The sequence below is a fragment of the Streptomyces lincolnensis genome (assembly GCF_021173675.1).
GTDB lineage: Bacteria > Actinomycetota > Actinomycetes > Streptomycetales > Streptomycetaceae > Streptomyces > Streptomyces lincolnensis_B.
Genome location: NZ_JAIHON010000016.1, coordinates 417 through 58087, shown reverse-complemented (window position 1 = coordinate 58087; position 57671 = coordinate 417). Strand labels below are relative to the sequence as shown.

The window sequence follows — 57671 nt, the reverse complement described above, 5'->3', positions numbered from 1 at the left end:
CCGCCGTGCCGCGCCGCCCGCCGGTGGCCGCCCGCACCAGATCGGAGTACACCCCGGCCACCCGGTCCTCCAACTCGGCGGCGAGCCGCACCGCGGCGGCCGAGTCCGGCACCGGGAAGGGCAGCGCGTACGCCGCGTCGGCGGCCACGGGCCGGCCGCCCAGGTCCCGCACCTCACGCACCAGAGCGTCCCGCCGGGCCCGGTGGGCGTCGTAGGCCGCGCGTGCCTCCGTACGACGGCCCTCGCGGATCCGGCCGCCGACGACGCCGTAGCCGTAGACGGCGGCGTGCTCGGCGGCCAGCGCCTTCTGCAGGGCTTTCAGTTCCTCGCTCACCTCGCTCACCTCGCTCACCTCGCTCACCCGGTCCCCTCGGTCAGCAGATACGCGTGCGCCGCACCGGCCGCCGCCACCGAGGCCAGCAGCCGCGCCAACTCGCCCTCCACGCCCAGCAGCGCCTTCGCCCGCCGGTCCGCGAGGGCCCGCTCGGCGGCGGCCAGGTCGGCCAGGGCTTCCTTCTCGGTCCCGGGAACCGCAGGGGACCCGGAGGCCGAGGGGGAAGGGGCGAGGGACGCGGAGGGGGCGGTGGAGGCCGGGGCGGACGGCTTCCCGACACCGCCGAACGCCTCGGTGTGCCGTACGACCTCCGCCCGCAGCGGCCCCAGCCGCGCCGCCAGCACCGGATACGCGCCGAGGACGGCGTCGTACCGCTCGGCCAGACCCTGGCTGTCCCGGGCCGCCCGCACCCGTGTCTGCTCGGTGACCGACGGACTGCCGCCGGTGCCCTTCTCGGAGTCCGCGGACCCGGAGGAGCAGCCCACCAGAAGGGCGCCCCCGGCGACCGAGGCGAGCAGGGTTCTTCGGCGCGGCCCCGAGAGGGTGCGCGGCGGTGGGGGGTACGGCACGGCAGACGTCCTCGGGAGATTCGTACGAACGGACAGCGCAGGTGATCACGGTACCCGCGCACCCGTTCGCCCTCGCGGCAACCCACCCGGAGGGCGGGCGGAACCGAGCTCCCGGGCGTCACCTGGACGGCAACACCCCCTGGGACCGGATACCCTTTGACCAGACACGCGACCTTCCCACAACAGCACACGCGGCCGAGGAGTCACCCGGATGAGCACCACCCAGAGCGAGAGGCTTCGAGAACTTCTGGAACCGCTCGTCAGCTCCCAGGGCCTGGATCTCGAAGAGATCGCGGTGGACTCGGTCGGACGCAAGCGTGTGCTGCGCGTCGTCGTCGACTCCGACACCGGTGCGGACCTGGACCGGATCGCCGATGTGAGCCGCGCGCTCTCGGCGAAGCTCGACGAGACGGACGCGATGGGCCAGGGGGAGTACACCCTGGAGGTCGGCACCCCGGGCGCGGAGCGCCTCCTCAAGGAGCACCGGCACTACGCACGAGCCGTGGACCGGCTGGTGAAGTTCCAGCTGCACGAGGGCGAGGAACTGACCGCCCGGATCCTTGACGTCGACGACGACGGCCTCGACGTCGAGGTGCCCGGAGTCAAGGGCCGCAAGCCCACCGCACGCAGACTCGCCTTCGCGGACATCGACAAGGCGCGGGTCCAGGTCGAGTTCAACCGCAAGGACAAGAAGGACATGAAGGAAGAGGAGGAGGCGTAGCCGTGGACATCGACATGAGTGCCCTGCGGGGCTTGGTACGGGAGAAGGAGATCTCCTTCCCCCTGCTGGTCGAGGCGATCGAGTCGGCCCTCCTCATCGCCTATCACCGCACCGAGGGAAGCCGCCGCCACGCGCGCGTGGAGCTCAACCGGGAGACCGGCCACGTGACGGTGTGGGCGAAGGAGGACCCCGACGACCTCGAAGAGGGTCAGGAGGCCCGCGAGTTCGACGACACCCCGTCCGGTTTCGGCCGGATCGCCGCCACCACCGCCAAGCAGGTCATCCTCCAGCGGCTGCGCGACGCCGAGGACGACGCCACGCTCGGCGAGTACGCGGGCCGCGAGGGCGACATCGTCACCGGTGTGGTCCAGCAGGGCCGCGACCCGAAGAACGTGCTCGTGGACATCGGCAAGCTGGAGGCCATCCTGCCGGTGCAGGAGCAGGTGCCTGGCGAGACCTACCAGCACGGGATGCGCCTGCGCTCGTACGTCGTGCGCGTGGCGAAGGGCGTCCGCGGTCCCTCGGTCACGCTGTCCCGCACGCATCCCAATCTGGTGAAGAAGCTGTTCGCGCTGGAGGTGCCGGAGATCGCCGACGGATCCGTCGAGATCGCCGCCATCGCCCGTGAGGCCGGTCACCGTACGAAGATCGCCGTCCGGTCCACCCGCTCCGGTCTGAACGCCAAGGGCGCCTGCATCGGCCCCATGGGCGGCCGGGTGCGCAGTGTCATGGGCGAGCTGAACGGTGAGAAGATCGACATCGTCGACTGGTCGGACGACCCGGCCGAGATGGTGGCGAACGCGCTCTCGCCCGCCCGCGTCTCCAAGGTGGAGGTCGTGGACATGGCGGCCCGGTCCGCCCGGGTCACCGTCCCCGACTACCAGCTGTCCCTGGCGATCGGCAAGGAAGGGCAGAACGCCCGTCTCGCGGCCCGTCTCACGGGCTGGCGGATCGACATCCGGCCGGACACCGAACAGCCGGCCGAGTAGCGGGCGCGGCGGCGAGGGAATAGATCCAGACCGCGCGCCGCTTAGATCACGACAACAGCCGTTCGATTTTTGCCCCAAAGGGGTGAGGTCGGTACGGGGAGGTAGACTTAAGAGTGTCTGGCCGGACGCACGCCCGAGCATGCCCTGAGCGCACCTGTGTGGGGTGCCGGGAGCGAGCGGCCAAGAAGGACTTGCTGCGGATCGTGGCCGTCGAGGGTGAATGCGTCCCCGATGATCGCGGTACGCTGCCCGGCCGGGGTGCTTACGTGCACCCCGCCCTGGTCTGTTTCGACCTGGCGGTACGCCGTCGGGCGTTCCCACGGGCGTTGCGCGCCCCGGGAGCGCTGGACACAAAGGCGTTGCGTCTCTACGTCGAGCAGGCAACACCGTAAGAAGCGTCGTGCGGAACCCCCGTGCGGCCCAGGTACCCCGCGAGTTGGAAGTAGGTCGAGATTGCGATGAGCACTCGATGAGCACGCGATGAGTACGCCCATGAAGTAGCGACGGTCCGGACGCAACCCGGACCTAAAAGGAGCGAAGTGGCTAAGGTCCGGGTATACGAACTCGCCAAGGAGTTCGGGGTGGAGAGCAAGGTCGTCATGGCCAAGCTCCAAGAACTCGGTGAATTCGTCCGTTCGGCGTCCTCGACGATCGAGGCGCCCGTTGTACGCAAGTTGACTGACGCCCTCCAGCAGGGCAACGGAGGCGGCAAGCCCGCTTCCGCCCGCAAGGCTGCCCCGGCCAGGCCGGCAGCCCCCTCTCCGGCGCAGGCGGCCCGTCCGGCCGCGCCGCGCCCGCCGGCGCCCAAGCCGGCCGCGGCCGAGAAGCCCGCGGCGCCCGCCGCCCCGGCCGCTCCCGGCCCGCGTCCCACTCCGGGCCCGAAGCCCGCGCCGCGGCCCGCCCCGGCGTCCCCGGCTCCGACCACGCCCGAGTTCACGGCACCGCCGTCGGCTCCCGCCGCCCCGGCCCAGGGTTCCGCCCCGGCCCAGGGCTCCGGCCCGCGTCCGGGCGCTCCGCGTCCGGCCGGTCAGTCGCCGCGTCCGGGCGCCCCGCGCCCGAGCGGTCCCGGTCAGGGTGGTCAGGGCCGCGGTGAGCGTGGCGACCGTTCCGGCGCTCCGCGCCAGGGCGGCCAGTCCGCGCGTCCCGGTGGTCGTCCGGCCGGTCCCCGTCCGGGCAACAACCCGTTCACCTCTGGTGGCTCCACCGGCATGGCGCGCCCGCAGGCGCCCCGTCCGGGCGGCGCCCCGCGTCCCGGCGGCCCGGGTGGCCCCGGTGCTCCCGGCGGCGCCCCGCGTCCGCAGGGGCAGGGCCAGGGCGGTCCCCGTCCCCAGGGTGCGGCGGGCGGTCCCCGACCGCAGGCTCCGGGCGGCGCGCGTCCCAGCCCCGGCGGCATGCCCCGTCCGCAGGGCGGTCCCCGTCCCGGCGGCGGCCCCGGCGGTGCGCGTCCCAACCCCGGCATGATGCCGCAGCGTCCGGCTGCCGGCCCGCGTCCCGGTGGTGGCCCCGGCGGTGGCCGTGGTCCCGGTGGCGGCGGTCGTCCCGGTGGCGGCGGCGGCCGTCCGGGTGGCGGCGGCTTCGCCGGTCGTCCGGCCGGTCCCGGTGGCGGCGGCGGTTTCGCCGGTCGTCCGGGTGGTCCTGGTGGCGGTGGCGGCGGTTTCGCCGGTCGTCCCGGTGGTCCCGGTGGCGGTGGCGGCGGTCGTCCCGGCTTCGGCGGTCGTCCCGGTGGTCCGGGCGGTCGTGGTGGCACACAGGGCGCCTTCGGTCGCCCCGGCGGTCCCGCGCGTCGCGGTCGCAAGTCGAAGCGGCAGAGGCGCCAGGAGTACGAGGCCATGCAGGCCCCGTCGGTCGGCGGCGTGATGTTGCCTCGCGGCAACGGCGAAGCCATTCGCCTGTCGCGCGGTGCCTCCCTCACCGACTTCGCGGAGAAGATCAACGCCAACCCGGCGTCGCTCGTCGCGGTCATGATGAACCTCGGCGAGATGGTCACGGCCACGCAGTCCGTCTCCGACGAGACGCTCCAGCTCCTCGCCGACGAGATGAACTACACGGTTCAGATCGTCAGCCCGGAGGAGGAGGACCGCGAGCTGCTCGAGTCCTTCGACATCGAGTTCGGCGAGGACGAGGGCGACGAGGAGGACCTGGTGGTCCGCCCGCCGGTCGTCACCGTCATGGGTCACGTCGACCACGGAAAGACCCGACTGCTCGACGCCATCCGCAAGACGAACGTCATCGCGGGCGAGGCCGGCGGCATCACCCAGCACATCGGTGCCTACCAGGTCGCGACCGAGGTCAACGAAGAAGAGCGCAAGATCACCTTCATCGACACCCCGGGTCACGAGGCGTTCACCGCCATGCGTGCCCGTGGTGCGCGGTCGACGGACATCGCGATCCTGGTCGTCGCGGCCAACGACGGCGTCATGCCGCAGACGGTCGAGGCGCTCAACCACGCCAAGGCCGCCGAGGTCCCGATCGTCGTCGCGGTCAACAAGATCGACGTCGAGGGTGCCGACCCGACCAAGGTGCGCGGTCAGCTGACCGAGTACGGCCTGGTGGCCGAGGAGTACGGCGGCGACACCATGTTCGTCGACATCTCCGCCAAGCAGGGTCTGCACATCGACTCCCTGCTGGAAGCGGTCATCCTGACCGCCGACGCCTCGCTCGACCTGCGGGCCAACCCGAACCAGGACGCGCAGGGCATCTCGATCGAGTCCCGTCTCGACCGCGGCCGCGGTGCCGTCTCGACGGTCCTCGTCCAGCGAGGCACGCTGCGGGTCGGCGACACCATGGTCGTGGGCGACGCCTACGGCCGCGTGCGCGCCATGCTCGACGACAACGGCAACAACGTCGCCGAGGCGGGCCCGTCGACGCCGGTCCAGGTCCTGGGCCTGACCAACGTCCCGGGCGCGGGCGACAACTTCCTGGTGGTCGACGAGGACCGTACGGCCCGTCAGATCGCCGAGAAGCGCGCGGCGCGCGAGCGCAACGCGGCCTTCGCCAAGCGCACGCGCCGTGTCTCCCTGGAGGACCTGGACAAGGTGCTCAAGGCCGGCGAGGTCCAGCAGCTCAACCTCATCATCAAGGGTGACGCTTCTGGTTCCGTCGAGGCTCTCGAGTCCTCCCTGCTCCAGCTGGACGTCGGCGAAGAGGTCGACATCCGCGTCCTGCACCGCGGTGTCGGTGCGGTCACGGAGTCGGACATCGACCTGGCGATGGGCTCGGACGCCATCGTGATCGGCTTCAACGTCCGTGCGGCCGGTCGTGCCGCGCAGATGGCCGAGCGCGAGGGCGTGGACGTCCGCTACTACTCGGTCATCTACCAGGCGATCGAGGAGATCGAGGCGGCCCTCAAGGGCATGCTCAAGCCGGAGTTCGAGGAGGTCGAGCTCGGTACGGCGGAGATCCGCGAGGTCTTCAAGTCGTCCAAGCTGGGCAACATCGCGGGTGTTCTCATCCGCTCCGGCGAGGTCAAGCGCAACACCAAGGCGCGCCTCGTCCGCGACGGCAAGGTCATCGCGGAGAACCTCAACATCGAGGGTCTGCGTCGCTTCAAGGACGACGTCACCGAGATCCGCGAAGGCTTCGAGGGCGGTATCAACCTCGGAAACTTCAACGACATCAAGGTCGACGACGTCATCGCGACGTACGAGATGCGCGAGAAGCCGCGCGTCTGACCGTCACAGCACGCGATCGGGGCCGGTCGGCGGGGAAGTTCCCTCGGGGAATTTCCGTCGATCGGCCCCGGCCGTTGCGTGTACGGTTCCCGTATCGGCGTCGAAGCGTGGCGCCCGTACCCCGAACCGGCGGGACATCCGGACAACACATGTATGTGGGGACTCTGTCCTTCGACCTGCTCCTCGGCGACGTCCACTCGCTGAAGGAGAAACGCTCTCTCGTCCGTCCGATCGTGGCCGAGCTCCAGCGCAAGTACCCGGTGAGCGTGGCGGAGACGGGCAATCAGAACCTCCACCGCAGGGCGGAGATCGGGCTCGCGGTGGTCTCCGGGGACACGGGACACCTCACCGACGTACTCGACCGCTGCGAGCGGATGGTCGCCGGTCGGCCCGAGGTGGAACTGCTCTCGGTTCGACGCAGACTCCACAGCGACGAAGACTGAAGCAAGAGATAAGCACTTTAAGGAGACGGACCAGTGGCCGACAACGCGCGCGCCAAGAGGCTGGCGGACCTCATCCGAGAGGTGGTGGCCCAGAAGCTGCTGCGCGGGATCAAGGACCCGCGGCTCGGCTCACACGTCACCATCACGGACACCCGGGTCACGGGTGACCTGCGGGAGGCGACCGTCTTCTACACGGTGTACGGGGGCGACGAGGAGCGGGCGGCCGCGGCCGCCGGACTGGAGAGCGCCAAGGGCGTGCTCCGCTCCGCGGTCGGGGCGGCGGCGGGTGTGAAGTTCACCCCGACGCTGACCTTCGTGGCCGACGCGCTGCCCGACACCGCCAAGACCATCGACGACCTCCTCGACAAGGCCCGCCAGTCCGACGAGAAGGTACGCGAGGTCTCGGCGGGCGCCACCTACGCCGGTGGGGCCGACCCGTACAAGAAGCCGGGCGAGGACGAGGACGACACCGCCGAATGACCCAGAAGAACCGGACGCCCGACGGCCTTGTCATCGTCGACAAGCCGTCGGGCTTCACTTCGCACGACGTCGTGGCCAAGATGCGGGGGATCGCCAGGACCCGCCGGGTCGGTCACGCGGGCACCCTCGACCCCATGGCCACGGGCGTCCTCGTCCTCGGCGTGGAGCGGGCCACCAAGCTGCTCGGGCACCTCGCGCTGACCGAGAAGGAGTACCTGGGCACGATCCGCCTGGGCCAGACCACCCTGACCGACGACGCCGAGGGCGAGATCACGGGGTCGGCCGACGCCTCGAAGGTCACCCGCGACGCCGTCGACGCCGGCATCGCCCCGCTGACCGGCCGCATCATGCAGGTGCCGTCCAAAGTCAGCGCCATCAAGATCAACGGCGTCCGCTCCTACAAGCGGGCCCGGGACGGCGAGGAGTTCGACATCCCCGCCCGGCCCGTCACCGTCTCCTCCTTCGAGGTGTACGACATCCGGGACGCCGTCGCCGACGACGGCACCCCGGTCCTGGACCTGGTGGTGTCGGTGGTCTGCTCCTCCGGCACCTACATCCGGGCGCTCGCCCGTGACCTGGGCGCCGCCCTCGGTGTCGGCGGCCACCTCACGGCGCTGCGTAGGACCCGGGTCGGCCCGTACAAGCTGGACTCGGCCCGCACGCTCGACCAGCTCCAGCAGGAGCTGACCGTCATGCCGATCGCCGAGGCCGCCACCGCCGCGTTCCCCCGCTGGGACGTCGACGTCCGGCGCGCCAAGCTGCTCACCAACGGGGTCCGGCTCGACATGCCCGAGGAGTACGCCGGCAAGGGCGCCGTCGCGGTGTTCGACCCCGAGGGGGTCTTCCTGGCCCTCGTCGAGGAAGAGAAGGGCAAGGCGAAGAGCCTCGCCGTCTTCGGCTGAGGCTCTCGGTCTTCGGCTCGGTTCTCCGCCGTCCGTCCGCCCGTGGAGCGGCGATCACGGGGTCGTCGTCCCGCCGCTCCACGGTCCCCCTCGGTTCCCCCACCCCTAGGGTGTATCCAGCGGCCCCCGTCCATTCACCCGACCGGGCAGGCGCTCGGAGTGAACCGGGGGAGCGGAGGGGGGCGCGTTCGCCGCACGATCTGTCCCGCTGATCATCCCGCGCCTACCGTCGAATACAGGCACGCGCACACAGCAGTACGGGACTCGGGCGCGTGCGGACGGCGGGGAGGTTCGACCATGGCGGGACGGGGCCCGCGGCCCGACGACACCCGCGACGACCCACGGCCGTCCCGGGGGACGGAAGGGTACCGCCCTGTGCGGGACCGAGGGGAATCCGGGGCGCAGGCGGGGGCCGGTGCGGGGCAGTCGCCGTGCTCCGGGGCAAGGCCGGTCCGGGCGGCAGGAGCCGAGCCGACGTCGGGACCGGGGGCCGGATGGGACGAGGCCCTCGTCCGGATCCGGGACCTCGCCGGTCGGCCCCGGGGCGTCGGATTCGTCGCCGATCACCACGGCACGGTCGTCACCAGCCACGAGAGCGTCGACGGACTGTCCCGGCTCGTGCTGTATGGCGCCGGCGACCGCAGCAGTGTCGTGACCGCCGACGCGGTGACCCCGCTGCCCGACCTGGACCTGGCCCTCGTCCACACCGAAGGCCTGGGCCTGGACCCGCTCCCGGTGACCGTGCGGGACCGGATCGAGACCGGCACGTATGTGCGGATCCCGGCCGGCTGCTGGCGCGAGGCCCGGGTACTGGGCGCGACCGGAGTGACGTACACGGCCACGGACCGCTTCCATCTCCTGGACGACGTACTGGAGTTGGCGATCGGCACCGCCGGCCGCGACGCGCTGCGCCTCGGTGGCGGGGCCGCGGGAGGGCCGGTGCTCGACACCGCCACCGGTGCCGTGATCGGCGTCCTCGGCACGGCACTCCAGAGCGGCCACCGCGACGTCGGCTTCGCCGTGCCCCTGCGCTCCGCCGCACCTGCCGTCCTGGCCGAGCTGCTCCTCCGGAACGCGGCGACGGTCCCCGCGTACGGCGCCGACCTCAACCTCGCGGGCGCGCTGGAGCTGACGGCGACCTCCGTGGGGCAGGACGGGCCGCCGGGGGCGTTGGCGGGGCATGTGGGGCGGGGGGATGCCGGGGCCGGGGTATCGGGGGTGGAGTGGTCCCGTCCGGAGGCGTCCGGCGAGCAGTCGTCGGGACTCGGTTGGTCCGGGGGCGTGGTGCCGGTTGAACGGGGCGCTCTCGTCGGGGAGTTCGAGGTGTTTCTGCGGGGGCAGGCCGCCGTGCTCGGGCTGGTCGGGGTGCCCGGTACCGGTCGGACGACGGAGCTCGCCGCGCTGGCCGCCCGGCGTCATCGGAGCGCGGAACCGGCGCCCACGCTGTGGCTGCGGGGTGCCGACCTCAAGGACGACGACGGCTCGGTGGCGGACGCGGCCGGCCGGGCGCTGGCACGGGCGGCCAGGATCGTCGCGGCCTCGCGGTCGGTCGACACCGCGGGCCTCGGCGACATCACGCCGGACCGCCTGGCCCACCTCGCCCGCACCGCCGGCCGCCCTCTCCTGCTCCTCCTCGACGGCCCCGAGGAAATGCCCCCCGTCCTCGCCCACCGCCTCCCGGCCTGGACCGACGGCACGGCGAAGTGGCTGCGGGAGACGGGGGCACGGCTGGTGATCGCCTGCCGACCGGAGTACTGGGAAGAGGCGGGGGCGGCCTTTGCCCGGGAGCTGCTGCACACCCCGCTGTCAGCCCGTTCGGGCGCGGAGTCCTCGGGAACGGGAGGGGCAGGGACGGCGGGGGCGAAAGAAGTCGTCGCGCACCCTCCCTGCGTGCGCCTCGGCGACCTGAGTGACGCGGAGGCCGCCGAGGCCCGCGCCCGTCACCGGATCCCCGAGGGTGCCCTGACGGACGCCCGCCATCCCCTCACGCTCCGCCTCTACGCCGAGATCCAGGCAGCTCTGCAGAACAACGACCCGCCTGCCGCCCCCGTCGACCGCGACGCCGTCTTCTCCGCCCACCTCGACCTCATGTGCCTGCGCGTCGCCGTCCGCCTCGCCGCCGAGAACGGCCTGCGCGGCACCGCCGTACGCCGGCTCGCCGCCAAGGTGTCCGGACAGGTCCACGAGGCCGCCCGTCGCAGCCTCGGCCCCGGACAGGGCGAGCTGGACCGGCAGTCCTTCGAGGCGGTGTTCCCGTGGGGCCAGGCCCCCGCGCGCCTCGGCGGCGGCACCGGCTGGGCCTCGGCCGTCCTCACCGAGGGCCTCCTCGTCCCCGCGGGCAACGGCTACCGCTTCGCCCACGAGGAACTCGCCGACTGGATCCAGGGCATGCACCTGGACCTGGACGAGGCGCTGCGCGCCCTGGTCCACCGCCGCCGCACCCACCTGCAGCAGGACCGTCCGCTGCCCGTCCCGCACCACCGCATCGGTCCCGTCGTCCAGGCCCTGCTGCTCCTGGCCCGCCAGCAGGGCACGCCCCAACTCGCCCTGCGCCTGGAGGAGTTGGTGTACGCGCTGGACGCCGACCCGGACTCATGGTGGGCCGCCCGACTCCTCGCCGAGGCGCTGCGGCGCGTCCCGGACGCGACGCCGTACACCGCCGTACTCCAGCTGATCGTCGAGCGGGTCGTGGCCCGCCGGCAGTGCGGACGAGCGGTACCGCCCGAGTTCGGGCCGGAGCTGTGGACAGCGCTGGCGCTCCCGTACGACACCCGCTTCGACCTGCTCCGCCGGCTCGTCCTGGCCGACGGCCCGCCGCACGAGGACGGCCCGCGGTTCCTGGACGCCGTCGCCGCGCTGCTGACCGCGGACGCCACCGCCGTACAACCACAGCTGACCCGCTGGTTCGGCGACGAGCGGCCGCTGCCGGCGACCCCGGACGCGACCGTGGCGACGGCCGCGCAGGCACTGCTGCACACGCACCGCCACCGGGCGCTGGACGACCTCACCGAGGTGCTGGTGGACTGCGCGCACGCCAGGGCCGACGAGCTGCTCGCGGTCCTCGCGGAGGACGAGCCGTCGGCGCTCTGCCGGGCCGTCGACCGCTGGGCGCACGACGAGCGGCCCGCGCGGCGGGTCGCGGCGGTGGCGTACGGACTGCGCGCCGCCCCGCACGTACGCACCGAGGCCGACCGCGAACTGCTGCGCTACGCCGCCCTCGCCCTGCTCGCCCGCCCCGCCGACTGCACCCTGCACGGCGGCGCGCTGGCCCTCCTGGTCCGGGACCCGGCCACCCGCGCCCGCCATCTCCCGCAGGCCCTCGGGCACTTCGTGGCCGGCGACCCGCAGCTCCCGGCGAGCGCGCTGGTCCCCGCCCTGGCCACCCACCCGGACCAGGTCCTCGACGCCTTCCGCGCCCGGTTGCGCCGCCCGGACGCCGGGGAGGCGCTGCGCACCCTCGCCGACGTCACCACGCCCACCCCGGCCCGCCGGGTCGCCGACCTGGTCCGGGAGGCGGTGGAGCGGCGCCCGGAGAGCGCCGTGCACGTGGCCGCGTACGTCGACCGGCGCCTGGACCACGGTCCGACGGCCCGCGCGGTGCTCCTGCCGCTGGTCACCGGTCTGCTGCGTGGCGGGCCCGAGCAGGTGCGGGCCGCCCTCGCGACCGTTCTGACCGCCCCCGGCACGCCCGCCTCCCGCCCGCTGCGCCAGGAACTCCTGGAGATCCTCCTGAGCCACGAACAGGCCCCGTCCGTCCTGGTCGCCGTCCTGCACGCGGCGGCCGCGCGCCACGACGACCCGGATCGCGCCCGCGGCCTGGTCCACCGCACCGGCTTCCTCCTCGTCCGTACGCCCGAGGGCGCCGCCCTCTACGACCGCCACCTCGTCGACCTGGGACGACACGTCCCCGGCTTCGCCGCCCGGGTGGCCGGCTGGCTGGCCGGGACCCCGCAGGAGTGGGCGGCCGTGGTGGGCCCCAGCGCCCGCCGGATGATCGAGAACCTCGCGGGCGTCCGCGTCCCGGCGTGACGGGATCGTGACGGGTCCACGTGCGCCGGGTCACAGCCCCCATGCCGATGCGGGCCCGAAGCGTCCGGCATGGCACCCTTAGACCTGCGTTACGAGGCAACCACGGACACAGGTTCGACGAGTTTGCGACAAGGAGCAGTCACAGTGCAGCGCTGGCGTGGCTTGGAGGACATCCCCGAGGACTGGGGGCGCAGCGTCGTCACCATCGGCTCCTACGACGGAGTCCACCGCGGACACCAGCTGATCATGCGGCACGCCGTGGACCGGGCCCGTGAGCTGGGCGTCCCCGCGGTCGTCGTCACCTTCGACCCGCACCCCAGCGAGGTCGTCCGCCCCGGCAGCCACCCGCCGCTGCTCGCCCCGCACCACCGGCGCGCCGAGCTGATGGCCGAGCAGGGCGTGGACGCGGTCCTGATCCTCCCCTTCACCACGGAGTTCTCGAAGCTGTCCCCGGCCGACTTCGTCGTCAAGGTCCTGGTCGACAAGCTGCACGCCAAGGCGGTCGTCGAGGGCCCCAACTTCCGCTTCGGCCACAAGGCCGCGGGGAACGTGGAGTTCCTCGCCGAGCAGGGCAAGGTCTACGACTTCGAGGTCGACGTCGTCGACCTGTACGTGTCCGGCGAGGCGGGCGGCGGCGAACCCTTCTCCTCGACCCTGACCCGGCGCCTGGTCGCCGAGGGCGACGTCGAGGGCGCCGCCGAGATCCTGGGCCGCCCGCACCGGGTGGAGGGCGTGGTCGTCCGCGGCGCCCAGCGAGGCCGCGAGATGGGCTTCCCGACGGCCAACGTCGAGACCCTGCCCCACACCGCCATCCCCGCCGACGGCGTCTACGCCGGCTGGCTGCACGTCGAGGGCGAGGCCATGCCCGCCGCGATCTCCGTCGGCACCAACCCGCAGTTCGACGGCACCGAGCGCACGGTTGAGGCGTACGCCATCGACCGCGTCGGCCTCGACCTGTACGGCCTGCACGTCGCCGTCGACTTCCTCGCCTTCGTGCGCGGGCAGGCGAGGTTCGACACGCTCGACGCGCTGCTCGTCCAGATCGGCGAGGACGTCAAGCGGTGCCGTGAGCTGGTCGGGGCGGCGGGCTCGGCCGAGTAGTTCTTTCCACGACCTCTACGACCTCTACGACCTCTCTACGACGACGAAGGCGGCCGGTGCCCTTGGGGGTACCGGCCGCCTTTCGTGTACGTGCGGTTACTGCTGCGGGGGAGGCGGGGGCGGGGCCTGGCCCGGCTGCGGGTAGCCGTAGCCCTGGGGCGGGTAGCCGTAGCCCTGCTGCGGGGGGCCCGCCGGCGGCCGGCCCTGCTGCGGGTGGGGCTGCTGCCCGGGGGCGGCTGAGGGCTGGCCCTGCGGGCCGGGCTGCCCGGGGTGGCCGGGCTGGGCGGGCGGCTGACCGGGCTGCGGGTAGGGCTGGCCGTACGGCTGTCCGGGGGCCGGTTGACCCGGCTGGCCGGGCTGCTGCGGGTACGGGGCCGGCTGGCCCGGGGCCTGGCCGGGGTACGGCTGGCCCGGCATCTGCTGGCCCGGCATCGGCGGGGCGGCGAGCGGGGGCGGCTGGTTGCTGCCCTCGTTGGTCCACAGGCCGTGCATCTGCTGGTGGCGCACGAAGTCCTCGGCGACCATCGCCGCGAGGTTGAAGTACGCCTCCCGGACCTTCGGGCGCATCATGTCGAGGTCGACCTCGGCACCGGCGGACAGGTGCTCGTCGAAGGGCACGACGACCACGCCCCGGCACCGGGTCTCGAAGTGCGCCACGATGTCCTCGACCTTGATCATCTTGCCGGTCTCGCGGACCCCGGAGATGACGGTGATGGACCGTGAGACGAGGTCGGCGTACCCGTGCGCCGACAGCCAGTCCAGCGTCGTACTGGCGCTGCTCGCACCGTCCACGGAGGGCGTGGAGATGATGATGAGCTGGTCGGCGAGGTCGAGCACCCCGCGCATGGCGCTGTAGAGCAGACCCGTACCGGAGTCGGTCAGGATGACCGGGTACTGGTTGCCGAGCACGTCGATCGCGCGCCGGTAGTCCTCGTCGTTGAAGGTCGTCGAGACGGCCGGGTCGACGTCGTTGGCGATGATCTCCAGGCCGGAGGGGGCCTGGGAGGTGAACCGCCGGATGTCCATGTACGAGTTGAGGTACGGGATCGCCTGGACGAGGTCACGGATGGTGGCGCCGGTCTCGCGCCGCACCCGGCGGCCGAGCGTGCCGGCGTCCGGGTTGGCGTCGATCGCGAGGATCTTGTCCTGGCGCTCGATGGCGAGCGTGGAGCCGAGGGCCGTGGTGGTGGTCGTCTTGCCGACGCCGCCCTTCAGGCTGATGACGGCGATGCGGTAGCAGGACAGCACCGGTGTGCGGATGAGCTCCAACTTGCGCTGGCGCTCGGCCTCCTCCTTCTTGCCGCCCAGCTTGAACTTGCCGCCGGCCACCGGACGGCTGCTCTTCGCCTTCTGCTTCTTGCTGTTGATCAGCCGGTCCGAGGACAGCTCCACGGCCGCGGTGTAACCCAGCGGTGTGGCACCGGGGTTGGCCGCGTGCCGCTGGTCGTGCTGCATGGCCTGCGGCCAGGCGGCGGCGTCGGGGGCCTGGCCGGGGCCTGCGGCCGGCGGGTGTCCGGGGTGCGGCTGTTGCTGGGGCTGGGGGGCGTTCGGCGGGGCCGCGTCGGGGTGCGCCGGGTTGGGCTGGTGCGGAGTTCCCGGCTGGCCCTGCTGTGCGGGCGGCTGGGCCTGGGGGAAGCCGTAACCGCCCTGCTGGGTCTGGGGGTTGGGCTGGTTCGGGGCGCCCGGCGCGGGCTGGGGGAAGCCGTAGCCCGACGGCTGCGGGGCGGCGGGCGGTTGCGCGCCGGGCTGGGGGCCGGGGTGCGGGAAGCCGTAGCCGCCCTGGGCGTTCGGCGCGGGGGCCGGCGGCTGGGGCTGGGCCTGGGGCTGTGGGAAGCCGTAGCCGCCCTGCTGCGGGGCCGGAGGGGCGGGCGGGGTCGCGGGCGCGGCGGCGTGCTCGCTGCCGGGCTGGGGGAAGCCGTAACCGGCCGGCGGGGCGGGCGGCGTGGGCTGGCCCGGTGCCGGGGGCTGGTTCCAGCCGGCCGGGGCGGGCTGCGGGGCCTGCGGATGGAACGGCTGCTGCGGGGCGGCGGGCGGTTGCGCGCCGGGCTGGGCGCCGGGGTGCGGGAAGCCGTAGCCGCCCTGGGCGTCGGGTGCGGGGGCCGGCGGCTGGGCCTGGGGCGGCGGGAAGCCGTAGCCGCCCTGGGGGTTCGGGGCCTGGTTCGGCTGGGCGGGAGCGTCCGGCTGAGGCTGCGCCGGCCACTGGGCCGCCGGGGCGGGGGCCGCGGGCTGGTAGGACGGCGGCAGCGGCGGAACGCCGCTCTGCGGAGCCGGCGGGGGAGTCCAGGCGGGCTGGGCCGCGGGCGCGGTCGCGGCGGCTGCGGCGGTGGCGTCCGGTGCGGGTGCGGGTGCGGGTGCGGGTGCGGGTGCGGGTGCGGGGCTCTGGGGCTCGCCGACGGCGGGCGCGGTGCTGCGGGGGTCCGGGGTGGCTGCCGGCGCCTGAGTCGGGGCCGCGGGCGAGCCGTCGGTGGACGGGGCGACGGGGGACGAGGCGTCCGGCGTCTGGGCGCCCTCGGCGTCGTCGGTGCCTTCCGACTCCTGAGTCGCGTCGCCGGTCTCCTGATCGGCGCCGGGCTCCTCCGCCGTGATCTCCGGGCCGTCGGGCTCGTCACCGGAGGCTTCCTCGGTGGTGCCGGTCTCGGCGGCGGGCTCGGACGCGGGGGCGACGGGCTCCGGGGCGTCGTCGCCCTCCGTCGTGGTGTCGACACCGGCCTCGGCGGTTTCGGCGGCCTCGGCGATCGGTTCGGCGGCGGCAGGGACGGTGCCCTCGGCCGCGTCCTCACCGGAGGAGCCGTGGGAGGTGTCGCCGGAGGCCTCCGCGGCGGCGCGCTCCGCGATCTCGCGCTTCAGGGCGGAGGACGAGATCCGCATGGTCGCGCCGCTGACGAGGTCGCCGGACTCGTCCTCCTCCTGCGGCGCGGGCGTGCCGGCGGCAGGGGTCGACCAGGGCTGCTGGTAGGAACCGGCGGGCGGCTGGCCCGGCACGGCGACCGGAGGTCCGACCGGCGGAGGCGGCGTGGCGGGGGAGGGCGCCGGGGGCGGCGGTGTCGGGGCCGCCGGAGCCGCGTTCGAGGAGTTCTGCGTGTACCAGGCCGGTGGCGCGTAGTCGATCGTGAACTCGCCCGTCAACTCGATGGCGGACTCCGCGTCGGACTGGTCGTCGTCGGGTGTGTCCCAGCCCCCGCGGATCCCGTCCCGATCGCTGTTCACAGTTCCTCCTGGTGTGGTCGAGCACCCTCAAGCCGTGCTGGGGCGACCGTTTCTGTCGTCCGATTCGCCGGGCTGTCCCCCTTGGGCCCCGGGCCCTGTTGTCGCATCGCCCGCACCACCCGCTCGCGGGTACTCACGACGTGCTCTGCCCCAGCCTAATCACCAAAACCACGACCCCGGCAGGCCCGCCCACCCGGCGGTCACCGGGGAGGCAGGCGAATTCCTGCGAAAACCCGCCAAGTTGGACATGGTGTCCCGGCCTGGACCACCCGCCGTTCCCGTCCTTCGGACCCGCGTCAGTACCCGCGTCAGTCCATGCGGCGCGCGACGCCCAACAGACCCGTCTCGGAGTCCGTGGCCTGGGTCATCACGTACTGCCGGTCCCGGTCCGTGCACCACAGCGTGACGCCGTCCTGCAGGCCGGGCAGGGACTGCATCTCGGGGCGCGGCAGTCCGATCACGCGGGCGATCTCGGTGGCCTCGTCCGGCGACACCCGCTGGACGCCCACCAGCCGCGCCTGGCGCATCAGGCGCGGCGCGACCGGGCTCAGATACGGCAGCAGTGTGAGCACGGACTGCCAGGGCGCCGACACCACACGGCCGCGCGGCGGCCGCATACCGCAGTCCCGCACCACCAGCACCGGCGTACCGGCGGACGCGCCCTGCGGGGGCACCCGGCCCACGTCGTACACCGCAAGGCCGTTCTGCCCGCCGCCCATGGCGTGCACCATCGGCATCCAGGCCTGGGCCCGGCCGGTCTCCACGGCCACGCGCGCGCCCGTCGCCGCCGCGCGCAGCGCCAGCACCTGGGCCGTCCACAGGCCGCCGATGAGGACGATGTCGTACGGCGTCGGGCGGTTGACGCCCAGGACGGCCGGCTGGCCCTCGGTGTTGACGCCCGCCACCACGCCGTCGTCCCCTATGGGCAGGGTGAGCGCGCCCACCTGCTCGACGGGCAGGGTGTGCCGCTGGTGGCGGGGGCCCATCAGTCCGAAGCCGGTGCGCAGTCGCTCGCCGAAGCCGGGGGCGGCGGGTGAGGTCGAGGTCACGGACATCAGCGGGCACCTCCGAGCGGCAGGGTGGCGAGGACGCCGGGGAGTTGTTCACGGTCCAGCCGCGCGAGACCGGTCTTCGCCCCGCGCGCGGCACGCTCCAGATCGCGTCGCGCGTTGGTCAGTTCCTGGTTGCTGCGGCCGGTGATGCGCAGGTGGCCCGTGACGTTCACGTCCTGCCGGCCACCGCGGGCCAGGGTCAGGCTGAACGTCGTCGCCAGGGCGGGGACGGCCGTGAGCTGTGCCACCAGCTGCGCCAGGGAGGTGCCCGAGGTGCCCAGCTGGGGCCAGCGACGCACCCAGTAGGTGGTGTGCCGGCGGTTGTCGCAGCGCCAGCTGCGGCTGGACTCCTCGGTGCGCCGCTGCGGCGACTCGTCCGGGCCGATCGGCGCGGCCTGCGCGGTCACCATCGGGTTGGCGCACGCGGAGGTGGCGATCGCGGAGGTCAGCTCCTCCTCCGTGAGGAGGTTCGCCTGGAAGCCCGCGCCGGTGAGCCGGCTGGACAGGTGCTCGGCCGCCCGCACCAGGCACTTCTGCGCGCCGCGCAGACCGCCGCCGCGCGCGGCCACCGCCTCCGGGCACAGCTCCGGGTCGAGCTTCAGCGCGATCCAGGTGATGCGCACCGCGGGGGAGCCCGCCTGGGCCTGCAGGGGCGCGTAGTTGCTCACCACGACCGACTGCTGGGGCAGGTGCAGCGCGGGCGCGGGCTGGGTGTGCACGACGACCTGCGCCGACTCCAGCTGGATGCCGTCGACCTCCAGGGCGTCCTGCACGAGCGCGAGCGGCAGCGGCCGACGGCTGCGCTCGGCGCGCAGCGCGCCCGCGTCCGACTCCACCTGGAGCACCGCGGTGATGAAGCCGCCGTCGCCCACCATGCCCACCGGCCGCCGCTGGTCGCGGTCGTCGCCGCGGGTGAAGCTGTACGTCCGCAAGGTCGGGTCGCACTCCACGGCCGGCGCCAGGGCGGAGTCGGTGCCCGGCGGCACCAGGGTGTTCGCGGCCTTGCGGGTGCGCGCCCGCAGCGCCAGCAGGGTGCCCAGCCACTCGGGCAGGGACAGCCCCCGGCGCCGTACCAGAGCGAGCACCACGAGCACGGCGGCGACGACGCCCGCCGGAACGAGCGCGACCGTGCCGATGAGCCAGCCGGTCACCACGACGGCGGCCGCCACCTCGAGCATGACCAGCCGCTGCACCGCGAACGAGCCGCCATGGCCCGAGCGCGACTTCAGATGCGGCGTGACCGACCCGCGGTAGGACGCGGAGCCGGCCGGAGCCGCTCCCGAGCCCGCCCTCGGCGGCTGAGAGGAAGACGATCCGCGCGAACCTGATCGGCGCGCGCCCCCCGATCGCGGCCGCGATTGCGATCGCGACCGCGCCCGCGTTGCGGAAGCCATCACTCCAAAACCCCCGAACTCTCCCGAAACTCCATGCGCTGTGGCCCCTTGAAGGCCTGAGCACCCTACCCGTGCCACCAGCACGGTCACGCAACAGGCATAGTAGGGGGCGGCTCTGACAGCCGAGGCAGCAGAGGCAACTGAGGACGGGGGACGGATCTTCACAGGTCCCCCACGGCTCCGCACGGGGAGAGAGCGGACACAGATGGCATCACGGCGGGATGAACTCAACGCCTACACCTTCGCGAAGCGCCGTACGCTCGCATCCTTCCTGCGTCCGTCGCCGACGGGCTCCGAGGAAGGCGCACCCAAGCCGATGAAGGCGCTGTGGCCCGGCGTCGTCGTCGCCCTGGTGATCCTTCTGGTGTTCGGAGGCATCGGCATCTTCAAACCGGCGGCGCCCGTGGGCTGGAAGACGCCCGCGGAGCACGTCATCGTGGCGAGCAAGTCGACCACCCGGTACGTGGTGCTGAAGACCGGCAAGCAGGTGCAGCTCCACCCGGTCCTCAACATGGCGTCCGCCAAGCTCCTGCTGGACCCCAGCAAGTCCGACGTCATCACGGTCGACGAGAAGGTCCTGGACAGCGGCAACCCGCCGCACGGCGCCACCATCGGCATCCCGTACGCCCCCGACCGCCTGCCCTCCGCCGACGAGGCCGAGGCCGCCAAGCGCTGGGCGGTGTGCGAGCGTCCCGGTGAGGGCGGCCGCGCCATCCAGAAGGCGGCGTTCGTCTTCGCCCAGAAGGAGTTCGGCCGGACCGAGGGCAGGAACAAGCTCACCGGCGGCGAGCTGATGTACGTGGTCGGGCCGGACGAGAAGACGCAGTACGTGGTGGACGCGCGGGGCACGGCGTACGAGATCGGGGACACCTCCGACACCGAGTTGCTGAGGGCTCTCGACACCCAGGGCCGTAAGCCGCAGCGCGTCTCCCAGGAGTGGCTGGACACGCTGCACAAGGGCGACCCGCTCTCCATGCCGACGGTCGAGGGCACGCCCGGAGCGCCGGCCGACTCGGGCCTCCCGGAGCAGTACGACAAGGTCGGCGAGGTCATCAGGGCCCCCATCGGCTCGCGGATGCAGTACTTCGTGGTGCAGCCGGGCGGCGTGGCGGAGATCTCCGAGTTCGTCGCCACCCTGCTGCTGAACAGCGCGGACCTGGTCGCCGTGGGCCAGGCCGGTGAGGCCCAGCAGGTGAGTCCCGGAGCGATCGTCGACAGCAAGCCCTTCAACACGGCGGGGAACACCTGGCCGCTGCTCAAGCCGAAGACGGTCAACGACGGCTCCAGCGCCACCTCCGGCCGCAACACCGTCTGCAGCGTCCTGCTCTCGGTCGGCACGACGGGCGACGCGAAGGGGCGGACGACCCTGTCCACCTGGGTGGGCACCGACTTCCCCGCCACGCTGCCCACCGGCTCCTCCAGCGGCTACGTGACGGCCGGCTCCGGCCAGCTCTACCGCCAGTTCCAGGGCACGGAGACCGCGGCCGGCGGTGTCTTCCTGGTCACCGACACCGGCCTGCGCTACGCCCTGCAGTCCAACAGCGACAGCGCCACCGACGATCAGGGCATCGGCACCTCCGCCAAGCAGCGGGAGCAGGAGCTCCAGGAGGCCAAGATCGCCCAGACCCGGCTCGGTTACGAGAAGGTGAACCCCTCGCCCGTGCCCGTGGAGTGGTCGACGTTCCTGCCGACCGGCCCGCGCCTGTCGGAGTCGGCGGCACGACAGCCGCAGGGCTCCTAGTCGCGGGATGGAGGAGAACGAAGCCATGCTGAACGGCGAAGCCATGGGGAACGCGAGGACATCGGTGGTCCGGGGACGGGGCAGGAGGACGGCGGCCCTGGCCGCCGCCACCGCGGTCGTGGCGAGCGCCTCGGTGGTCGGCCTCTCCGCCCCGGCGGCCCACGCGGACGACGGGCAGTGCACCTTCCCCGCGAAGAAGTACGCGGGCCGCCCCTGGGCCCTCCAGCGCGTCAACCTCGACGCGCTGTGGGCGGTCTCGACCGGCAAGGGTGTCGACGTGGCCGTCATCGACACCGGGGTCGACATCAAGAACTCCCAGCTCACCAAGGCCGTGGACGCCTCCAAGGGGTTGAACAACCTCCCCGCGAAGAACTCCAAGGGCGAGAAGATCGAACGCGGCAGCAGCAAGGGCACCGACGACAGCGTCGGCCACGGCACGCGCGTGGCCGGCATCATCGCGGCCCGCCCCGTCAAGGGCACCGGCTTCGTGGGCCTGGCCCCGGACGCGAAGATCATCCCCATCAAGCAGAACAACGCCGAGGGCGACGGAACGGCGGACACCCTGGCCGCGGCGATCCGCCACGCGGTCCAGGAGGGCGCCGAGGTCATCAACATCTCCCAGGACACCGCCAACGCCCTCAAGCCCAACTCGGACCTCGAACTGGCCGTCGAGGAGGCCCTCGCCCGCAAGGTCGTGGTCGTCGCCTCGGCCGGCAACGACGGCCTGGGCGGCAAGGTCCAGATCACCTACCCGGCGTCGTACAAGGGCGTCCTGGCGGTCGCGGCCTCCGACCGCAACAACGAGCGGGCCTCCTTCTCGCAGTCGGGAGATTTCGTGGGGGTCGCCGCGCCAGGTGTCGACATGATCTCCACAGTCCCCCTCGGCGGCCACTGCTCCGACAACGGCACCAGCTTCTCGGCCCCGTACGTGGCGGGCGTCGCGGCCCTCCTGAAGTCCAAGTACCCCGACTGGACCGCCCAGCAGGTCGTCGCCCAGATCGAACAGACCGCGGAACGCTCCATCCCCGGCCGCGACCGCCTCGTCGGCTGGGGCGTCGTCGACCCCGTCAAGGCACTCACGAACGTCGACCCCGAACACCCCGTCGAGTCCCCCCGCCCCGAGAACGGCGTGACCAGAGCGGAGGCCCCGTCCGTCACCCCCCTCCACTTCGGCGAGACCGCGGAGGAACGCAACACCCGCCTGGCCACCTACGTCGTCGTGGCCGGCCTCGTCGCCGTGGCCGGCCTGAGCGGCACGGCGGTGGCGGTACGGGACGCTCGGCGGAGGCGGGCGCGGGTGGGGGGAGGGGCGTGACGGGGTGGTTGGGAGCGCGTCGGTGACGGCGGCGAGCACGCTCGGCGCGCGGAGCCGGCCGCGGTGGCCGGGTAACCGGTGGACATGCTGACCGAGATGAACGTGCTCCTCCTGGTCCTGGCGGCCGTACTCCTCGGCATGGCCTGTGTCAGGGCGGACCGGGTACGCGCCTGGCGGGCCGGCATCAACCCCTCGGCCACGGAACTGCCCGACTCCGCCTTCACGGTGGCCCGCGTTCTCTTGGTGACCATGGCCGGCTTCAGCGTCTACACGGCCGTCCAGGGCTTCGGTGTCTCCGACGGCTCGCGATGGAGCGACCAAGAGCTGACCAGCGCAGTCGAGGGCGCCACGGCCTCCCTGGACGGCAGCTTCACCTACGGCGACCCGCTTGAGGACGCCTCGGCCGACTTCGACGGCGACGCCTACGCGACGACACTCAAGGACGAGATCGTGGAACACGGCGGCGGAGACGCTCCCGGCTTCGGTGTGGACGCCGCGCTCTCCTCCACGACGGGCTCCGACCAGGCCTTCTACCTCGTCACCGCCGACGGAGCGGGCAGGAGCTACTGCGTCGTCGTCCGGCGCGCGCACTCGGGGAACGTGGAGACCGTGGCGCCGGGACTGTCCGGCGAGGCGGCGAAGGTGGTGCAGCCGAAGTACACCTTCGCGGTGTCGAGCCGCACGGGAACATGCTGACGCCCGCCTGAAGGCCGACAGGGCACGGTGATGTGCACGCCGAGGCCGAGGCGGGCGCCTGCGGTGACTGCGCTCAGTTCGGAGCCGGGGAAGCCGTGTCGTCGGCCTTGATGTCGAAGTTGATCTTGTCTCCGTCGACGGACTTGACCGTGACCGTCACGCCCAGGGTGCTGCCGTCGCCCGCCGTGAGCTTGCACCGGGTGGTCGTGCCGACCTTCCCCTCCAGGTCCTCCGGGCAGCTGATGTCCGGCTTCGGCTGACCGGTCGTCGCCGCGAGCTGCTCGGAGACCTCCGTCGCCAGCTTGTCCGCGGACAGCTTCTTCTCCACGTCGGCCGAGGCCGAGCAGCCGACGAGCAGCGCCCCGACAGCCACCGCCGAGAGGCTCCAAGTTGCTGCGGACGAACGGGCCGAGGCCATGAGGGCTCCATTCCTGGTGATCAAGACGAGAAGACGTCGGAAGCATACTGGGCAGAGTTGTTGGGGGCATATCGCCGAAGAGTCTCCATGAGGCCTTCGTTCAGCCCACGGAAAATCTTCACCGGCGATTTCGGAGTGCTCCACGAATGGGCATCGCGAAGCATTTGTTCCAGCCTGGAAATCACTGATCGGCGGTGAGTGACGGTCGCCCTGCTCGGGCAGCCAGGGCCACTCGTCGCCGCTTCCTGAGTAGTTGAGTTGCAGGAGTCGTGAGGGGCCGGTGAGACCGTCCCGGGAGGCTCGATCTTGGTGCTAGCGTTAGACGCCTTTCAGCCAATGTGTGGTGCGTGTGTGCGCTGAGCGAACGAGAAGGGGGATCTCGCCGTGGGCGATCTCGGAGTAGGCCCGGAGGTCCTCAAGAAGGGCGCTTCGGACATCCTGGAATGTCTCACGCCGGTCGAGAAGGTGGAGCTGAAGGACGCGGCCGGTCAGGCCGGCGCACTCGGGGACCAGTCGGCCGCCGACGCGCTGACGGCGTTCTGCTCCACATGGGAGCTGGGCGCCGGCTTCCTCGCCGACTGCGCGGCGACCCTGGCGGAGGGGCTGAACTCGGCCAACAACGACTTCACCGCGACGGACGAAGCGATCCGTGACGCGGCGAATTCGGTCAAGACGGACTTGAGTTAGTTCTAGAAACGGGGGATTTGCATCCATGGGAGCCGCTCTGGGGTCGACAACCGACCCCAAGGAACTCATCCCTGGCGACACCAAGAAACTGGGCGAACTCGTCACCACCCTCAACGGCTGGTCGAAGAAATTCGACGGAGTCGGCGACGGCCTGCGTGACCTGAAGATCTCGGGTTGGACCGGTAAGGCCAGCGACACCTTCTGGCCCGTCCTGTCCAAGGAGAAAGGCAACTGGTATCTCGCCGCCGACGCGATGTCGGACGCGGCCTCGGCCATCTCCTCGTACTCCTCCACCCTGAGCTGGGCGCAGCAGCAGGCCACGACGGCGATCGAGCAGTGGAAGTCCGGCGATCACGACGCGGCGGAGGCCACGCTGAAGGCCGCGCACGCCCAACTCGACCCCGAGGCCAAGTCATTGGCCAAGAAGCTCGACAACCTCTCGGGTGGCGCCTCCGACGCTCCTGGCTGGCTCGCCGACGCCAGGCAGTACGTCGACACCCAGAAGTGGATCGCCGACCACAACGCCGGCAAGACCAACTCGACCCGGTGGATGAAGGAACAGCAGAAGTTCCTCGGCGGTGACGACGGCCGCTGGAACAAGAACAAGGAGTGGGGCAAGGACGAGAACGGCAACTGGTTCGTCAAGGACAAGCCCCAGGGCGCGGAGGGGGACCCGGCCGCCCCGGGCAGCAAGACCAACACCACCGTCAAACTCGCCGAGTGGACGGGCGGCGCCAGCGCCTGGTCGGACGGCGTCGCCAAAGAGGGGTCGGTGGGCGGTGTCGGGATGAAGGGCAGCCTGGGCGCGTCCGCGCTGGGCGTGGACGGCACCGTCGGTGCGAGCATCACGAACGGGCGGTTGCAGGCCGGCGCGCAGGGCAGTGCCTATCTGGCACAGGCCACCGCGAAGGGCACCGCGGAGTACGGCGTCGTCGCGGCCGGAGCCGAGGGGAAGGCCTTCGTGGGCGCCGAAGCCGCGGCCAACGTCGGCGTCGGCAAGGACGGTCTGCACGCCGGCGCGGAGGCCTTCGCCGGAGCCAAGGCCACCGGGTCGGTCTCCGCCGACGTCGCCGGCGTCGGTGCCGGTGTCAGCGGCGAGGCATGGGCGGGCGTGGGTGCCTCCGCCAACGCCGACCTGGGCATGAAGGACGGCAAGTTCACCATCGGCGGCGAACTCGGCGTCGGCCTGGGCGTCGGCGGCAAGGTCGGCTTCGATGTCACCGTCGATCCCGGCAAGGTGGTCGACTCCGTCGGCGACGCGGCCGACGCGGTGGGAGATGCCTGGGACGACACGGTCGGCAGCTGGTTCTAGTCTGAGCTGACGCTCATCAAGGAAGTGGATTCACGATGGCCACCACGTTGCCGGTCAAGATCTCGTTCTCGCTGCCGGACGGCTGGCAAGCCGCCCCGCCGGACGAGGTCGGAGCACCCGGCGCCGCCTTCGTCGCGCTCCATCCCCTCTCCATCGACGAGGGGTTCACGGCGAACATCACCATCTCGGGCCGCATGCGCAACGACAGCGCCACCATGTGGGACATCGCCGGCGAGTCGGTGCAGCGGCTGCAGGAGGCGGGGACCGTAGAGGTCGTCAAGAAGTCCGAAGTGGGGACCCCGGACATCCCCGGCCTGACGGACTCTCCTGGCGTCGTCCAGAACCTCCGCCTCTCCACCACCCTGCGCGGCGAACCCCTGGAACTCCTCCAGAGCCAGGTGTACCTCGGCATGGAGGACGTCAAGAACCCGGCCAAGCGCGCCGTCATCGAACTCGTCCTCACCGCGAAGCCGACCCAACTCGGCGATGTGATCGGTGACTTCCAGGAATTTCTGCGGACGGTACGCCCGGCCGACGAAACCCCCGCGTAAGGGGTTCTCGAACGGTACGGCACGGTGCCCGAACGACAGAGTGCCCCTTGTCCCGGTAGGGAAGTTCACCGGGACAAGGGGCACTTTCACGCGCTCGTGGCGGGCTGAAGAACTTTCTCAGGCGGCGGTCCAGGCCCTCGTCGGAATCCGCTCCAGCACATCGCACAGGTAGTTCAACCGCTCGTCGACGGCCTGCGGGGACAACGTGCCGGTGTACCAAGTGAACAGGTCGTCGCCGCGCAGCGCGACCGGGGAATCCTCCGCGCGCGGATCCGAGAGCAGGAAGGGCACCAGGTCACCCCCCAGAAGGTCCCGAACAGCGGCCTCGTCCGTGGTGGCGATGGAGAATTTCTCATCGAACTCCGGCACGCCCAGCTGGATCTTGGTCCGCCGGTCCATCAGCGCGTCCAGCCTGCCCGGCCGATAGATCTCCGCCTTCGGCCCCGAGCCCGGCGCCTTGACGACGAAGACCGATTCGACGATGAGCTGTTTGCGGTCCGCGACTTCACCGCCCGACATGGGGTTGTTGTATCGGTATTCGAAGTACGTGAACGACCGGCCACGGAACTCACCCGTGGTGTAGTGGAACGCGCTCAGGTTCCCACCGGAGCGAGGGAAGGGTCCGACCCCGAAGTACTGGTCGATCCGCCCCTGCGTGTGCGCCGTGTACGTCCACCCACGTTCCGGAGCCAACCGGCGAAGCTGCGCATACTCGTCCCTGACCTGCTCCGTCTGCTTCCGCCCACGCCTGGACACCACGAAGACGAGGGTGAACATGCCCGCGACGAAAGCGAACAGAAGCACCTTCACCAGAATCCCTACCAGTTGCTCCATGGCCCCAGATTATGGCTTACGTCTGTGAGGCCGTGAAGCGGCCCTGTGGCTCGGTCATCCGACTACCTCGCCTAGTGGAGGGTCGGTGAAGGTTCCGAGTGGGTCGGGTCAGTTGTCGGGAGCGTTCGGAACTTGAGATCGAGGGTTGAGTCGCAGTCGGAGATGCTGCTGCTTGCGTGTCACACAGAAGTAGAACAACCGACTGCCGTGAATGAGTCAGCAGCCAGGTCAGCCCTGAGCAGGATATTCGCCTTGCCCATTTAGTGATTCAACGACAGGAACTCGAATTTTCCAGGGCCTTGGCGTACGAAATGATCAGATCCTTCATTGCGTCGGAATCCTCCCGATCGGGAGTGAAGATCTGAATGACGCCATAAAGATCTTGATCGGGGTGCTTTGCGGACTTGCATGATGCGGCTGTCCTTCCCACGCCCCCGGTGCCCGCATAGAGGTACTGACCATCATCGGTGAGCTGGCCGTCATCCGTCTTGTCGTAGCCCTTCGCCACAGTCGCAGTGCTCTCCCCATCACTCCACCAGGTTTGGATCTCCCGCACCGCGACATCACCGTCGATCATCACGTCGCACTGCTTCGTGCCTCCGTTGAGGGACGAGGATTTCACGGTGATCGAATCGCCTCCGGGTAGGAAGGGATCCAGAAGCTCGCGGTCAGAGGGAACACCACACAGCGACTTGGGTACGGTGTAGTTCTTCTCCTCGCTGCCACTGTTCGAGCACGCGGTCAGTACCAAGGCGCCGGCCAAGGCGGCAGCAGCTGGAGCCGAGGCTCGGACGAGCCGTACCTGTGTGGTGATTCGGGGGCGGAACATGGGGAGTTCCTCTCGCGGGGTAATTAAATGTCGGTCTTCAGGTGCGGAGCCATGTATTCGACGTTTACGCCTGCGTCTCTGAAACCTTCCTGTGCAGCCGCACGGGCCTTCTCATCGATTCCCATGTCGACCAGGTCGGTGCGGTTGTGTGCTTTGGCCGCGTCCTCAGCAGCTTTTTCGGTGTAGGAGGCGTTCTGGTCGAGACCGTTCTCCCACTTCTCTCCCATTTCCCCTCCTGCATTGTCCTTGGCGTTTCCTTCTGCATTTTGAAAGAGCTGCTCAAGGACTAGGCTGCTGACCGTACTCGCCGCTCCGCCGGCTACTGCACCGCCTACCGGACTCGCAATAAAAGTGGCGCCGACACCGATGCCCAGCCCGATCGTGCCGGAAACGCCATTCTTCCATTGGGCGACGGAATGGTCGTAGGCCTTGTCATCCTCATCTGCCGGACCGGCGACTGCCTCCTGTCGTCCGATGGCAAGTGTGCCCGAGATCTCACCGGAACCATGAGCGAGCTGCTCGATCGCGAATTGAGTGTCCTTGGAATAGCGGTTGTCGTCAGACAGATCCGGATTCATGTGGTAATCCATCAGATTTGCCATATAGGACTTGTTCGCCACCTCGACAGCGGCATAGGCTTCCGGATTCTGCCCGATCGTGACAAGCAGCGCCGTCACGTCCCGGTGATTCAGGGAGGCAGACGACCCCGCCACAGGAAACAGCCTGTTGGTGTCCTCGTCGGCGTCATCTGTCATCGCGCGGTTGATGTCGGGAAGGTATTCCGCAGTGATCTGTCCGACGCTGTCCGACATGTAGCCGCTACCCGTAAGGCGTTCCGGGTCGTCCGCGATAGAGGACACGATGCTCTCGAAAAGTTGGGTCTGGCCTTCATTGTGGGCAGGTGTGTCAGGTGTGAAGAGCTCACCGGCAGGATGCCCGGTGGTGGCAGCCTCCAGCGCCAGAGCGAGATTGTTCTTCCCGGTGTGGAGATCGTCGCCCTTCGAGTCTGTCTCCTGGGGCCAATCGCGTTCCTCAAACAGATACTGGAAATTCGACAGCGAAACCTTGCCGTTTTTTCCGTCACCGTCCGTGTCTCGCTCGAAGGGGTTGTCCGGGTCATCCTTCGAGATGTACTGTTGGTTGAAAAATTCCGTTGCTGCGTCGGGACTGTTCGACAGGCCCTTCAAGTAGCCTGTGAGGGGGTCGGAGCCGCTATCCTCTCCGATTCGGTTGAGCCAGGGAGTCATTCCCATGTGCTGCCATGCAGTGTTGGCATGTTCGCCGTTGCCGGTTAGCTTGCGCTCAGTTGCCATGAGCTGAGTTCCGTAGTCTTTCAGGAACTGATCGTCGTAGTCACCGGTCCGCATCAGGTTGCTCATGACCTGGAATCCCATGAGCCCGCTACTGTTGCTATAGAGTGGTTTGTCGCCGATGTCGATCATCGTGCGCTTCCACTCGGTCATTGTCAGTGAATCGCTCTGTGTGGCGTTGGCCAGAGTCATTCCCAGATTGCGCTGCAGGTCGTCGAACTGATCGAGACGCCTCTGCCCGAGTTCGTAGTTTCCCCGGTTGGGATCATTGATCCCTGTCCAGAACTCCAATGTCTTCTGTGGCCCGAGTGTCGTGGCGAACGTCTCGGCGAACAGGTCATCGTTGGCGTACTGCTTGAGTCCGGCGTTGAGTCGGTCGAATTCCTCGACGGTCAGGTCCTCAGGATTTTTACTCGCCAGCTTGGCCAGTTCCTCGGCTTGGGCGATGGCCTCGCTGGCCTCGTCGCGGTTCGTGTAGCTGGCATCCGAGAAGCCGAGCTGGCTTTGATCGGCAATGGCCTTGAGAACCTTGTTGGCGGAGCTGTCGCTCTCGGTGGCTTTGTCCAGAATCCTCTGGATCTCGTCTCTCAAGGCTGTGATGTCAGCCTTGTTTTCCTGGTCCTCCTGGGCGCGGCCCTCTGGAGGGGCATCCGTGGTGACCGTGAAACCGCCGTCATAACCGATGACTCTGAGGTTCTTCTTCCGACCGCCTTCGATGGCGTCGACGAGTTGCTGTTGGTAGCCCTTCAGCTCACCGCATACATCGGCGAGGATCCCGTGGATGGTCTTGGCCTGTGTGTGCGCGTCGGTGAACTCTTCGGCCGTCTTGCCGATGAACTCTTTGCTGACTTGGGCGTTCACCCCTGTCCAGGCCGCCTTGTTGGCGGCTTGGTGCAGCTCGTTCTCTGCGTCCTTCTGCAGCTGATCAAGGTGCCTTACAAGGGTCGACCACTCGGTGACGGCATCGTCGAGCAGCTTGAAGTTGGCGTGGTGGAGAGCGCTGAGGTCCATGGGCTGTGTCCCTGAGGTCGGAGAGTGGTTGAGGTTTCCTCGTGTGGAGTGGAAACCCGCCCGCTGTTGCTGCGGGTGACAGTGTCGCGTTGCCCGACTGCCACTACTCCTTTTTCTTGTCCTTCGTCCCGTAGACGGGATTCTCCTTGCCAGGCTGCCCGACCCGCTCATCGAAGCCGCTGTCCAGTAGGTCGATGCTGCTCATCTGCCGCGCGATGAAGTTCTCATCACCGGCGTGCAGCTTCTTGGTGACCTGAAGGTGGTTGGAGATCTGCGCGCAGGCGTCCATCAAGGACTTGAGTTGCTCGTCCCAACGGTTCGAGACGTGCTGGAGTCCGCCACCGAGGTCGAAACCCTGCTTGGACAGGTCGGAAGCAGCGGAGTCGCTCGGGGCGACAGCTACCCGAGCTTTGTCCCACAGCTGGTTGTAGAGGTCGTGCGCAGACTTGCCGATCTTGGTGAGGCTCGCGTTCTCGACCTTCAGATCGCCGTAGCTGCTCGGCTGCGTATAGCCTCCGCCGTCACCGGGGTCGAGCTGGTTGAGCTGCATGTGCGTCGATTGGCGATCGGCCGCTTCGGCCTTGAGCTGCTCCCACTCGTCCCATGCCACTGCGGGCCCCTTCCCCCATGAACGCGACGACCGATCCTCGCATCGAGCAGATGTTGCGCGTCGATGTTGAGATGGGCAATCAAGTTAGCAACGCGGTGCGCGAAGAGTCTTGATCATGACCGGTCTGCGTGGATTGTCACCAAGCCCGCACTGCTTGCCGACTCGCCCTGCTTGGGGAGCGCTGTCCCGACTGAACGCCAGTTCAAGGACCGAGGAGAGGGGCCCTCTGCGGTGCGCAGCGGTGGCTCAAGGGGTGCGAACGACACAGGTGCGAAGGACACCTGTAGAAGTTTGATGAAGGTGGCAAGTGGGGGGATGTGGTGGGGCGTGGTGGCGCTGATGATGGAGCGAGCGCCACTTGTGTGCGTCGTGCGGATGTCGGCGCCTCCGTTCGCAGCAAACCGGCAAGTCGGGCAAAGTGTGCTATCGGCCGCGCGCTCGTAACCGAGTTAACACACACCGCTGTTGGACCTGCTGTACAGGTTGACTACAGTGGTAAAAGCGTTGTGAGACGTGACCTGCTTTGCGATCGTGTGGCGACTGGATGGTTGCCGGGATGCGGTTGCGGCGGATGCGCGTACGGGGAAACGGGGAGGGGCGTCGTGTCGTCGGGCAAGACGGACATCGAGCTCAGTCGGGAAGCGCTGGCCAAGTTCGTGGATCAGGTGGACGAGATCCTTCGCAATCTTGAGGCTTCGGCCGGTAGCTCGACGAAGGTCGGGTCTCAGACGATCCGGCGTACGTCTCTGGCGTCGGCCGGAGGTGTGCTCCATGAGGCGGACGGTCTGTACGGCCAGTACGACCGGGTGCACAAGGAGCTCACCACTCTGTCCAAGTCTCTGCATCTGCAGATCGAGGCCATGGGTATCGCTGTGCAGGGCGCCGCTCACGGGTTCGACAATCTCGAAGAGGAACAGCGGCAGCGCTTCTGGGCGATTCAGACTCAGATCAGCCAGATCGAGGACGTGAAGGACGGTCGTAAGCGTTCTGACGGTGATCGCGGCGGACTGAAGGGGTGACGATGGCTGACGAGCAGCACAAAGGGGACCTGGACCGCGTTTCCAGGCAGAACTCCTTCACCGACACCGTCCGAGGCGTCGAAGACCGTACGCAGAGCGGTGGGTTGTTCAGCCGGATCGTCCACGGAGCGCTGGTGGCCACCCCTGTCGGGCAGGCCATCGCGGCGCGGACGGACTTCGACGGCCTGGATCTCGACCTCAACGCGATGATCGATCTGGTTCAGCAGACCGACCCGGAAGACCTTGAATCGAGCGGCAAGGCCCTTTGGGACGCCCGCGATGCCATCAAGGAAGCAGCCGACGGACTCAACGGCCGGCTGGCCAAGATCCACTGGGTGGGCGAGTCCGGTGAGGCTCTGCGGAGCTGGGGCACCTCACTCGTCGAGAACACGCAGTACCTGAGTGATTACGCCGGCTCGGCAGGAGATCAGATCACCGCTGCGGCCGTAGGTCTCGCGGCGGTTCGTGGCGCCATGCCTGCCCGGGACACGCGATCGAACCAGAAGCGGCCCAACCAGTTCACGGAGGCGGAAAAGGCCGCGAACAAGGAGGAGTACGCCGCTGCTGTCGCAGTGGAGAAGGACCGCCAAGAGGCGATCAACCAGATGAATCGGTTGTCGTCGTACTACGCGGTGTCCACTGAGGTGCTGTCAGCGCTGCCTGCCAAGCAGCCGACGTTCAAGCCTGAGAAGAACGTGGCCGTACCCAAGCCGAAGGCGGCGCGCTACAGCGTTGGTGAGGCTGGAAGAACCGGCTCCGGAGACTCGGGAACGACCGGCGCTGTCGGTCGGGCCGGAACGGATACTCAGGCCGAACGGGTTGGGGTTCACGACACAAGTGACGTACCGCCCCGTGAGGTGACGGGGAATGCCAAGCGCCCTGATGTCTCTGTCGGTACGAACATCGACAGCGTCAACACGCTGCTCCCGAACACAACTCCGGTGACGGGGCCCACTCCTCCGACAATGGGCACTCCTGTCCCTGGTGGCGGTCAGCCGCACACCTTCGAGAGCGGGCTCGGGACACCGATGCCCCCTGGTACTCAGGGCCGGAATCTGGGCGGAACGGCGGGTCTTCGTAACCCGTCGGCGACCGGTCAGGGACGACCCAGTACGCCGAACGTGAACAATCAGGGCGTCGGGCGTACTGCAGGACAGGGCCCCATGAACCAGATGGGGCGCTCCACGTCGACGGGGCAGGCGGCCGGCAAGGCGCCGGTTTCCGGATCGCAGTCGTCCCAGATGGGCCGTGGGATCAGTGGTGGAACTCCGCGTGCCGGCGGCACGGCGTCGCCGCGGACCGACACCGCACCGACGACCGGCGCCGGTCGGTCCAACGGAGTGGTCGGAGGCCGCCCCACCACCGGTGACGCTTCGGCGCGGGGCGGCTCGAGAATTCCTCGTGGCACGGTCGTCGGTGGTGACGGAGCGGCCAACTCCCGGCCCGCGACCGGTCGCCCCGGTCAGCGCGGGGTCTTCGGCGTGCCTGAGCCCACCGCGAGGCCCGGCTCCGGTGCGACCGCTCCCCGCACCGGTGCTGGGGGGAGCGACCCTGTGACCGGCCGGGCGACCGGACGCCACTCCGCTGCCGGAGCAGAGCGCAACGGCATGACGCGTGGTGGTGCTGGTCTCGTTCGCGGTGCCGGCAAGAACGAAAAGCCGGGTGACGACGACACGCAGGCGACGCAGCGTCCCGACTACCTGGTCGAAGACCAGGAGACTCACCTGCCCAACAAGCCCCGGCGCGATGTGCCGCCGGTCGTCAACTGAGCGCGAGCGAGGACACGGAACACGATGAAGTCAGAGATCAGCCGACGAGGCGAGCGGTCTGCGTTTCTCAGGACGCGCCTTGGGAGACGAGCGCATGCTGCTGGCGTGGTCGTCGGCGCTCTGGCCGCCGTGAGCGTGGGGTTCGCCCCGAGTGCCGCTGCCGTTGATGCTCAGTCGCAGCAGTGGTACTTGAACCTAATGAAGGCCGACCAGATGTGGAAGGTGAGCACCGGTGAGGGGGTCAAAGTTGCTGTCATCGACAGCGGAGTGAACGCGAGTACCGCGTCCCTCAAGGGCCAGGTGCTGACGAGCGACGTTCCGAAGGCCGTCGCTTACCGTGCGACTGATGACTATGACGGCCACGGAACGACGATCGCCGAGCTGATCGCGGGTACCGGATCAGGGGGCGGCATCAAGGGACTGGCGCCAGGGGCGAAGATCGTGCCCTACCGCGTCGAGTTTGACGATTTCAAGGGCTCCGCGGCAGAGAAGCAGAAGACACCCGAGCCCGCAGACGCGATCAGGGCGGCGGCTGATACCGACGCAAAGATCATCAATATGTCGTTCGGCTCACCAACGATCAATCCTGACATCGAATCAGCCGTCAAGTACGCGGCCTCCAAAGGCAAGCTCCTGGTCGCTGCGGTGGGTAACCAAGGTGAGAACAAGGGGAACATTGGTTACCCTGCTGCCTACCCCTACGTTCTTGGTGTCGCGGCGGCCGATGAGTCATTGACGGTGTCGAAAACCTCCTCTTACGGGGACTACGTCGATCTGGCCGCGCCGGGTGAGGGCCTGCCGGGCTGGTGTGACACCAGCTTCCGTTCGTACTGCGTAGGCAACCAAGGCACCAGTGCCGCTTCCGCCGTCACATCTGCCGCTGCGGCACTCATCTGGTCTGCCCACCCCGACTGGACGGTCAATCAGGTCACCCGGTCCTTGATCGACACGGCTGGCCGTTCCTGGCCGGAAGACGAGCCGAACAAGTACTCCGGCTATGGATTCATTCGGCCCCGTCTCGTCCTCACGGACGCCAAGTACGACGCGGGGGCGGCGAATGTCGACCCGCTTGCGAAGGACAACGGCGGAGACCTGCTGGCGAAATCCTCCTCGTCCTCGTCCTCCACCGCCCCTTCTGCACCAGCCGCGTCACAAGGCCAGGAAAAGGGTTCTACCGGTGGAACGTCAGCGGCAGGATCAACCGCAGAATCCTCCAGTGACGACAACACCCTCTGGATCACGCTCGGAGCGGCAGCCGCGGTCATCGTGATCGGTGGTGCCGGAGTGGCCGTCACGCGCGCGCGTCGCGCCAGGTGACGACTGTCAGCCGCTCAAGCCCTGTGCTCGTCGGTCAGGGCCTGCAGTACGTGTTCACCGTTGCGAAGCCACAAGCGTGGCGGTGAACCGAAACAACCACAGCAACACCAGACTCAGGAAAGGCAGGGCTGACCATGGCAAGCGGGCAGCAGAAGCTCGAAGATGCCGCAGTAGTCCAGCTTCAGAAGCAGATGTTCGAGAAGTACGAGAGCATCCGGAAGCGCGTGCACAACCTTCAGGGCGTCATCGACGGCCTCGAGGGTCAGTGGCAGGGCATCGGCCGTGCCGCCTTCGACAAGAAGCAGGCCGAGATCAACCAGTCGCTGCAGAACATCGGCAACATCCTCAGCGATGTCATCGAGGCGATGACCCAGACGCGCAACATCAAGGACAGCAAGGAAGACGAGGTCCGCGCGGCGGTCAACAAGATCGACATCCAGGACGGCGCTTCCACCGTCCCGCCGTCCTCCCTCAGCTCCTACTGAGCCGAGCGGGCGGACAGACTTCGCCGGGCAGCCGGCTCCGGCACCCACCACGCACACCCAGCGAGACGAGGTAAGAGGGAATGGCGAACAACGCCGATGGTCTGCAAGTCACTTATGACGGTCTCGACTTCGCGGCCACGAAGATCGGTAACGAGGCGAGCACGCTGGAGCAGGACCTCCAGGAGCTCAAGAAGCTGGTCGTGAGCAGCCTCCAGTACTGGGAGGGTGAGGCTCAGGGCACCTTCAACGAGAAGCTGCACCGCTGGGACAAGGAAGCCAACGACATCCACCAGGCGCTCACGGGCATCGGCCACGTCGTCGCGACGTCCGGCGGTACCTACATGCAGGGTGACAAGAAGGCGGCCAGCTACTTCCAGTAGGAAGCAGGCCACAGCGGAATTCTCAGGGTGGGCGCGCGCGGGAGGCGCCCACCCTGCCGCTGTCCGAGCACGCGGATCGGATCAACTCCGCGGACTTGGACGGCGTAGGGACAAGGACTGGGAATCACGTGCACGCGACAGGCGCTGCAAACGGTCGGGCCCAGAGCGGTGCCGCGGCTTCGCGTCGGATCGGCCCGTATGTACTGATCACCGCGTTGGACACTCCTCACACACACATCCCGGTGCCGGAGCGGCGCTACATCGCCCGCAGCGAAGACGGTGAGCACACGGTCCTGCTCAGCGTTCCGCTTCGAGGCACCGCCCCTCATCGCTTCATGGCGGAGGCCAGTGCCTCGCGTTATCTCCTCGGGCCGTTCGCGGCACCCGCGGTCGCCTGTGCCGCACCGGGGGAGGCTGCCTGGCACGCACGGCCCTACCAGCCCGCTCTGCCGCTGCCCACCGCGCTCGCAGTCAATGGTGGCCCGCTGTCCGAGCGGACCGTGTGTGCCCTCGGGGCCGCTCTCGCCGAGACGCTGGCCGTCGTGCACGCGCAGGGGTTGGTGTTCGCCGGGGTATCACCGGCCGCCGTGCTGCTCACCGCCGACGGCCCGCGCCTCAGCTGTTTCGGGGCCGTGCGTACCGCGGCACCGGACGGCACGCCACGCTCCGGCCTCCCAGGACTTGAGCCCGGCAGTCTGCCGCCGGAGCAGGCAGCCGGCGGACACCCGCGTCCCCTCGGTGATGTGTACGCGCTCGGTGCGACCCTGGCCTACGCCGCGACGGGTCACACGACCCCTGAAAGCGAGGAACTCCCGTCCGGGATACGGGTGGTCGTCGGCCGCTGCCTGTCACGTGACCCGGCGAACCGACCACAGGTGGCGGAACTGCTGAACACCTTCGCCGCCGATGACCAGGAGCCGACCGGGTCCGGGAGCGAGGCCAGGTCCGCCGCGCTCCTCCGCCCGGGCTGGCTGCCGAACCGTGTGATCGCCGCCATCGCCCACCAGTCGGCCGCCCTGCTCGCCACGGACATTCAACGCTCCGCCGTGACCCCCACGCCCGCCTTCCGCCAGAACTGACGACGCCTGGATGCCAACTCCCCTCACTCATGACGACCCGTACGAGTTCGGCTCGTACCGCCCGATCGTCCGCCTCGGCAGCGGCGGAATGGGAACCGTCTACCTGGCCCGTTCCGCCGGCGGTCGTACCGTCGCCGTCAAGACGATGCACGCCTCTCTCGCGGCGGACCCCGGTTCCCGCACCAGGTTCCGGCTGGAGGCCGACGCGGCCAGGGTTATCGGAAAGCGACACGGAGCCGAGGTCCTCGATGCGGACACACAGGCGGACGTCCCCTGGATCGCCACCGAGTACGTGCTCGGACCGCCCCTCGACGAAGCGGTCCGACTCGCCGGACCGCTGCCCGAAGCCTCCGTACGCGCCCTCGGGGCGGCCCTGTGCGGAGCGCTCGGCCAACTGCACAGCTCCGATGTGGTGCACCGGGATCTCAAGCCGTCCAACATCCTGGTCACGGCCTACGGCCCGAAGGTGATCGACTTCGGCATCGCACGAGCGATCGGTGACGAGCACCTCACCAGGATCGGCGCCGCGGTCGGCACACCCGCCTTCATGTCGCCCGAGCAGGCCGGGGGAGAAGAGCACACCTCTGCGGGAGACGTGTTCGCGCTTGCCGGGGTGCTCGTCTTCGCGGTCGGCGGTCATGCCCCCTTCGGTCACGGACAGACCGCGGATCTTCTCTACCGGGTCCGTTACGGCGATCCCGACCTGAGGGGTGTTCCCGCGTCTCTGGTCCCCATCCTCGGCCCGTGCCTGGACAAGAACCCGTTCCGGCGGCCGACCACGGCGCAGCTTGCCGCTCAACTCCATGACGGAACAGGTGAGTTCGCGGATCATGTCCCCGCGGTGTTGCTCGCGGACATCGCTCGTCGGTCCGCCGAGGTCTGGCTGACCACGCCTGAACGACTTTCCGCCCCGCCCGACCAACCCGCGGAAACGCCCACCGCGCCGATCGCGCGGATACCGCGTCGCCGGATGCTGCTGGCGGCCAGTGGCCTGGTTCTCGGCACAGCCGCCGCGGGAGCGGGTGCCTGGGCCTGGAACCGCGAGTCCGGCTCGGGCAGTCAGGTCTCGCCCGCCGTCGGTCCGAGCAACAGCCAGGTGCCGAAGAAGCAGCTCGACTCGATCTGGCAGCTCCAGGTTGCCGATTCCCCGTGGGGGACCGTTCCGGCCGTACTGCCGCTCGCTGTGGGTGGCCTGGTCACGTTGGTGGCCGGTCAAGGGCTGGGCGGAATCGACGCCGCGAGCGGAAGGATCGCGTGGACGTCGGACCTGATGGAAAGCCACTGGCAGATCGCGACGGACGGTGAACAACTCGTCCGGATGGTGGAGCCGGAAGGCTCGCAGCAGAATGCCGGAAAGCCGGGCGGTTTTCCCTTGGACCTCGTGTCCGTCAGCCTCGTCTCGGGCAAGGCGGCCGAGCCGTTCGCCCAGTTCACCGACTTCAACGGGGGCATCTCCTACAACCAGGTGCTGTGCACGGCCGACGGTGTCGTCTACGCGGTGGCCGGTCGGGGCAAGTACGACACCTACTTCCTCGCGTCCCAGTCCTGGTCCCTCTTCGCCGTCGACATCAGCACGGGAAAGAGACTGTGGACCAAGCCACTGCCGGCACGACCCGACAAGTCCGAGCGCCTGCACTTCCTCTCGGCCCGAGTCGTGGGCGACATCCTGGTCGGCCTGCAGGAGACCAACGCGGGCAAGGTCCGTATCGTCGCGCGCGACACCCGTACCGGGACGGTCCGCTGGGACAGGCCTTTCGACGGCGTGGTACCGGACCGTGTGCAGCGGCCGCTGGCGACCGACTCCCGGAATCTCTATGTGGGTTCCGGTCGATTGCGTGCCCTCCGGCTGAGCGACGGTACTCAGGTGTGGGACTCCACCACGGCGCGCCCCGGCCGCACTTACGGTCTTCCGGCGGTCAAGGACGGTGTGGTGTACGCCGTCGAGAAGGGGCACGGCCTCGTCGCCTTCGATTCCGACAGCGGACGGGCACTGTGGGAGGAACAGGGAAACGGTGGAGCGAAAGCCGATCTGAACGCGGCGCCCGTCATCGGCACCGACTACGCGTACAGCAAACGATCTTCGGCGCTCTGGGCTGTCGATCTCGCCTACCACACGCCGGCCGACTCCTACAAGACCACCGGCGACCGTTTCGTCGCCCACGAGAAGGCCAAGGTCACCATTGCTCTCGGCGGCCACTTCCTCGCCGCCTTCCCGCTTGGGTGAACGGCTCTTGATGAACGGACCAGAAGGCAGTCAGCGATGAAACCCCTGGGCACGGGCGACCCCATCCGGCTCGGTCCCTACCGCCTGCTCGGAGTGCTGGGCGAAGGCGGCATGGGCAAGGTCTACGTCGGTCAGGACGGCGCCGGGACCGTCGCCGCGGTGAAGGTGCTGCGCCCCGAACTCGCCCACGACTCGGGACTCGGGCAGCGCTTCGTACGTGAGGCACTCGCGGCCCGGGCGGTAAGGAGCCCGGGAGTCGCCGCCGTACTGGGCGCGCAGACCGAGGGAGGCCGCCCCTGGATCGCCACGGAGTTCCTTGCCGGGCCGACTCTGGAGGAAGCGGTCGAAAGACACGGGCCGCTCGGTGAAGCGGCCCTCCGTGTCCTGGCCACATCGATCGCGCGGACCCTGACGGACATCCATGCTGCGGGATTCGTCCACCGCGACCTCAAGCCGCAGAACATCGTGCTGACGTCGGCCGGTCCGAGGGTCATCGACTTCGGCATCGCCCGCCCGGAGCACGGGCTCACGCTCACCACGACCGGACAGATCCCTGTCACGCCCGGGTACGGCGCCCCTGAGCAGGTGCTCGGACGAAGAGTGACTCCCGCGGCCGACCTGTTCTCGCTGGGTGCCGTCCTCGTGTACGCGGCCACCGGCCGTCGCGCGTTCGAGGGGACGCATGTGGCAGCCGTACAGTACGAGGTCGTTCATGGTGAGCCGCGTTGGGACGGACTGCCTCCTCACCTGCACACGCTCATCGCTCCGTGCCTGGCCAAGGACAGCACTCAACGGCCCGCCCCGGGGCAGGTCGCCACCGCTTTCGCCGCGCCGAAGAACGGTGATCGGGTGTGGAGACGGGGCCCGGTGGCGGAGGACATCCAGGAACGAGAACGCCGGATACGAGAACTCACCGCGCCGCCCACGACGGGTACGGCCACGACCGTGACCAGGCGGCGGCTGCTCACCGGCTTCGCGGCCGGCGGCACCGTGCTCGTGGCAGGGGGCGGTACCACGGGCTGGTGGCTGCTTCGCCGGCCGGGGCAGCAGGAAAAGAAGGACGATCCGTTCGACATCCCGGCCGCCGTGACGACACCGAAGGCACGACTGCTCTCGGCTGACGACGGTGACTACATCGTCGGGGAGTCCCCGAAAGCGCTGTGGAGTGTCGACGTAGCGGTGGACGAGGCCTCGCGCGCTCCCCTGCCCGTGAGGGACGTGGTCGTCATCGGGCTCTACGGCGGTCTCGCCGCGTACAACGTCGTGGACGGGAAGCTGCGCTGGAAGACGGAAGACGTGGGGCCCGGCCACTACCTGTCACTCTCCGACCGGCTGATCGTGGCTCTGGACGCCAAGGGAGTACTGCGTACGTACGTTCCCTCCACCGGCGTGGCGAAGTGGACGGCGGCAGCCGACGCGAAAGCTCTCCTCGCCGCGGACGACGACGCGGTCTACGTCATGACCGCTGATCACCGGCTGCGCAGCGTGGGACGCTCCGACGCCCGGATCCGCTGGACGGCCCAGATCCCGGCGCGCTACCGCGGCAGGATCACGGTGAAGACGGCTCTCGACAGTGGACGTCTGGTGCTCGTGACGAACGACGGCCATGTATTGGCCATGGCGACCGACGACGGCAGCTTCGTCTGGGAACTGCGTGACCAGGGGAAGAACGTCTCACTGGGTCCGGCCGCGCACAACGGGGTCGTGTACGTCAACGGCAAGGCACTGTCCGCGCTGAGGATCACCGACGGCAAGAAGATCTGGACCCGCACGACCAAGGACATGTACAGAAAGCCCGCGGAATGGGGCCCGGTGAGTGTCTTCGGCTCGTCCGTGTACTCGGTCGGTGGGGCGTTTCCGGAGCGGCTTGCCGCTGGCAGTGGCAAGCCGCTCTGGGATTTCCAGAACGTCGGTGGCAGCAGTGACAGTTACCTGCTCCCGCAGGGCTCGGGGGTAGTGGTGATCGACCACTCCTTCCAGACCGAAGTGGCGGCCTTGTCCGTCGATGAGGGGGAGGACGGATGGACCTACGAACTGCCCGAAGCCGAACAGCATGGGCTCGCGGTGGGCGGCAACAGGGTCTTCGTCAGGAACGGCGACCTGCTCTGCGCAGTGCCCATCTTCTGACGACCTCGAGGGGCGATCCCCGTCGGCAGACGAACCGGGGCCGTGACCGCCAAGCGGTCACGGCCCCGAATGCCTGTGTCAGACGGAGATCACACGTTCCCGTCCTCCACCAACCCCACCTGAATCAACGGCTTCCCCCGCTTCCGAGAGACGAACACACCCCGCCCCGCCGGCATCGGCCGCGGCCGCACGTTGCCCAGCAGGTCCCCCTCGTTCGGGTCACCGGCCAGGACCACACCCTGGGCGCCGAGTTCCTTGATGCGCTGCATGAAGGACTCGTAGCCGGAGCGGCCCGCGCCCGCGCTGGAGCGGGCGAGGATGAAGCGGACGCCGACGTCGCGGGCGAAGGGGAGCAGCTCGGTCAGGCCCGCCAGCGGGTTGCCGCTGGAGGTGGAGACGAGGTCGTAGTCGTCGATGATCACGTACACCGTGGGTCCGCGCCACCAGCTGCGGTCGCGCAGCTGCTCCGCGGTGACGTCCGCCGTGGGGGTGCGGCGCTCCATCAGGTCCTTGAGCGCGTCCATGTGGTGCTGCATCTGGTTGGACATGGGGATGTACTCCGCCAGGTGAGAGGTGGGAGTCACCCCCAGCAGGGAACGGCGGTTGTCGATGACGAACAGCTTGCAGCTGTTGCCGTCGTAGCGCTCGGTGAGGCGCTTGATGAGCAGCTTCAGCAGGTTGGACTTGCCGGACTCGCTCTCGCCGAAGATGAGGAAGAACGGGTCCTGCTCGAAGTCGACGAACACCGGCTCCAGGTTGTCCTCGTCGAGGCCGAAGGAGATGCCCCGGTTCGGGAACCGGTCGCCCGGGGGCAGCTGGGCCGCCGGGAACTCGCGCGGCAGCAGGCGCACTTCGGGGGCGCCGGGCAGCTGCCAGTGCCGGGAGACCTCGGAGGCCAGTGCCTGTGTCGCCTCCGCCAGGTCCGTGTCGGAGGACAGGCCGTCGATGCGGGGGACCGCCGCCATGAAGTGCTGCTTCTGCGGGGTCTGGCCGCGACCGGGCACGCCCGTGGGCACGTTGGCGGCCACCTTGCGGTCGAACTCGGAGTCCATCGGGTCACCGAGCCTGAGCTCCAGGCGGTTCATCAGGTGGTCCTTGAGGTTCGCGCGCACCTCCATGGAGCGTGACGCGGTGAGGACCAGGTGGATGCCGTACCCCAGGCCGCGCGCGGCGATGTCCAGGACCAGCGGCTCCAACGCCTCGTAGTCCGTACGGAAGTTGCCCCAGCCGTCGATGAGCAGGAAGACGTCGCCCCAGGGCTGGTCGGTCACCGAGATGTCGCCCCGCGCGCGGCGCGAGCGGAACTCGGCGATCGAGGGGATGCCCGCGGTGCGGAAGTACTCTTCGCGGCGGGTCAGGACGCCGTAGACCTCGGCGATCGTACGCCGGACCTTCTCGGGGTCCAGGCGCGAGGCGACCCCGCCGACGTGCGGCAGGCCGGCCACCGAGGACAGACCGCCACCACCGAAGTCCAGGCCGTAGAACTGCACCTCGTGCGGGGTGTGGGTGAGGGCGAAGGAGGCGACGATCGAGCGCAGCAGCGTCGACTTGCCGGACTGCGGACCGCCGAGGATCTGCATGTGACCGGCGGCGCCGCCGAAGTCCGTCCACAGCGGGTCACGGCGCTGCTCGTACGGCTTGTCGACGAGACCGACCGGGATGACGAGCCGGCCGGCGCCCTCGTAGCCCGGCTGGGTCATGCCGCGGCCCTGGACCGGGGCGAGACCGGGCAGCAGCGAGTCCAGCGACGGCGGGCTGTCCAGCGGGGGCAGCCACACCTGGTGGGCGGCCGGACCCTGCGCCTCCAGACGCCGCACGATGACGTCCAGCACGGTGTCGGCGAGCGCGTCGTCCTGCCGGGCCTCGGGCTCCTCCTGGCGCTGCTGCGGCATCTGCACGTACTGCACGGGAACCTCGGCGGCCGTGAACAGCACGGGACGGCGGTCGACGGGGAGCGGTCCGCCGAGCGTGGCGGTCTGCTGGGAACCCGTGCGGTAGACGCCGGAGACGTACGCCGCCTTGAAGCGCACCATCTCCTCGGTGCCGAACTTCAGGATGCCGGAACCCGGGACGTTCGGAAGCTCGTAGGCGTCCGGGACGCCGATCGCGGCGCGCGACTCGGCCGCGGAGAAGGTGCGCAGACCGATGCGGTACGACAGGTAGGTCTCCAGGCCGCGCAGCCGGCCCTCCTCCAGGCGCTGCGAGGCCAGCAGCAGGTGCACGCCCAGCGAACGGCCGATACGGCCGATCTGGACGAACATCTCGATGAAGTCCGGCTTCGCGGTCAGCAGCTCGCTGAACTCGTCGATCACCAGGACGAGCGAGGGGATCGGCTGGAGCGGGGCGCCGGCCGCGCGCGCCTTCTCGTAGTCGTGGATGTTGGCGTAGTTGCCCGCGTCGCGGAGCATCTCCTGGCGGCGGTTGAGCTCACCGCGGATCGAGTCGCCCATGCGGTCGACGAGCGTGAGGTCGTCCGCCAGGTTGGTGATCACGGCCGCCACGTGCGGCATCTGCGCCATACCGGCGAAGGTCGCGCCACCCTTGAAGTCCGCGAGGACGAAGTTCAGCGTCTCGGAGGAGTGCGTCACCGCCAGGCCGAGCACCAGCGTGCGCAGCAGCTCCGACTTGCCGGAACCGGTGGCGCCGACACACAGTCCGTGCGGGCCCATGCCCTCCTGCGCGGCCTCCTTGAGGTCGAGCATGACGGGCCGGCCGTCCTCACCGAGACCGATCGGCACCCGCAGGCGCTCCGACTGCGACCGCGGCCGCCAGGTGCGCCGCGGGTCGACCGAGCCGGCGTCGCCCAGGTTCAGCAGGTCCGTGAAGTCCAGGTTGGCGAGCAGCGGCTCGTCGTCGTCACCACCGAGCCCCATGCGCAGCGGCGCCAGCTGCCGGGCCAGCGCGTCGGCGGCCTCGTACGACAGGACGTCCGGCGTCCCCTCGTAGATCATGCCGTGCGCCGACTCCAGGCTCAGCTGCTTCGGGTGGACGACGACCGACAGGTCGCCGCGCCCGTAGGTGAGCTCTCCGGGTACGACCTCCAGGACCGTCACGCCCTGCATGCCCTCGGGACTGGCCAGCAGGGAGGTGGGCGGCAGGGAGACGCCGTCCAGGACGATCACGACGTGCGGCTGCTCGGGGACCGGCGGAGCGCCGGGGTGGAAACGCGGGCGGCCCTGGAGGCGGCCGGCGAGGCGCTCCTCCAGCTCCAGCGGGTCGGTGGTGATCAGGCGCATGCTGCCCGCGCCGTCCGTCTGGCCCGGCGTCTGCACGTGCGGCAGCCACTTGGCCCACTCCCACTCGGGGATCGACTCGCGTCCGGTGGCGACCGCGATGACCAGGTCCTCCGGGGAGTGCAGCGAGGCCAGCGAGGCGGTGACCGCGCGGGCGGTGCCGCGCACCGTGCCCGGCTCACCGCTGATCGTCACGTGGTAGAAGGCCCGCAGCGAGACCGCCATCGGCAGGTCGTCGAGGGTGCTGTGGGTCGCCAGGAAGCGCTGCATGGCGCCCGCGGTCAGCGGCTCCAGCTCCTCGACCGGCGCCGTCTCCGGCGGCACCAGGGGAGTTGCCAGGGCCTGCGCGCCGAGACCGACGCGCACCTGCCCGAAGTCCTCGTCACCGGCGCGCCGCTCCCACACCCGGCTGCCCTCGGCGACCAGGGCCCACAGTTGCTCCGGCGAAGGATGCAGGTAGTACTGCACATCGCGCTGCACCTTGGCGGTGCCCAGCGCCTGCCGCCGGGTCTGCGACAGATAGCGCAGGTAGTCGCGGCGGATGTCGGCCAACTGCCCCTGGTTGCCACGGCGGTAGCGGACCAGCATCGCGATGCCCATCGCGATCGTGGACGCCACCATCACCATGCCCATGATCTTCATGAAGGGCTGGGCCTGCGGATTGAAGAAGAACACCACGGAACCGCCCATGCCGAGCATGGGCAGGAGCTGCATCAGCGCGCCCTCCTGCTGTCCGCGCGGAAGCTCCGGCGGAGGCTGCAGGACGACCTCGTCCGTGGGCACTTCCTTCGGCAGTGCCCGCGGCGGGCGCTTGACGACGATGTGGCTCACTACGCACCAATTCCCTTGCCGGACCGAGATTTTTCGTCCGCCGCCCCGTGTCGGGCGGACGTCGATCGCGAAGCGTGATCCTACTGACAACCACTGACACCGGCGGGCGGTAGGGTGCCGGGGAGACACGTGAGCAGTTGCGAATCGTGCCGGGAAAACCGGGCAATCCGCAACGGTTCGAACCCAGCACCTCCCTGCGGCCCCCGGGCGAGACGCCCCAGTGGACCGGCTGCGGCGGTGGCGCGGCACAACCTACACAGGATCTTTACGGGCGGAAGCGTGGAGCGGCGGCACCGCGAGCCGTCCCACCACCGACGAGGGGGAACAGCAGGTGAGCATGACGGCCTCCGCGCCGGCCGGCGCGACCGGCGGATCGGGCACCGGAGCCCCTTCCGGGGCAGGCTTGGGATTCGGCTTCTGCCGGGTCACCATCGTCGCGCCCGACAGTCGTATCGACGTGGCGCTCCCGGACGACGTACCGGTCGCCGACCTCTACCCGGAGATCCTGCGCCTGTCCCAGCAGAGCCCCGCCGAGGGCGCTCCGGTCGGCTACCACCTCGTACGCCGTGACGGCACCGTCCTCGACGGCGCGCGGTCGTTCGCCGCGCAGCGCATCCTCGACGGCGAGCTGCTGACCCTGCGCCCGTTCGCCGAGTCACTGCCCCCGGCCGTCCTCGACGACGTCTCCGAGGCGGTGGCCGCGGCGGTCACCAAGGACCGCACCCTCTGGAACGGCGACCTCACCCGGGCCGCCGGCCTCGTCGCGGGCGGCATCCTGCCCGCCCTGCTGGCGTTCGTGGCCTGGAGCTCCCAGATCCGCCACGACATGCACAGCCTCCAGGGCATCGTCGCCGGCGTCACCGCGCTCCTCCTGGTGATCATCGCGGGCGTACGGGCGCGTGTGTACGACGACCGCGGCTCCGCCATCGCCCTCGGCCTGGGCGCGCTGCCGAACGCGGCGGTGGGCGGTTCCGGACTGCTGGCGCTGTCCCAGGGCGAGGGCATCGGGCGGCTCCAGTTCCTGCTCGCCTGCGCGGCGGTCCTGGTCGCCGCCGTCGTCCTCACCCTGGTGTCGCCCGGCGGCGACGGCCCCTTCGTGGCCTTCGTCTTCGCCTCCGCGATCGGCCTGATCACCAGCTTCATCGCGATCCTCACGGATCTGCGGCCCATCGAGACGGCGGCCGTCTGCGCGCCGCTCGCCGTCGTCGCGCTCGCCTTCCTGCCGGGCCTGTCCATGCGGTTCGCACGGCTGCCCATCGGCTTCGAACCGCCGAACCCCTCCCGCGGCGGCGGTTACGACACCGGCGAGCCCGCCCCCCAGGAGACCATCGACGTCGAGCGCGTCGCGGCCCAGGCCCGCCGTGGCCACGAGCTGCTCGTCGGCCTCGTCGGCGGCTGCGCGCTGGTCTCCGTGGGCGCCTCGATCGTCCTCGGCTTCTCCAACAACGTCTGGGCGGAGCTGCTGGCCCTCGCCACCGGCATCGCCATGCTGATGCGCGCCCACCTGTTCCGCTACACCGCCCAGGTCGGCGCCACCCTGGCCGCGGGCCTCGCCGCCCTCGTCTTCCTCGGCCTCGGTCTCGCCCTGAACCCGCCGCACGACTACGTCCGCGACGCCTTCCTGGGCGACACCACCGCCCTCGACATCCGCAGCGTCTGGCTCGCGGCGGCCATCGGCGCTGCCGCCGCCCTGGTGACCGCGATCGGCCTGGTCACCCCGGAGCGCGGGGTCACCCCCTTCTGGGGCCGCTTCCTGGAGATCGCCGAGAGCTTCGTCCTGCTCACGCTGATCCCGCTGTCCCTGGCCGTCTTCGACGTGTACGCCCGCGCGCGTGCGATGACCAGCTAGCGACGACGGACCCGCAGACGAGACGACGGACCCGAAGACGACACGAGCCGTGCCCCTGCCGAAGGGGCACGGCTCGACTGCTCCCGGGAACCCGCCTACTCGACGTCCCCACCACTGCGCGGTGCCGCCTCCAGGTCGAACTCCCCGTCCCGCGCGCCGAGCACGAAGGCCGTCCACTCCGCCTCCGTGTACCGCAGCACGGTGTCCGGGTCGAGCGAGGAGCGCATGGCCACCGCTCCGCCGGGCAGGTCGGCGATCTCGACCCGCTCCTCGTGCTCCTCGGTCCCCGGCGCGCTGCGCCACTCCACGCCGGAGATGTCGAGGGCGTACAGCTCGTCCCTCTCCCGCTCCTTGCGTGCCTTGATCTCTTCCGCCGTCTCCGCCATGCCGCAGCGACCCCTTCCGGACGTGCCGTACGATCCGACGCTCACCCTAATGGCGCCGCACGCCCCTCCTGGGGGCTTCGAGGACCGGGGCGAAGACCCCCATCAGTGCCTGGTACGCTGTGTGACGGCCGTTTGTGTACGCACCCCCGGAGCCCATCGCTCTGGCGGCAGCGCCCAGCGGATCCCCGCCTCCCGAGTAACGGAAGCTCCCCCGAGACAAAGACCGGGGGCACTCGGTGGCTCACCACAGACTTACGAGGAGTACGCGTGCCGCTCGATGCCGCTACGAAGAAGCAGATCATCACCGAGTTCGGCCAGAAGGAGGGCGACACCGGCTCCCCCGAGGTCCAGGTCGCCATGCTGTCGCGCCGGATCTCCGACCTGACCGAGCACCTCAAGACCCACAAGCACGACCACCACTCGCGTCGTGGTCTGCTGATCCTGGTCGGTCAGCGCCGTCGCCTCCTGCAGTACCTGGCGAAGAAGGACATCCAGCGCTTCCGTGCGCTGGTCGACCGCCTCGGCATCCGTCGCGGTGCGGCGGGCGCGAAGTAAGACGCCGTGAAGGGGGCGGTTCCCGAAACGAATCGGGGGCCGCTCCCTTTGCCGTACGTACGGAAAGCACTGACGTACGTGCGGGAACGTGCGGAGTGTCACTCACGCTTTGTAGTGTGGTAGCACAACGCAATACGCACGACACAGAACACGTAGGACATGAACGAGGAGAAGCGCACCTCGCCGCCGCCGGTCCTCGGTAGTGGCCCCCGGGGGGAAGTGAGCCCCGAGGGCTTCGATCGAAGACCGGCCCGCACCGCCCGGAGCGCTTCTCCGCAACCGTCCCCCTGCCACACGGGCAGCCGAGGGACGAAGACGAGGAGAAAACGCTAGTGGAGAACGAGACCCACTACGCCGAGGCCGTCATCGACAACGGCTCCTTCGGCACCCGCACGATCCGTTTCGAGACGGGCCGCCTGGCCAAGCAGGCCGCCGGCTCCGCCGTGGCGTACCTGGACGACGACACCATGGTGCTGTCGGCCACCACCGCCTCCAAGAACCCCAAGGACCAGCTCGACTTCTTCCCCCTCACGGTGGACGTCGAGGAGCGGATGTACGCCGCCGGCAAGATCCCCGGCAGCTTCTTCCGCCGTGAGGGCCGTCCCTCCGAGGACGCCATCCTCACCTGCCGTCTGATCGACCGCCCGCTGCGCCCGTCCTTCAAGAAGGGCCTGCGCAACGAGATCCAGGTCGTCGCCACGATCATGGCGCTCAACCCCGACCACCTGTACGACGTCGTGGCGATCAACGCCGCCTCCGCGTCCACGCAGCTGGCCGGCCTGCCCTTCTCCGGCCCGATCGGCGGCGTCCGCGTCGCGCTGATCAACGGCCAGTGGGTGGCCTTCCCGACGCACTCCGAGCTCGAGGACGCCGTCTTCGACATGGTCGTCGCGGGCCGCACCCTGGAGGACGGCGACGTCGCGATCATGATGGTCGAGGCCGAGGCCACCGAGAAGACCATCCAGCTGGTCAAGGGCGGTGCCGAGGCGCCGACCGAGGAGGTCGTCGCCGCCGGTCTGGACGCCGCGAAGCCCTTCATCAAGGTGCTGTGCAAGGCCCAGGCCGACCTCGCCGCGAAGGCCGCCAAGCCGACCGCCGAGTTCCCGATCTTCCTCGACTACCAGGACGACGTCCTGGAGGCCCTCACGGCCGCCGTCAAGGACGAGCTGGCCCAGGCGCTCACCATCGCCGGCAAGCAGGAGCGCGAGACCGAGCTGGACCGCGTCAAGGCGCTCGCCGCCGAGAAGCTGATCCCGCAGTTCGAAGGCCGCGAGAAGGAGATCTCCGCCGCGTACCGCTCGCTCACCAAGCAGCTGGTCCGCGAGCGCGTGATCAAGGAGAAGAAGCGCATCGACGGCCGTGGCGTGACGGACATCCGTACGCTCGCCGCCGAGGTCGAGGCCATCCCGCGCGTGCACGGTTCCGCGGTGTTCGAGCGTGGCGAGACCCAGATCCTGGGCGTCACCACCCTCAACATGCTCCGCATGGAGCAGCAGCTGGACACCCTCTCCCCGGTGACCCGCAAGCGCTACATGCACAACTACAACTTCCCGCCGTACTCCACCGGCGAGACCGGCCGCGTCGGCTCCCCGAAGCGCCGCGAGATCGGCCACGGCGCCCTCGCCGAGCGCGCCCTGGTGCCGGTCCTGCCGGCCCGCGAGGAGTTCCCCTACGCGATCCGCCAGGTCTCCGAGGCGCTGAGCTCCAACGGCTCGACGTCCATGGGCTCGGTCTGCGCCTCCACCATGTCGCTGCTGAACGCCGGTGTGCCGCTGAAGGCCCCCGTCGCCGGTATCGCCATGGGCCTGATCTCCCAGGAGATCGAGGGCGAGACGCACTACGTCACCCTCACCGACATCCTCGGTGCGGAGGACGCCTTCGGCGACATGGACTTCAAGGTCGCCGGTACCAAGGAGTTCGTGACCGCCCTCCAGCTCGACACCAAGCTGGACGGCATCCCGGCCTCCGTCCTGGCCGCCGCTCTCAAGCAGGCCCGTGACGCCCGCCTCCACATCCTCGACGTGATGATGGAAGCGATCGACACGCCGGACGAGATGTCCCCGAACGCCCCGCGGATCATCACCGTCAAGATCCCCGTGGACAAGATCGGTGAGGTCATCGGCCCCAAGGGCAAGATGATCAACCAGATCCAGGAGGACACCGGCGCCGAGATCACCATCGAGGACGACGGCACCATCTACATCGGTGCCGCCGACGGCCCCTCCGCCGAGGCCGCGCGGACGACGATCAACGGCATCGCGAACCCGACGATGCCCGAGGTCGGCGAGCGCTACCTGGGCACGGTCGTGAAGACGACGACGTTCGGCGCCTTCGTCTCCCTCCTCCCCGGCAAGGACGGTCTGCTGCACATCTCGCAGATCCGCAAGCTGGCCGGCGGCAAGCGCGTGGAGAACGTCGAGGACGTTCTCGGTGTGGGCCAGAAGGTCCAGGTCGAGATCGCCGAGATCGACTCCCGCGGCAAGCTCTCCCTCATCCCGGTCATCGAGGGTGAAGAGGGCTCCGAGGACGAAAAGAAGGACGACACCGACAAGTGACGTCGACCAGCTCGACGGCGACGGCCCGCACCTCCTCGGAGGCGCGGGCCGTCGCCCGTACCCAAACCCTCATCAAGGGCACCAACGGCATCGGCGTGGTCCGCAAGACCACCCTCCCCGGCGGCCTGCGCATCGTCACCGAGACCCTCCCCTCGGTCCGCTCCGCCACCTTCGGCATCTGGGCCCACGTCGGCTCCCGCGACGAGACGCCGTCCCTGAACGGCGCCACGCACTACCTGGAGCACCTGCTCTTCAAGGGCACGTCGAAGCGCAGCGCGCTGGACATCTCCTCCGCGATCGACGCCGTCGGCGGCGAGATGAACGCGTTCACGGCCAAGGAGTACACGTGCTACTACGCGCGCGTGCTCGACACCGACCTGCCGCTCGCCATCGACGTCGTCTGTGACATGCTCACCGGCTCGCTCATCCTCGAAGAGGACGTCAACGTCGAGCGCGGCGCGATCCTCGAAGAGATCGCCATGACCGAGGACGACCCGGGCGACTGCGTGCACGACCTGTTCGCGCGCACCATGTTCGGCGACAACCCCCTCGGCCGCCCGGTCCTCGGCACGGTCGACACCGTCAACGCCCTCACCGCCGACCGCATACGCCGCTTCTACAAGAAGCACTACGACCCGACCCACCTCGTGGTCGCGGCCGCCGGCAACATCGATCACAACAAGGTCGTACGACAGGTCCGCGCGGCCTTCGAGAAGGCGGGCAGCCTCAAGAACCCCGACGCGACGCCCATCGGGCCGCGCGACGGACAGCGCACCCTGCGCGCGGCCGGCCGCGTCGAGCTGATCGACCGCAAGACCGAGCAGGCCCACGTCGTCCTCGGCATGCCGGGCCTGGCCCGCGCCGACGAGCGCCGCTGGGCCCTGGGCGTCCTGAACACCGCCCTGGGCGGCGGCATGTCCTCCCGCCTGTTCCAGGAGGTCCGCGAGAAGCGCGGCCTGGCGTACAGCGTCTACTCGTACACCTCCGGCTTCGCCGACTGCGGCCTGTTCGGCGTGTACGCGGGCTGCCGGCCCTCGCAGGTCCACGACGTGCTGAAGATCTGCCGCGACGAACTCGACCACGTCGCCGAGCACGGCCTCTCCGACGACGAGCTCGGCCGGGCCGTCGGCCAGCTCCAGGGCTCCACCGTCCTGGGCCTGGAGGACACCGGCGCGCTGATGAACCGCATCGGCAAGAGCGAGCTGTGCTGGGGCGAGCAGATGTCGGTCGACGACATGCTGGCCCGGATCGCCTCGGTCACCCCGGACGACGTCCGTTCCGTCGCCCGCGAGATCCTGGGGCGGCGGCCCTCGCTGGCGGTCATCGGCCCCCTGAAGGACAAACAGGCCTCCCGTCTGCACGAAGCCGTCTCCTAAGTCCACCCTCGGTTAAGGAAGCAAGAAGATGAGCAAGCTGCGCGTGGCGGTCCTCGGCGCGAAGGGCCGGATCGGTTCCGAGGCGGTGAGGGCGGTCGAGGCCGCCGAGGACATGGAACTGGTCGCCGCCCTGGGCCGGGCCGACAAGCTGGAGACCCTGGCCGAGACCGGCGCCCAGGTCGCCGTCGAACTGACCACGCCGGACTCGGTGATGGCCAACCTCGAGTACTGCCTCGGCCACGGCATCCACGCCGTCGTGGGCACCACGGGCTGGACCGACGAACGCCTCGCACAGCTGAACGGCTGGCTGGCGGCCTCCCCGGAGACGGGCGTCCTCATCGCGCCCAACTTCTCCATCGGCGCCGTACTGAACATGAAGTTCGCGCAGATCGCCGCGCCCTACTTCGAGTCGGTGGAGGTCGTCGAGCTGCACCACCCGAAGAAGGTCGACGCCCCCTCCGGCACCGCCACGCGCACGGCCCAGCTCATCGCCGAGGCGCGGCGCGAGGCGGGCACGACCCCGGCACCGGACGCCACGGAGACGGCCCTGGACGGCGCGCGAGGCGCGGACGTCGACGGGATCCCGGTCCACTCCGTCCGTCTGCGCGGTCTGCTGGCCCACCAGGAGGTGCTGCTGGGCGGCGAGGGCGAGACCCTCACCATCCGCCACGACTCCCTCCACCACAGCAGCTTCATGCCGGGCATCCTGCTCGGCGCCCGCCGCGTGGTGACCACTCCGGGTCTGACCTTCGGCCTGGAACACTTCCTGGACCTGAACTGAGCTCCTGACGTCATGCGCGCGAAGCTCACCTACGCCGTCACGGCCGCCGTCCTGGTCTTCTACTTCGTCCTGGTCGGCAGCCGCGGCGTCATGCTCATACAGTCCGGCACGATCGTGACCGTCACCTTCGGTGTCGCCGTCCTGGTCCTGCCGGTCATCGGCCTGTGGTTCCTCTGGAAGAACACCCAGTTCGTCCGCAGGGCCAACGCCCTCGCCGCCGAGCTGGACGCCGAAGGCGGCCTGCCCGTCGACGAGTTGAAGCGCACCCCGGGCGGCCGCATCGATCGCGACTCGGCCGACGAGGTCTTCACCAAACGCAAGGCCGAGACGGAGGCGTCCCCCGACGACTGGCGCAGCTGGTTCCGCCTCGCCATCGCCTACCACGACGCCCGCGACACCCCACGCGCGCGCAAGGCGATGCAGCGGGCCATCGCCCTGCACGACGGCAGGTCCGTCAGAACCTGAGCCGTCGCTTCCCGCCCGGCTCCCGCCGTACGACGAAGGGGCCGGTCCGCAGCAGCCGCGGACCGGCCCCTTCGCCGTGGTCGTCCGGCGTCAGGCCCGCCCGTACTCGTCCGCCCAGGCCTCCACGGAGTCCGCCGCCCGGTCGAAGGAACCGGCCCGCGCCAGGAAGTCCGCGTTGTGCGTGGTCATCAGCACCGGGGTGTCCTCGGGCGCACGATCCCGGCCTACGAGCAGCAGGGCCTGTCCCTGAACCGTGCGGGGCAGCCCCAACCAGCGCACCGGCTGCTGGACCGTCCGGACGGCCACGATCCGGTCCCACGGCACCGTACGCGTGCGGAGGAAGCCCACCTGGCGCAGACCGCCGGCGCTCACCCACACCCCCACCCGCAGCAGTCGCAGGGCACCGGCGATGACGACGGCCGCGATGCCGAGGACCACACCGGCCTCGGACACCGAACCGGTCAACGCGATGATGACCGCCGCGAAGAGCACGTACGACGCGAGCAGCAGAAGAATCGCCGCCACGCCGACGCGCCACGGGCCGGGCCGGTAGGGGCGCCGCCAGCGGTCACGGTCGTCGAACGGAAGCGCGACGTCCTCGGCCGCCTCGAATGCGCGATCGGCGGTCAGGAAGGGCAGGGGCACGGCTGGTCCTCACTCGATCCACACGGGCTGTGCCCGGTGAGGTTATCCACCTGTGTCCCCGCTCACCACCCTCGGGGGGCCGGATGAGTCAGCCTCGGCTCAGCGCCCCTGGGACGCCTGGGACTGCTCGGCACCCGCGGACGGCTGGTCCTGGGAGAGCGCCGGCATCCCGAGGACCAGGGATCCCGCCAGTCCGGCGACGATCGTGAGCCCCATGAGCCAGCGCCCGGCTATCTGGCCGAGGGACGCCCGCTCGCGGGGCGGGGGAGTGACATTGCTGCGGAACCTGTCGGCTTCGGCGAGGAAGGCGAACGGCACGGGTTCACGCCTGCGGAACATCAGAGGTCCTGCTCCTCTCTGGACTCGAACGAAACGGTGTCACCAACACAGACGAGCGAGTGCCACAAATGGTGCCCGCTTGCCCCGAATTCACAGAAGTTCGCCGAAAAAGTTGCGGACCGGCACCGAACGCCCCGATGTCAGTGGCGGCCCGTAGAGTGGGCGCCGCCCGAGAGACGTGATGGAAGGACCCTCCGAGCCGTGACCGACACCCCCGCCGACGACCTCAAGCCCAGCTTCCGCAGTGACGTCACCGTCGAGCTGGTCAAGCACAGCGCGGCCGACTCCGACGTGCTGTGGGCCGCTCGTGTCTCCACCGCCGGAGAGCAGTCCCTGGACGAGCTGAAGAAGGATCCGGAGCGCTCCAAGGGCCTGATCAACTACCTGATGCGGGACCGGCACGGCAGCCCCTTCGAGCACAACTCGATGACCTTCTTCATCAGCGCCCCGATCTTCGTCTTCCGCGAGTTCATGCGGCACCGCGTGGGCTGGTCGTACAACGAGGAGTCCGGCCGCTACCGGGAGCTCGAGCCGGTCTTCTACATCCCCGGCGCGGACCGCAAGCTGGTCCAGGAGGGCCGCCCCGGCAAGTACGTCTTCGTCGACGGCACCGAGGCCCAGCAGGAGCTGGTCGCCCGCACCATGGAGGACTCCTACCGCCAGGCCTACGACGCCTACCAGGAGATGCTCGCCGCCGGCGTCGCCCGCGAGGTCGCCCGCGCGGTCCTCCCCGTCGGCCTGTTCTCCTCGATGTACGCCACCTGCAACGCCCGCTCGCTGATGCACTTCCTCGGACTGCGCACCCAGCACGAGCTGGCGACGGTTCCGTCCTTCCCGCAGCGGGAGATCGAGATGGTGGGCGAGAAGATGGAGGCCGAGTGGGCCAAGCTCATGCCGCTCACCTACGCCGCCTTCAATGCGAACGGCCGTGTGGCGCCGTAACGCACCCTCGTTCTCCCACCAGGCACAGATGTGCGGTTCAGCCTCACGAAGTGTCCGTATTGCGGCATTTAGCGAAGTTCATCTAGCCTGATCAAACGGACCCGGCACTGCTTGAACCCCCGAGCAGGCAGTGCCGGGCTCCACCTTTGTCATGACTTTTCCCCAGCCCCCTAGGGCAGACCCCGCCGTGAGCAACGAGTAGCGTGTAACCCATGGCTCCGACCTCGACTCCGCAGACCCCCTTCGGGCGGGTCCTCACCGCCATGGTCACGCCCTTCACGGCGGACGGCGCACTCGACCTCGACGGCGCGCAGCGGCTCGCCACCCACCTGGTGGACGCAGGCAACGACGGCCTGATCATCAACGGGACCACCGGCGAGTCGCCCACGACCAGTGACGCGGAGAAATCGGATCTCGTACGAGCCGTCCTGGAGGCCGTCGGCGACCGCGCCCATGTCGTCGCCGGAGTCGGCACCAACGACACCCACCACAGCATCGAGCTCGCCCGAGCGGCCGAGCAGGTGGGCGCGCACGGACTCCTGGTCGTCACGCCGTACTACAACAAGCCCCCGCAGGAGGGCCTCTACCGACACTTCACGGCGATCGCCGACGCCACCGAGCTGCCGGTCATGCTCTACGACATTCCCGGTCGCAGCGGCGTCCCGATCAACACCGAGACCCTCGTCCGCCTTGCGGAGCACCCGCGGATCGTCGCCAACAAGGACGCCAAGGGTGACCTCGGGCGTGCCAGCTGGGCCATCGCCCGCTCCGGCCTCGCCTGGTACTCCGGCGACGACATGCTGAACCTGCCGCTGCTCTCCGTGGGCGCGGTCGGCTTCGTGTCGGTGGTCGGCCACGTCGTCACTCCCGACCTGCGCGCTCTCGTCGAGGCCTTCGTCTCCGGCGACGTCCAGAAGGCCGCGGAGATCCACCAGAAGCTGCTCCCGGTCTACACCGGCATGTTCCGCACCCAGGGCGTCATGACCACCAAGGCCGCGCTCGCCCTCCAGGGGTTGCCCTCCGGACCGCTGCGCGCCCCCATGGTCGAGCTCGCGCCGGAAGAGGTCGAGCAGCTCAAGATCGATCTTGCCGCAGGCGGGGTACAGCTCTAGCAACTGACTTCGCGCGCCGCGTCGCGCAACCAGACTTCACAACTGAATAAGCAGGCCACCGGTGCCTGCGTCCACAACGACAACTGCTTCTGCACGAACGTCATGCGCGCCACGTGCCCACCGGTACGTGGCGCGTGTGGTGAGGAGAGTCTTTTGAGTCATCCGCATCCTGAACTCGGCTCGCCCCCGCCGCTGCCCCAGGGCGGCCTCCGGGTCACCCCGCTCGGCGGTCTCGGCGAAATCGGCCGAAACATGACGGTCTTCGAGTACGGAGGCCGGCTACTGATCGTCGACTGCGGCGTGCTCTTCCCCGAGGAGGAGCAGCCCGGCATCGATCTGATCCTGCCGGACTTCTCGTCCATCAGGGACCGTCTCGACGACATCGAGGGCATCGTCCTCACCCACGGCCACGAGGACCACATCGGCGGTGTCCCCTTCCTCCTTCGCGAGAAGCCGGACATCCCGCTGATCGGCTCCAAGCTGACCCTCGCCCTGATCGAGGCCAAGCTCCAGGAGCACCGGATCCGCCCGTACACCCTTGAGGTGTCGGAGGGGAACCGCGAGCGCGTCGGCCCCTTCGACTGCGAGTTCGTCGCCGTCAACCACTCCATCCCGGACGCCCTGGCCGTGGCCATCCGCACCCCTGCCGGCATGGTGGTGCACACGGGCGACTTCAAGATGGACCAGCTGCCGCTGGACAACCGCCTCACGGACCTGCACGCGTTCGCACGTCTGAGCGAGGAGGGCATCGACCTCCTCCTCTCCGACTCGACGAACGCCGAGGTCCCGGGGTTCGTTCCGCCCGAGCGGGACATCTCCAACGTCCTGCGTCAGGTCTTCGGGAACGCCCGCAAGCGGATCATCGTGGCGAGCTTCGCCAGTCACGTCCACCGCATCCAACAGATCCTGGACGCGGCCCACGAGTACGGCCGCAGGGTCGCCTTCGTCGGCCGCTCGATGGTCCGCAACATGGGCATCGCGCGCGACCTGGGCTATCTGAAGGTCCCGCCGGGGCTGGTGGTCGACGTCAAGACGCTCGACGACCTGCCCGACCACGAGGTCGTCCTGGTCTGCACCGGCTCCCAGGGCGAACCCATGGCCGCCCTCTCCCGGATGGCCAACCGGGACCACCAGATCCGGATCGTCAACGGCGACACGGTGATCCTGGCGTCCTCCCTGATCCCCGGCAACGAGAACGCCGTCTACCGCGTGATCAACGGCCTGACCCGCTGGGGCGCCAACGTCGTCCACAAGGGCAACGCCAAGGTCCATGTCTCCGGCCACGCGTCCGCGGGCGAGCTGCTGTACTTCTACAACATCTGCCGCCCGAAGAACTTGATGCCGGTCCACGGCGAATGGCGCCACCTGCGGGCCAACGCCGAGCTGGGCGCCCTGACCGGCGTCCCGCACGACCGGATCGTCATCGCCGAGGACGGCGTCGTCGTCGACCTCATCGAGGGCAAGGCCAAGATCTCGGGCAAGGTGAAGGCCGGTTATGTGTACGTCGACGGCCTCTCGGTCGGAGACGTCGGTGAGCCGGCGCTGAAGGACCGCAAGATCCTCGGCGACGAAGGCATCATCTCGGTCTTCGTGGTCATGGACGCCTCCACCGGCAAGATCACCGGTGGTCCGCACATCCAGGCCCGCGGCTCGGGTATCGAGGACTCCGCCTTCGCCGACGTCATCCCGAGGGTGACCGAGGTGCTGGAGCGCTCGGCCCAGGACGGCGTGGTCGAACCCCACCAGCTCCAGCAGCTGGTGCGGCGCACCCTCGGCAAGTGGGTCTCGGACACCTACCGGCGCAGGCCGATGATCCTGCCTGTGGTGGTGGAGGTCTGACGGTCCGTCGGACCTTCGTCCTTGCCAACCTGGAGCGGGGGGCCGCGATTTTGAACCAGGCGCCCCCCACCCGGTTGGCAAGGACGAAGGGCCGACGGACCGACAGACCGCCACCCCCCCAGGGAGGAGCATCGGGCTGCGCCGGGAGGTGTTCGAG

General features: G+C 69.7%; 46 protein-coding genes (1 of these 46 only partly in view). 32 read left to right on the top strand and 14 right to left on the bottom strand.

What is annotated here, in order from left to right; all coding sequences use genetic code 11:
* Together K4B79_RS38300 and K4B79_RS38295 are read right to left on the bottom strand one after the other, a co-directional pair.
* Positions 1 to 361, bottom strand: the 5' portion of a protein-coding gene (locus K4B79_RS38300) for a ferritin-like domain-containing protein (RefSeq protein ID WP_374208568.1). The gene continues 119 nt to the left of window position 1, outside the view; only the first 361 of its 480 coding nucleotides appear in the window; it begins with the start codon at positions 359 to 361; its stop codon lies beyond the left edge, outside the window.
* Entirely contained in the window at positions 358 to 903 is a 546-nt protein-coding gene (locus tag K4B79_RS38295) for a hypothetical protein (RefSeq protein WP_232032034.1), read from the bottom strand. Before K4B79_RS38295 ends, K4B79_RS38300 begins: the two co-directional genes overlap by 4 nt.
* 211 nt (positions 904 to 1114) lie before the next feature.
* Here K4B79_RS38295 and rimP point away from each other — a divergent pair, with 211 nt between their 5' ends.
* From rimP to K4B79_RS38250, 9 genes are all read left to right on the top strand, one after another.
* Positions 1115 to 1624, top strand: coding sequence for a ribosome maturation factor RimP (gene rimP, locus K4B79_RS38290; protein ID WP_232032033.1), 510 nt, complete (start codon positions 1115 to 1117; stop codon positions 1622 to 1624).
* Positions 1625 to 1626: 2 nt separating this feature from the next.
* A complete protein-coding gene (nusA, locus tag K4B79_RS38285; protein ID WP_232032032.1) occupies positions 1627 to 2613 on the top strand; it encodes a transcription termination factor NusA in 987 nt (328 codons plus the stop codon).
* A 113-nt stretch (positions 2614 to 2726) separates the two neighbouring features.
* Positions 2727 to 3005: a YlxR family protein gene (locus tag K4B79_RS38280; RefSeq protein WP_079164846.1), complete on the top strand. Its 279-nt coding sequence runs from the start codon at positions 2727 to 2729 to the stop codon at positions 3003 to 3005.
* 147 nt (positions 3006 to 3152) lie between these two features.
* Positions 3153 to 6284 carry a translation initiation factor IF-2 gene (gene infB / locus K4B79_RS48410; RefSeq protein ID WP_232032031.1) on the top strand — a complete coding sequence of 1044 codons (3132 nt, stop codon included), beginning with the start codon at positions 3153 to 3155 and terminating at the stop codon, positions 6282 to 6284.
* Positions 6285 to 6433: 149 nt separating this feature from the next.
* On the top strand, positions 6434 to 6727 hold the full coding sequence (locus K4B79_RS38270) for a DUF503 domain-containing protein (RefSeq protein ID WP_232032030.1): 294 nt from the start codon (positions 6434 to 6436) through the stop codon (positions 6725 to 6727).
* Positions 6728 to 6760: 33 nt separating this feature from the next.
* Entirely contained in the window at positions 6761 to 7207 is a 447-nt protein-coding gene (gene rbfA, locus K4B79_RS38265) for a 30S ribosome-binding factor RbfA (RefSeq protein ID WP_232032029.1), read from the top strand.
* Positions 7204 to 8109 (top strand): tRNA pseudouridine(55) synthase TruB, encoded by a 906-nt coding sequence (gene truB / locus K4B79_RS38260; protein ID WP_232032028.1) that lies wholly within the window; start codon positions 7204 to 7206, stop codon positions 8107 to 8109. Before rbfA ends, truB begins: the two co-directional genes overlap by 4 nt.
* A gap of 297 nt (positions 8110 to 8406) precedes the next feature.
* Positions 8407 to 12138 carry a trypsin-like peptidase domain-containing protein gene (locus tag K4B79_RS38255; protein WP_374208567.1) on the top strand — a complete coding sequence of 1244 codons (3732 nt, stop codon included), beginning with the start codon at positions 8407 to 8409 and terminating at the stop codon, positions 12136 to 12138.
* Positions 12139 to 12282: 144 nt separating this feature from the next.
* Positions 12283 to 13239 carry a bifunctional riboflavin kinase/FAD synthetase gene (locus K4B79_RS38250; RefSeq protein WP_232032027.1) on the top strand — a complete coding sequence of 319 codons (957 nt, stop codon included), beginning with the start codon at positions 12283 to 12285 and terminating at the stop codon, positions 13237 to 13239.
* 96 nt (positions 13240 to 13335) lie between these two features.
* Here the strand turns inward: K4B79_RS38250 and K4B79_RS38245 are convergent, their stop codons facing one another.
* From K4B79_RS38245 to eccE, 3 genes are all read right to left on the bottom strand, one after another.
* On the bottom strand, positions 13336 to 16446 hold the full coding sequence (locus tag K4B79_RS38245) for an SCO5717 family growth-regulating ATPase (RefSeq protein WP_232032026.1): 3111 nt from the start codon (positions 16444 to 16446) through the stop codon (positions 13336 to 13338).
* A gap of 308 nt (positions 16447 to 16754) precedes the next feature.
* Entirely contained in the window at positions 16755 to 17501 is a 747-nt protein-coding gene (locus K4B79_RS38240) for a hypothetical protein (RefSeq protein ID WP_232032025.1), read from the bottom strand.
* Entirely contained in the window at positions 17501 to 18892 is a 1392-nt protein-coding gene (gene eccE, locus K4B79_RS38235; protein WP_232032024.1) for a type VII secretion protein EccE, read from the bottom strand. Before eccE ends, K4B79_RS38240 begins: the two co-directional genes overlap by 1 nt.
* Positions 18893 to 19097: 205 nt before the next feature.
* Between eccE and eccB the strand changes: the two genes are divergently transcribed.
* The 3 genes from eccB (at position 19098) to K4B79_RS38220 (ending at position 22644) form a co-directional block, all read left to right on the top strand.
* The gene (eccB, locus tag K4B79_RS38230) at positions 19098 to 20633 is read left to right on the top strand and encodes a type VII secretion protein EccB (RefSeq protein WP_232032023.1); all 1536 of its coding nucleotides are present in this window, start codon (positions 19098 to 19100) and stop codon (positions 20631 to 20633) included.
* Positions 20634 to 20658: 25 nt separating this feature from the next.
* Positions 20659 to 21948 (top strand): type VII secretion-associated serine protease mycosin, encoded by a 1290-nt coding sequence (gene mycP / locus K4B79_RS38225; protein ID WP_232032022.1) that lies wholly within the window; start codon positions 20659 to 20661, stop codon positions 21946 to 21948.
* A gap of 96 nt (positions 21949 to 22044) precedes the next feature.
* Positions 22045 to 22644: a hypothetical protein gene (locus tag K4B79_RS38220; RefSeq protein ID WP_232032021.1), complete on the top strand. Its 600-nt coding sequence runs from the start codon at positions 22045 to 22047 to the stop codon at positions 22642 to 22644.
* Between the two features lie 73 nt (positions 22645 to 22717).
* Here K4B79_RS38220 and K4B79_RS38215 read toward each other — a convergent pair whose 3' ends face one another.
* Entirely contained in the window at positions 22718 to 23062 is a 345-nt protein-coding gene (locus tag K4B79_RS38215; protein ID WP_232032020.1) for a DUF4333 domain-containing protein, read from the bottom strand.
* 384 nt (positions 23063 to 23446) lie between these two features.
* Here K4B79_RS38215 and K4B79_RS38210 point away from each other — a divergent pair, with 384 nt between their 5' ends.
* Genes K4B79_RS38210 through K4B79_RS38200 form a run of 3 tightly spaced genes read left to right on the top strand, consistent with a single transcriptional unit; the run spans position 23447 to position 25612 of the window.
* The gene (locus K4B79_RS38210) at positions 23447 to 23749 is read left to right on the top strand and encodes a hypothetical protein (RefSeq protein ID WP_232032019.1); all 303 of its coding nucleotides are present in this window, start codon (positions 23447 to 23449) and stop codon (positions 23747 to 23749) included.
* A gap of 25 nt (positions 23750 to 23774) precedes the next feature.
* Entirely contained in the window at positions 23775 to 25061 is a 1287-nt protein-coding gene (locus K4B79_RS38205) for a putative T7SS-secreted protein (RefSeq protein WP_232032018.1), read from the top strand.
* Positions 25062 to 25096: 35 nt separating this feature from the next.
* A complete protein-coding gene (locus K4B79_RS38200; RefSeq protein WP_232032017.1) occupies positions 25097 to 25612 on the top strand; it encodes a hypothetical protein in 516 nt (171 codons plus the stop codon).
* A 117-nt stretch (positions 25613 to 25729) separates the two neighbouring features.
* Here K4B79_RS38200 and K4B79_RS38195 read toward each other — a convergent pair whose 3' ends face one another.
* From K4B79_RS38195 to K4B79_RS38180, 4 genes are all read right to left on the bottom strand, one after another.
* Entirely contained in the window at positions 25730 to 26446 is a 717-nt protein-coding gene (locus K4B79_RS38195; protein ID WP_232032016.1) for a hypothetical protein, read from the bottom strand.
* Between the two features lie 268 nt (positions 26447 to 26714).
* The gene (locus K4B79_RS38190) at positions 26715 to 27275 is read right to left on the bottom strand and encodes a hypothetical protein (RefSeq protein WP_232032015.1); all 561 of its coding nucleotides are present in this window, start codon (positions 27273 to 27275) and stop codon (positions 26715 to 26717) included.
* A 23-nt stretch (positions 27276 to 27298) separates the two neighbouring features.
* Positions 27299 to 29596 (bottom strand): hypothetical protein, encoded by a 2298-nt coding sequence (locus K4B79_RS38185; RefSeq protein WP_232032014.1) that lies wholly within the window; start codon positions 29594 to 29596, stop codon positions 27299 to 27301.
* 103 nt (positions 29597 to 29699) lie between these two features.
* Positions 29700 to 30206, bottom strand: a complete 507-nt coding sequence (locus K4B79_RS38180) for a hypothetical protein (protein WP_232032013.1) — start codon at positions 30204 to 30206, stop codon at positions 29700 to 29702.
* A gap of 602 nt (positions 30207 to 30808) precedes the next feature.
* On the opposite strand from K4B79_RS38180, the gene K4B79_RS38175 reads away from it, so the two are divergent.
* The 8 genes from K4B79_RS38175 to K4B79_RS38140 all read left to right on the top strand — a co-directional run bounded on the left by K4B79_RS38175 (position 30809) and on the right by K4B79_RS38140 (position 40606).
* On the top strand, positions 30809 to 31225 hold the full coding sequence (locus K4B79_RS38175; protein ID WP_232032012.1) for a hypothetical protein: 417 nt from the start codon (positions 30809 to 30811) through the stop codon (positions 31223 to 31225).
* 2 nt (positions 31226 to 31227) lie between these two features.
* On the top strand, positions 31228 to 32994 hold the full coding sequence (locus tag K4B79_RS38170; RefSeq protein WP_232032011.1) for a hypothetical protein: 1767 nt from the start codon (positions 31228 to 31230) through the stop codon (positions 32992 to 32994).
* A 105-nt stretch (positions 32995 to 33099) separates the two neighbouring features.
* Positions 33100 to 34311 carry a S8 family serine peptidase gene (locus K4B79_RS38165; RefSeq protein WP_232032010.1) on the top strand — a complete coding sequence of 404 codons (1212 nt, stop codon included), beginning with the start codon at positions 33100 to 33102 and terminating at the stop codon, positions 34309 to 34311.
* Positions 34312 to 34445: 134 nt separating this feature from the next.
* Positions 34446 to 34796 carry a WXG100 family type VII secretion target gene (locus tag K4B79_RS38160; RefSeq protein WP_232032009.1) on the top strand — a complete coding sequence of 117 codons (351 nt, stop codon included), beginning with the start codon at positions 34446 to 34448 and terminating at the stop codon, positions 34794 to 34796.
* 80 nt (positions 34797 to 34876) lie between these two features.
* Complete coding sequence (locus K4B79_RS38155) at positions 34877 to 35176, top strand: WXG100 family type VII secretion target (RefSeq protein WP_067440733.1); 300 nt, start codon at positions 34877 to 34879, stop codon at positions 35174 to 35176.
* 128 nt (positions 35177 to 35304) lie between these two features.
* Positions 35305 to 36255, top strand: coding sequence for a serine/threonine protein kinase (locus K4B79_RS38150; protein ID WP_232032008.1), 951 nt, complete (start codon positions 35305 to 35307; stop codon positions 36253 to 36255).
* A gap of 10 nt (positions 36256 to 36265) precedes the next feature.
* Complete coding sequence (locus K4B79_RS38145) at positions 36266 to 38479, top strand: protein kinase domain-containing protein (RefSeq protein ID WP_232032007.1); 2214 nt, start codon at positions 36266 to 36268, stop codon at positions 38477 to 38479.
* 36 nt (positions 38480 to 38515) lie between these two features.
* Positions 38516 to 40606 carry a protein kinase domain-containing protein gene (locus tag K4B79_RS38140; RefSeq protein ID WP_232032006.1) on the top strand — a complete coding sequence of 697 codons (2091 nt, stop codon included), beginning with the start codon at positions 38516 to 38518 and terminating at the stop codon, positions 40604 to 40606.
* 89 nt (positions 40607 to 40695) lie between these two features.
* Here K4B79_RS38140 and eccCa read toward each other — a convergent pair whose 3' ends face one another.
* Positions 40696 to 44670 carry a type VII secretion protein EccCa gene (eccCa, locus tag K4B79_RS38135; protein ID WP_232032005.1) on the bottom strand — a complete coding sequence of 1325 codons (3975 nt, stop codon included), beginning with the start codon at positions 44668 to 44670 and terminating at the stop codon, positions 40696 to 40698.
* Positions 44671 to 45007: 337 nt separating this feature from the next.
* Here eccCa and eccD point away from each other — a divergent pair, with 337 nt between their 5' ends.
* Positions 45008 to 46519 (top strand): type VII secretion integral membrane protein EccD, encoded by a 1512-nt coding sequence (eccD, locus tag K4B79_RS38130; protein ID WP_232032004.1) that lies wholly within the window; start codon positions 45008 to 45010, stop codon positions 46517 to 46519.
* Positions 46520 to 46614: 95 nt separating this feature from the next.
* On the opposite strand, the gene K4B79_RS38125 is transcribed toward eccD, so the two are convergent.
* Positions 46615 to 46905 (bottom strand): DUF397 domain-containing protein, encoded by a 291-nt coding sequence (locus K4B79_RS38125; RefSeq protein ID WP_232032003.1) that lies wholly within the window; start codon positions 46903 to 46905, stop codon positions 46615 to 46617.
* Between the two features lie 267 nt (positions 46906 to 47172).
* On the opposite strand from K4B79_RS38125, the gene rpsO reads away from it, so the two are divergent.
* The 5 genes from rpsO (at position 47173) to K4B79_RS38100 (ending at position 52637) form a co-directional block, all read left to right on the top strand.
* A complete protein-coding gene (gene rpsO, locus K4B79_RS38120) occupies positions 47173 to 47460 on the top strand; it encodes a 30S ribosomal protein S15 (RefSeq protein ID WP_003993372.1) in 288 nt (95 codons plus the stop codon).
* Between the two features lie 332 nt (positions 47461 to 47792).
* Positions 47793 to 50015 (top strand): polyribonucleotide nucleotidyltransferase, encoded by a 2223-nt coding sequence (locus K4B79_RS38115; protein WP_232032002.1) that lies wholly within the window; start codon positions 47793 to 47795, stop codon positions 50013 to 50015.
* On the top strand, positions 50012 to 51391 hold the full coding sequence (locus K4B79_RS38110) for a M16 family metallopeptidase (protein WP_232032001.1): 1380 nt from the start codon (positions 50012 to 50014) through the stop codon (positions 51389 to 51391). The genes K4B79_RS38115 and K4B79_RS38110 overlap by 4 nt, the downstream gene beginning before the upstream one ends.
* Before the next feature lie 28 nt (positions 51392 to 51419).
* Positions 51420 to 52172, top strand: a complete 753-nt coding sequence (gene dapB / locus K4B79_RS38105; RefSeq protein WP_232032000.1) for a 4-hydroxy-tetrahydrodipicolinate reductase — start codon at positions 51420 to 51422, stop codon at positions 52170 to 52172.
* Positions 52173 to 52184: 12 nt separating this feature from the next.
* Entirely contained in the window at positions 52185 to 52637 is a 453-nt protein-coding gene (locus K4B79_RS38100; protein WP_232031999.1) for a tetratricopeptide repeat protein, read from the top strand.
* A 90-nt stretch (positions 52638 to 52727) separates the two neighbouring features.
* On the opposite strand, the gene K4B79_RS38095 is transcribed toward K4B79_RS38100, so the two are convergent.
* Positions 52728 to 53282, bottom strand: coding sequence for a PH domain-containing protein (locus K4B79_RS38095; RefSeq protein WP_232031998.1), 555 nt, complete (start codon positions 53280 to 53282; stop codon positions 52728 to 52730).
* Between the two features lie 99 nt (positions 53283 to 53381).
* Complete coding sequence (locus tag K4B79_RS38090) at positions 53382 to 53621, bottom strand: hypothetical protein (RefSeq protein WP_232031997.1); 240 nt, start codon at positions 53619 to 53621, stop codon at positions 53382 to 53384.
* 201 nt (positions 53622 to 53822) lie between these two features.
* Between K4B79_RS38090 and thyX the strand changes: the two genes are divergently transcribed.
* The 3 genes from thyX to K4B79_RS38075 all read left to right on the top strand — a co-directional run bounded on the left by thyX (position 53823) and on the right by K4B79_RS38075 (position 57514).
* Entirely contained in the window at positions 53823 to 54563 is a 741-nt protein-coding gene (gene thyX, locus K4B79_RS38085) for an FAD-dependent thymidylate synthase (protein ID WP_232031996.1), read from the top strand.
* Between the two features lie 212 nt (positions 54564 to 54775).
* Positions 54776 to 55675: a 4-hydroxy-tetrahydrodipicolinate synthase gene (gene dapA / locus K4B79_RS38080; RefSeq protein ID WP_232031995.1), complete on the top strand. Its 900-nt coding sequence runs from the start codon at positions 54776 to 54778 to the stop codon at positions 55673 to 55675.
* A 153-nt stretch (positions 55676 to 55828) separates the two neighbouring features.
* A complete protein-coding gene (locus K4B79_RS38075; protein ID WP_232031994.1) occupies positions 55829 to 57514 on the top strand; it encodes a ribonuclease J in 1686 nt (561 codons plus the stop codon).
* Positions 57515 to 57671 lie beyond the last annotated feature (157 nt).

Bases quoted from the DNA above. Each gene is read 5' to 3' on its own strand.
- K4B79_RS38220 (WP_232032021.1), top strand. From the start codon at position 22,045: ATGAACGTGCTCCTCCTGGTCCTGGCGGCCGTACTCCTCGGCATGGCC.
- mycP (WP_232032022.1), top strand. From the start codon at position 20,659: ATGCTGAACGGCGAAGCCATGGGGAACGCGAGGACATCGGTGGTCCGG.
- K4B79_RS38160 (WP_232032009.1), top strand. From the start codon at position 34,446: ATGGCAAGCGGGCAGCAGAAGCTCGAAGATGCCGCAGTAGTCCAGCTT.
- dapB (WP_232032000.1), top strand. From the start codon at position 51,420: ATGAGCAAGCTGCGCGTGGCGGTCCTCGGCGCGAAGGGCCGGATCGGT.
- K4B79_RS38140 (WP_232032006.1), top strand. From the start codon at position 38,516: ATGAAACCCCTGGGCACGGGCGACCCCATCCGGCTCGGTCCCTACCGC.
- rimP (WP_232032033.1), top strand. From the start codon at position 1,115: ATGAGCACCACCCAGAGCGAGAGGCTTCGAGAACTTCTGGAACCGCTC.
- K4B79_RS38185 (WP_232032014.1), bottom strand. From the start codon at position 29,596: ATGGACCTCAGCGCTCTCCACCACGCCAACTTCAAGCTGCTCGACGAT.
- K4B79_RS38170 (WP_232032011.1), top strand. From the start codon at position 31,228: ATGGCTGACGAGCAGCACAAAGGGGACCTGGACCGCGTTTCCAGGCAG.
- K4B79_RS38215 (WP_232032020.1), bottom strand. From the start codon at position 23,062: ATGGCCTCGGCCCGTTCGTCCGCAGCAACTTGGAGCCTCTCGGCGGTG.
- K4B79_RS38190 (WP_232032015.1), bottom strand. From the start codon at position 27,275: ATGTTCCGCCCCCGAATCACCACACAGGTACGGCTCGTCCGAGCCTCG.
- eccE (WP_232032024.1), bottom strand. From the start codon at position 18,892: ATGGCTTCCGCAACGCGGGCGCGGTCGCGATCGCAATCGCGGCCGCGA.
- K4B79_RS38270 (WP_232032030.1), top strand. From the start codon at position 6,434: ATGTATGTGGGGACTCTGTCCTTCGACCTGCTCCTCGGCGACGTCCAC.
- K4B79_RS38240 (WP_232032025.1), bottom strand. From the start codon at position 17,501: ATGTCCGTGACCTCGACCTCACCCGCCGCCCCCGGCTTCGGCGAGCGA.
- K4B79_RS38125 (WP_232032003.1), bottom strand. From the start codon at position 46,905: ATGGCGGAGACGGCGGAAGAGATCAAGGCACGCAAGGAGCGGGAGAGG.
- K4B79_RS38100 (WP_232031999.1), top strand. From the start codon at position 52,185: ATGCGCGCGAAGCTCACCTACGCCGTCACGGCCGCCGTCCTGGTCTTC.
- K4B79_RS38200 (WP_232032017.1), top strand. From the start codon at position 25,097: ATGGCCACCACGTTGCCGGTCAAGATCTCGTTCTCGCTGCCGGACGGC.
- truB (WP_232032028.1), top strand. From the start codon at position 7,204: ATGACCCAGAAGAACCGGACGCCCGACGGCCTTGTCATCGTCGACAAG.
- K4B79_RS38195 (WP_232032016.1), bottom strand. From the start codon at position 26,446: ATGGAGCAACTGGTAGGGATTCTGGTGAAGGTGCTTCTGTTCGCTTTC.
- K4B79_RS38205 (WP_232032018.1), top strand. From the start codon at position 23,775: ATGGGAGCCGCTCTGGGGTCGACAACCGACCCCAAGGAACTCATCCCT.
- K4B79_RS38090 (WP_232031997.1), bottom strand. From the start codon at position 53,621: ATGTTCCGCAGGCGTGAACCCGTGCCGTTCGCCTTCCTCGCCGAAGCC.
- K4B79_RS38255 (WP_374208567.1), top strand. From the start codon at position 8,407: ATGGCGGGACGGGGCCCGCGGCCCGACGACACCCGCGACGACCCACGG.
- eccB (WP_232032023.1), top strand. From the start codon at position 19,098: ATGGCATCACGGCGGGATGAACTCAACGCCTACACCTTCGCGAAGCGC.
- eccD (WP_232032004.1), top strand. From the start codon at position 45,008: ATGACGGCCTCCGCGCCGGCCGGCGCGACCGGCGGATCGGGCACCGGA.
- K4B79_RS38145 (WP_232032007.1), top strand. From the start codon at position 36,266: ATGCCAACTCCCCTCACTCATGACGACCCGTACGAGTTCGGCTCGTAC.
- K4B79_RS38155 (WP_067440733.1), top strand. From the start codon at position 34,877: ATGGCGAACAACGCCGATGGTCTGCAAGTCACTTATGACGGTCTCGAC.
- dapA (WP_232031995.1), top strand. From the start codon at position 54,776: ATGGCTCCGACCTCGACTCCGCAGACCCCCTTCGGGCGGGTCCTCACC.